This window comes from Gammaproteobacteria bacterium (genome assembly GCA_029862005.1).
Lineage (GTDB): Bacteria > Pseudomonadota > Gammaproteobacteria.
In genome coordinates this window covers 1-48,889 of record JAOTYD010000024.1, presented here as the reverse complement: position 1 = coordinate 48,889, position 48,889 = coordinate 1, and the positions used below count along the sequence as shown (strand labels likewise).

General features: G+C 48.5%; 62 protein-coding genes and 1 pseudogene. 3 read left to right on the top strand and 60 right to left on the bottom strand.

What is annotated here, in order from left to right; genetic code table 11:
- The 31 genes and pseudogenes from miaB to OES20_13960 all read right to left on the bottom strand — a co-directional run.
- Positions 1–917: tRNA (N6-isopentenyl adenosine(37)-C2)-methylthiotransferase MiaB (miaB, locus tag OES20_14110; protein MDH3635830.1), on the bottom strand; the 917-nt coding region annotated here is incomplete at its 3' end.
- A 64-nt stretch (positions 918–981) separates the two neighbouring features.
- Entirely contained in the window at positions 982–2,952 is a 1,971-nt protein-coding gene (locus tag OES20_14105) for a polysaccharide biosynthesis protein (protein ID MDH3635829.1), read from the bottom strand.
- 66 nt (positions 2,953–3,018) lie between these two features.
- Positions 3,019–4,194: a DegT/DnrJ/EryC1/StrS aminotransferase family protein gene (locus tag OES20_14100; GenBank protein ID MDH3635828.1), complete on the bottom strand. Its 1,176-nt coding sequence runs from the start codon at positions 4,192–4,194 to the stop codon at positions 3,019–3,021.
- Positions 4,181–4,807 (bottom strand): sugar transferase, encoded by a 627-nt coding sequence (locus OES20_14095; protein MDH3635827.1) that lies wholly within the window; start codon positions 4,805–4,807, stop codon positions 4,181–4,183. The genes OES20_14100 and OES20_14095 overlap by 14 nt, the downstream gene beginning before the upstream one ends.
- On the bottom strand, positions 4,779–5,615 hold the full coding sequence (locus OES20_14090; GenBank protein MDH3635826.1) for a LicD family protein: 837 nt from the start codon (positions 5,613–5,615) through the stop codon (positions 4,779–4,781). Before OES20_14090 ends, OES20_14095 begins: the two co-directional genes overlap by 29 nt.
- A gap of 4 nt (positions 5,616–5,619) precedes the next feature.
- Entirely contained in the window at positions 5,620–6,441 is an 822-nt protein-coding gene (locus OES20_14085; protein ID MDH3635825.1) for a hypothetical protein, read from the bottom strand.
- Between the two features lie 9 nt (positions 6,442–6,450).
- On the bottom strand, positions 6,451–6,894 hold the full coding sequence (locus OES20_14080; GenBank protein MDH3635824.1) for an adenylyltransferase/cytidyltransferase family protein: 444 nt from the start codon (positions 6,892–6,894) through the stop codon (positions 6,451–6,453).
- Complete coding sequence (locus OES20_14075) at positions 6,887–7,711, bottom strand: glycosyltransferase (protein ID MDH3635823.1); 825 nt, start codon at positions 7,709–7,711, stop codon at positions 6,887–6,889. Before OES20_14075 ends, OES20_14080 begins: the two co-directional genes overlap by 8 nt.
- A gap of 268 nt (positions 7,712–7,979) precedes the next feature.
- Complete coding sequence (locus OES20_14070; protein MDH3635822.1) at positions 7,980–8,672, bottom strand: TylF/MycF family methyltransferase; 693 nt, start codon at positions 8,670–8,672, stop codon at positions 7,980–7,982.
- A 281-nt stretch (positions 8,673–8,953) separates the two neighbouring features.
- Positions 8,954–9,745 (bottom strand): glycosyltransferase, encoded by a 792-nt coding sequence (locus OES20_14065; GenBank protein ID MDH3635821.1) that lies wholly within the window; start codon positions 9,743–9,745, stop codon positions 8,954–8,956.
- A 151-nt stretch (positions 9,746–9,896) separates the two neighbouring features.
- Positions 9,897–10,619, bottom strand: a complete 723-nt coding sequence (locus OES20_14060) for an FkbM family methyltransferase (protein MDH3635820.1) — start codon at positions 10,617–10,619, stop codon at positions 9,897–9,899.
- 168 nt (positions 10,620–10,787) lie between these two features.
- On the bottom strand, positions 10,788–11,927 hold the full coding sequence (locus tag OES20_14055) for a hypothetical protein (protein ID MDH3635819.1): 1,140 nt from the start codon (positions 11,925–11,927) through the stop codon (positions 10,788–10,790).
- A gap of 282 nt (positions 11,928–12,209) precedes the next feature.
- Positions 12,210–12,524: an FkbM family methyltransferase gene (locus OES20_14050; GenBank protein ID MDH3635818.1), complete on the bottom strand. Its 315-nt coding sequence runs from the start codon at positions 12,522–12,524 to the stop codon at positions 12,210–12,212.
- Positions 12,525–12,942: 418 nt separating this feature from the next.
- Complete coding sequence (locus tag OES20_14045) at positions 12,943–13,830, bottom strand: glycosyltransferase (protein MDH3635817.1); 888 nt, start codon at positions 13,828–13,830, stop codon at positions 12,943–12,945.
- Between the two features lie 14 nt (positions 13,831–13,844).
- Positions 13,845–15,347: an oligosaccharide flippase family protein gene (locus OES20_14040; GenBank protein ID MDH3635816.1), complete on the bottom strand. Its 1,503-nt coding sequence runs from the start codon at positions 15,345–15,347 to the stop codon at positions 13,845–13,847.
- A gap of 22 nt (positions 15,348–15,369) precedes the next feature.
- Positions 15,370–16,149: a cephalosporin hydroxylase family protein gene (locus tag OES20_14035; protein MDH3635815.1), complete on the bottom strand. Its 780-nt coding sequence runs from the start codon at positions 16,147–16,149 to the stop codon at positions 15,370–15,372.
- Positions 16,150–16,199: 50 nt separating this feature from the next.
- Positions 16,200–16,853: an acetyltransferase gene (locus OES20_14030; protein MDH3635814.1), complete on the bottom strand. Its 654-nt coding sequence runs from the start codon at positions 16,851–16,853 to the stop codon at positions 16,200–16,202.
- On the bottom strand, positions 16,846–17,952 hold the full coding sequence (locus tag OES20_14025; GenBank protein MDH3635813.1) for a DegT/DnrJ/EryC1/StrS aminotransferase family protein: 1,107 nt from the start codon (positions 17,950–17,952) through the stop codon (positions 16,846–16,848). Before OES20_14025 ends, OES20_14030 begins: the two co-directional genes overlap by 8 nt.
- An 8-nt stretch (positions 17,953–17,960) precedes the next feature.
- Positions 17,961–19,184, bottom strand: a complete 1,224-nt coding sequence (locus OES20_14020; protein ID MDH3635812.1) for a class I SAM-dependent methyltransferase — start codon at positions 19,182–19,184, stop codon at positions 17,961–17,963.
- Positions 19,181–19,732: a dTDP-4-dehydrorhamnose 3,5-epimerase gene (rfbC, locus tag OES20_14015; GenBank protein ID MDH3635811.1), complete on the bottom strand. Its 552-nt coding sequence runs from the start codon at positions 19,730–19,732 to the stop codon at positions 19,181–19,183. Before rfbC ends, OES20_14020 begins: the two co-directional genes overlap by 4 nt.
- Positions 19,729–20,823: a CDP-glucose 4,6-dehydratase gene (gene rfbG / locus OES20_14010; protein ID MDH3635810.1), complete on the bottom strand. Its 1,095-nt coding sequence runs from the start codon at positions 20,821–20,823 to the stop codon at positions 19,729–19,731. Before rfbG ends, rfbC begins: the two co-directional genes overlap by 4 nt.
- Positions 20,805–21,575: a glucose-1-phosphate cytidylyltransferase gene (rfbF, locus tag OES20_14005; protein MDH3635809.1), complete on the bottom strand. Its 771-nt coding sequence runs from the start codon at positions 21,573–21,575 to the stop codon at positions 20,805–20,807. The genes rfbG and rfbF overlap by 19 nt, the downstream gene beginning before the upstream one ends.
- A complete protein-coding gene (locus tag OES20_14000) occupies positions 21,575–22,558 on the bottom strand; it encodes a GDP-L-fucose synthase (GenBank protein ID MDH3635808.1) in 984 nt (327 codons plus the stop codon). Before OES20_14000 ends, rfbF begins: the two co-directional genes overlap by 1 nt.
- Positions 22,555–23,640 carry a GDP-mannose 4,6-dehydratase gene (gene gmd, locus OES20_13995; GenBank protein MDH3635807.1) on the bottom strand — a complete coding sequence of 362 codons (1,086 nt, stop codon included), beginning with the start codon at positions 23,638–23,640 and terminating at the stop codon, positions 22,555–22,557. Before gmd ends, OES20_14000 begins: the two co-directional genes overlap by 4 nt.
- Before the next feature lie 44 nt (positions 23,641–23,684).
- Positions 23,685–25,076, bottom strand: a complete 1,392-nt coding sequence (locus OES20_13990) for a nucleotide sugar dehydrogenase (protein MDH3635806.1) — start codon at positions 25,074–25,076, stop codon at positions 23,685–23,687.
- Positions 25,073–25,675 (bottom strand): adenylyl-sulfate kinase, encoded by a 603-nt coding sequence (gene cysC / locus OES20_13985; protein MDH3635805.1) that lies wholly within the window; start codon positions 25,673–25,675, stop codon positions 25,073–25,075. The genes OES20_13990 and cysC overlap by 4 nt, the downstream gene beginning before the upstream one ends.
- Positions 25,672–26,637: an acetyltransferase gene (locus tag OES20_13980; GenBank protein MDH3635804.1), complete on the bottom strand. Its 966-nt coding sequence runs from the start codon at positions 26,635–26,637 to the stop codon at positions 25,672–25,674. Before OES20_13980 ends, cysC begins: the two co-directional genes overlap by 4 nt.
- Before the next feature lie 117 nt (positions 26,638–26,754).
- Positions 26,755–27,201: a single-stranded DNA-binding protein gene (gene ssb / locus OES20_13975; GenBank protein ID MDH3635803.1), complete on the bottom strand. Its 447-nt coding sequence runs from the start codon at positions 27,199–27,201 to the stop codon at positions 26,755–26,757.
- Positions 27,202–27,321: 120 nt separating this feature from the next.
- A pseudogene (ssb, locus tag OES20_13970) lies at positions 27,322–27,648 on the bottom strand (single-stranded DNA-binding protein).
- A 77-nt stretch (positions 27,649–27,725) separates the two neighbouring features.
- Positions 27,726–27,986 (bottom strand): helix-hairpin-helix domain-containing protein, encoded by a 261-nt coding sequence (locus OES20_13965; protein MDH3635802.1) that lies wholly within the window; start codon positions 27,984–27,986, stop codon positions 27,726–27,728.
- Positions 27,987–28,193: 207 nt separating this feature from the next.
- The gene (locus OES20_13960; GenBank protein MDH3635801.1) at positions 28,194–29,540 is read right to left on the bottom strand and encodes an MFS transporter; all 1,347 of its coding nucleotides are present in this window, start codon (positions 29,538–29,540) and stop codon (positions 28,194–28,196) included.
- A 149-nt stretch (positions 29,541–29,689) separates the two neighbouring features.
- On the opposite strand from OES20_13960, the gene uvrA reads away from it, so the two are divergent.
- The 3 genes from uvrA (at position 29,690) to OES20_13945 (ending at position 34,441) form a co-directional block, all read left to right on the top strand.
- Complete coding sequence (gene uvrA, locus OES20_13955) at positions 29,690–32,539, top strand: excinuclease ABC subunit UvrA (GenBank protein MDH3635800.1); 2,850 nt, start codon at positions 29,690–29,692, stop codon at positions 32,537–32,539.
- Positions 32,536–33,891 (top strand): phosphomannomutase, encoded by a 1,356-nt coding sequence (locus OES20_13950; protein MDH3635799.1) that lies wholly within the window; start codon positions 32,536–32,538, stop codon positions 33,889–33,891. Before uvrA ends, OES20_13950 begins: the two co-directional genes overlap by 4 nt.
- Positions 33,892–34,072: 181 nt before the next feature.
- Entirely contained in the window at positions 34,073–34,441 is a 369-nt protein-coding gene (locus OES20_13945; protein ID MDH3635798.1) for a hypothetical protein, read from the top strand.
- Between the two features lie 89 nt (positions 34,442–34,530).
- On the opposite strand, the gene rplQ is transcribed toward OES20_13945, so the two are convergent.
- The 29 genes from rplQ to tuf all read right to left on the bottom strand — a co-directional run.
- The gene (gene rplQ, locus OES20_13940; GenBank protein ID MDH3635797.1) at positions 34,531–34,911 is read right to left on the bottom strand and encodes a 50S ribosomal protein L17; all 381 of its coding nucleotides are present in this window, start codon (positions 34,909–34,911) and stop codon (positions 34,531–34,533) included.
- A 12-nt stretch (positions 34,912–34,923) separates the two neighbouring features.
- Complete coding sequence (gene rpoA / locus OES20_13935; GenBank protein ID MDH3635796.1) at positions 34,924–35,922, bottom strand: DNA-directed RNA polymerase subunit alpha; 999 nt, start codon at positions 35,920–35,922, stop codon at positions 34,924–34,926.
- A gap of 14 nt (positions 35,923–35,936) precedes the next feature.
- Positions 35,937–36,563, bottom strand: a complete 627-nt coding sequence (rpsD, locus tag OES20_13930; GenBank protein MDH3635795.1) for a 30S ribosomal protein S4 — start codon at positions 36,561–36,563, stop codon at positions 35,937–35,939.
- Between the two features lie 12 nt (positions 36,564–36,575).
- The gene (rpsK, locus tag OES20_13925; GenBank protein ID MDH3635794.1) at positions 36,576–36,962 is read right to left on the bottom strand and encodes a 30S ribosomal protein S11; all 387 of its coding nucleotides are present in this window, start codon (positions 36,960–36,962) and stop codon (positions 36,576–36,578) included.
- Positions 36,963–36,974: 12 nt separating this feature from the next.
- A complete protein-coding gene (rpsM, locus tag OES20_13920; protein ID MDH3635793.1) occupies positions 36,975–37,331 on the bottom strand; it encodes a 30S ribosomal protein S13 in 357 nt (118 codons plus the stop codon).
- A gap of 103 nt (positions 37,332–37,434) precedes the next feature.
- The gene (rpmJ, locus tag OES20_13915) at positions 37,435–37,548 is read right to left on the bottom strand and encodes a 50S ribosomal protein L36 (protein ID MDH3635792.1); all 114 of its coding nucleotides are present in this window, start codon (positions 37,546–37,548) and stop codon (positions 37,435–37,437) included.
- 22 nt (positions 37,549–37,570) lie between these two features.
- A complete protein-coding gene (gene secY / locus OES20_13910) occupies positions 37,571–38,929 on the bottom strand; it encodes a preprotein translocase subunit SecY (protein MDH3635791.1) in 1,359 nt (452 codons plus the stop codon).
- Positions 38,930–38,933: 4 nt separating this feature from the next.
- Positions 38,934–39,368, bottom strand: a complete 435-nt coding sequence (gene rplO, locus OES20_13905; protein MDH3635790.1) for a 50S ribosomal protein L15 — start codon at positions 39,366–39,368, stop codon at positions 38,934–38,936.
- On the bottom strand, positions 39,368–39,742 hold the full coding sequence (gene rpmD, locus OES20_13900; protein MDH3635789.1) for a 50S ribosomal protein L30: 375 nt from the start codon (positions 39,740–39,742) through the stop codon (positions 39,368–39,370). The genes rplO and rpmD overlap by 1 nt, the downstream gene beginning before the upstream one ends.
- A 4-nt stretch (positions 39,743–39,746) precedes the next feature.
- The gene (gene rpsE / locus OES20_13895) at positions 39,747–40,253 is read right to left on the bottom strand and encodes a 30S ribosomal protein S5 (GenBank protein ID MDH3635788.1); all 507 of its coding nucleotides are present in this window, start codon (positions 40,251–40,253) and stop codon (positions 39,747–39,749) included.
- A gap of 23 nt (positions 40,254–40,276) precedes the next feature.
- Complete coding sequence (gene rplR, locus OES20_13890) at positions 40,277–40,630, bottom strand: 50S ribosomal protein L18 (GenBank protein ID MDH3635787.1); 354 nt, start codon at positions 40,628–40,630, stop codon at positions 40,277–40,279.
- Positions 40,631–40,638: 8 nt separating this feature from the next.
- Positions 40,639–41,172 (bottom strand): 50S ribosomal protein L6, encoded by a 534-nt coding sequence (gene rplF / locus OES20_13885; GenBank protein MDH3635786.1) that lies wholly within the window; start codon positions 41,170–41,172, stop codon positions 40,639–40,641.
- Between the two features lie 9 nt (positions 41,173–41,181).
- Positions 41,182–41,574 carry a 30S ribosomal protein S8 gene (gene rpsH, locus OES20_13880; protein MDH3635785.1) on the bottom strand — a complete coding sequence of 131 codons (393 nt, stop codon included), beginning with the start codon at positions 41,572–41,574 and terminating at the stop codon, positions 41,182–41,184.
- A gap of 10 nt (positions 41,575–41,584) precedes the next feature.
- A complete protein-coding gene (gene rpsN, locus OES20_13875; GenBank protein ID MDH3635784.1) occupies positions 41,585–41,890 on the bottom strand; it encodes a 30S ribosomal protein S14 in 306 nt (101 codons plus the stop codon).
- A gap of 13 nt (positions 41,891–41,903) precedes the next feature.
- Complete coding sequence (gene rplE / locus OES20_13870; GenBank protein MDH3635783.1) at positions 41,904–42,443, bottom strand: 50S ribosomal protein L5; 540 nt, start codon at positions 42,441–42,443, stop codon at positions 41,904–41,906.
- Between the two features lie 9 nt (positions 42,444–42,452).
- Positions 42,453–42,770, bottom strand: coding sequence for a 50S ribosomal protein L24 (gene rplX / locus OES20_13865; protein ID MDH3635782.1), 318 nt, complete (start codon positions 42,768–42,770; stop codon positions 42,453–42,455).
- Positions 42,771–42,788: 18 nt separating this feature from the next.
- Positions 42,789–43,157 (bottom strand): 50S ribosomal protein L14, encoded by a 369-nt coding sequence (gene rplN / locus OES20_13860; protein ID MDH3635781.1) that lies wholly within the window; start codon positions 43,155–43,157, stop codon positions 42,789–42,791.
- Between the two features lie 19 nt (positions 43,158–43,176).
- Entirely contained in the window at positions 43,177–43,431 is a 255-nt protein-coding gene (gene rpsQ / locus OES20_13855) for a 30S ribosomal protein S17 (protein MDH3635780.1), read from the bottom strand.
- Complete coding sequence (gene rpmC / locus OES20_13850; protein ID MDH3635779.1) at positions 43,428–43,631, bottom strand: 50S ribosomal protein L29; 204 nt, start codon at positions 43,629–43,631, stop codon at positions 43,428–43,430. Before rpmC ends, rpsQ begins: the two co-directional genes overlap by 4 nt.
- Positions 43,631–44,044, bottom strand: coding sequence for a 50S ribosomal protein L16 (gene rplP / locus OES20_13845; protein MDH3635778.1), 414 nt, complete (start codon positions 44,042–44,044; stop codon positions 43,631–43,633). Before rplP ends, rpmC begins: the two co-directional genes overlap by 1 nt.
- Before the next feature lie 12 nt (positions 44,045–44,056).
- On the bottom strand, positions 44,057–44,734 hold the full coding sequence (gene rpsC, locus OES20_13840; GenBank protein ID MDH3635777.1) for a 30S ribosomal protein S3: 678 nt from the start codon (positions 44,732–44,734) through the stop codon (positions 44,057–44,059).
- Positions 44,735–44,744: 10 nt separating this feature from the next.
- Positions 44,745–45,077 (bottom strand): 50S ribosomal protein L22, encoded by a 333-nt coding sequence (gene rplV / locus OES20_13835; protein MDH3635776.1) that lies wholly within the window; start codon positions 45,075–45,077, stop codon positions 44,745–44,747.
- Between the two features lie 9 nt (positions 45,078–45,086).
- Positions 45,087–45,362 carry a 30S ribosomal protein S19 gene (rpsS, locus tag OES20_13830; GenBank protein MDH3635775.1) on the bottom strand — a complete coding sequence of 92 codons (276 nt, stop codon included), beginning with the start codon at positions 45,360–45,362 and terminating at the stop codon, positions 45,087–45,089.
- 6 nt (positions 45,363–45,368) lie between these two features.
- Entirely contained in the window at positions 45,369–46,196 is an 828-nt protein-coding gene (rplB, locus tag OES20_13825) for a 50S ribosomal protein L2 (protein ID MDH3635774.1), read from the bottom strand.
- Positions 46,197–46,201: 5 nt separating this feature from the next.
- Positions 46,202–46,501 (bottom strand): 50S ribosomal protein L23, encoded by a 300-nt coding sequence (gene rplW / locus OES20_13820; protein ID MDH3635773.1) that lies wholly within the window; start codon positions 46,499–46,501, stop codon positions 46,202–46,204.
- On the bottom strand, positions 46,498–47,103 hold the full coding sequence (gene rplD, locus OES20_13815) for a 50S ribosomal protein L4 (protein ID MDH3635772.1): 606 nt from the start codon (positions 47,101–47,103) through the stop codon (positions 46,498–46,500). Before rplD ends, rplW begins: the two co-directional genes overlap by 4 nt.
- 40 nt (positions 47,104–47,143) lie before the next feature.
- Positions 47,144–47,779, bottom strand: a complete 636-nt coding sequence (rplC, locus tag OES20_13810; protein MDH3635771.1) for a 50S ribosomal protein L3 — start codon at positions 47,777–47,779, stop codon at positions 47,144–47,146.
- 537 nt (positions 47,780–48,316) lie between these two features.
- On the bottom strand, positions 48,317–48,631 hold the full coding sequence (gene rpsJ / locus OES20_13805) for a 30S ribosomal protein S10 (GenBank protein MDH3635770.1): 315 nt from the start codon (positions 48,629–48,631) through the stop codon (positions 48,317–48,319).
- 5 nt (positions 48,632–48,636) lie between these two features.
- A partial coding sequence (gene tuf, locus OES20_13800) for an elongation factor Tu (protein MDH3635769.1) occupies positions 48,637–48,889 on the bottom strand: 253 nt, incomplete at its 5' end.

Sequence of the window (48,889 nt, the reverse complement as noted above, 5' to 3'; positions counted from 1 at the left end):
AAATCGGAAGACAGGCTGATATCGGGTCTGTTCTGGCGTAACTTATTGATTTTGTGCCGATATTCGATCACGCTGTGACCGCGTTTCATCATTGATAAAATGCGATCCGAGCCGCTTTGCACGGGCAGATGCAAATGATTCACCAGCTCGGGCACGGTCGTGTAAGCGTCGATCAGGTTGTCGGAAAACTCGACCGGATGCGAAGTGGTATAGCGGATACGATCGATGCCGTCGATCGCAGCGACATAATGGATCAGTAACGCCAGGTCTGCAATGTCAACGTCATCCATTTCGCCACGGTAAGCGTTGACGTTTTGACCCAGCAAATTGACTTCGCGCACACCTTGCGCGGCAAGACTCGCCACCTCGGCGATGACATCGTCGAGTGGACGACTGATCTCTTCGCCACGGGTGTAAGGAACCACGCAAAAAGTGCAGTACTTGCTGCAACCTTCCATGATCGACACGAATGCCTTGACACCGTCGGACCTCGGCTCGGGCAAATGGTCGAATTTCTCGATCTCCGGGAAGCTGATATCGACCACTGCATTACCGCTTTGGCGCGATTCACGCAGCATTTTCGGCAACCGATGCAGGGTCTGCGGACCAAAAACCAGGTCAACGAAAGGTGCACGCTTGCGAATCGCACCCCCTTCCTGGCTGGCGACACAGCCGCCGACGCCGATGACCATTTCGGGTTTATTCTGCTTGAGCTTTTTCCAGCGTCCGAGCTGTGAAAATACCTTTTCCTGTGCCTTTTCACGGATCGAGCAAGTATTCAGCAGCAGCACATCGGCTTCCGACTCTTCGTCGGTCAGCACCAGGTCACAGCCAGCGGCGAGTACGTCAAGCATTTTTGCTGAGTCGTACTCGTTCATCTGGCAGCCGTGGGTTTTGATAAATACCTTGCCGCTCATGCGCCTATTTTAACCAAAAGTGCTGAACACACACCGTGTTAATTGGAGATTTCAGTGATTTGATTCACGAAGGATAATTGAGAATGTTACCCTTATTTCCACTACCGACTTTGTGCTTCATTTGCTCCTGCACCAGATCAACCACATCACATTGAGGACTGTACTCACTTATTGCATCAACCAAGAGCATTCGGCCCGCGTCGACGTTGTTGGATTCAATCGCTAATTTTAGTCGATCCATATAATCCGAAACTTGCCCCCAACTCGTATAATCTTCATCAGCCGACATGATCAGTGGATGACGGGTCGGCGTTACATTTTCACCGATTAGCAATTCTTCATAAAGCTTTTCACCAGGTCTTAATCCGGTAAATACAATCTCGATATCGCCATCAGGATTTTCTGAATCTTTAATTTCCAATCCGCTTAAATGGATCAGTTTTTTTGCCATATCCAGGATATTAACCGCCTCTCCCATATCCAGCACAAAAACTTCCCCTCCCCTACCCATAGCGCCGGCCTGTATTACAAGCTGAGAGGCTTCCTGGATAGTCATAAAATAGCGAATAATTTTAGGATCAGTGACGGTAACCGGCCCACCGTTTTTAATCTGGTTTCTAAACAAGGGTATAACGGACCCGGAAGATTCCAACACGTTACCGAACCGCACCATGCTAAATCGGGTTTTATTTTTGTCAAGTAACGAGAGTCCCTGCAGGACCATTTCCGCAAACCTTTTGGTTGCACCCATAGTACTAGTCGGACGTACCGCCTTATCCGTCGAAATTAATACGAAAGTTTCGACACTATTGTCTATTGCGGCCATCGCTGCCGTGTAGGTACCAATTATATTGTTTTGAATAGCCTCCAACGGATTTTTCTCTACCATCGGTACATGTTTATAGGCTGCTGCGTGATAAATTGTCTGCACTCCAAAGGCTTGACATACCATATCTAGGCGACTTTGAATGGTTACGGAAGCCAGTATCGGGATAATAAATTCACTAGTATCGGGTATTTGCGGATATATCCTTTCCGCCATAGCGATCAGCTCGCTTTCTATCTTGTACAGGTCGTGTTCGCTGCGCTCAAACAGAATCAGGACAGATGGTCCAATCTTGAGAATCTGTCGACATAGCTCGGACCCAATCGAACCACCCGCTCCCGTGACCATGACTACTTTATCCCTGATATTTTTTGTTAATAAATCTTCGTCGGGATCTACAGGAGTCCTACCTAGTAGATCACGAATGCCTACCTCTCGAAGGTCGTTGGGTTTAATGTCGCCACTGGCATAATCGTCGAGAGCGGGTAACGTAATTACATGAACCGCGAAGGGTTCCAGCATCGAAATAATTCTATTCCTTGTCGAACGGGAAGCTGAAGGCAGTGCCAGCAATACCTCGGTCACAGCTTGATCTTCAATAAGTGAGCTGAGCTGTTTAAACGCATATACCCGTAAACCGCCGATGTAATTCCCTTGCAAACCAGGATTATCGTCAATAAACGCAACGGGTTTGAATTTGAAACTGCTAGACAAAGCATTTGCTACCTGTACTCCAGCCCTACCCGCACCATAAATAGCTACTCTTTTCTTTATCCTAGCTTGGTGACTCAATTTAAAACTACCCGTAAGCCACCAACGAGCGATCGCCCGAGTACCACCGATCAAAATGATAGCCATCAACCAGTTAATTAACAAAACCGAACGAGGTACTCCCGACGTTTGCGTCATTAATACAAGTACGCCCCATACCAATGTGTAAAAGCTAACGGCCTTTGCCACCGACCACATGGCCATGAAACCGATGTATCGGATAATGGCTCGATATAATCCAAGGCGAATAAATATCGGAATAGCAATTGCCGGTGCCGCGAAAAACATATATTTAATATTACCTTCAGGTATGTAAAATTCGCCGAGCCTCAGCGAGAATGATGCCCACAGCGCGAGAGGTAATAAAAATAGATCGACGGACACAACGATAAGCCGCTTTATATAACGTGGTAAATTTAAAATTCGATTTATTATCATAAGTTTGTTTTCTTAAACCTGTTGAAAGTTAATCCAGCAAACTTTCGCATATGGGCTTGATATTAACTAAATTGACGCTTGATCCATTACTTTAATGATTGCATCACAGGTATTTTCAATTTCCACTTTGGTCAAGGTAGGATGAATCAAAAACATTAAACTTGTTTTACCCAATTCTTTTGCAACGGGAAGACGCTTCTTAGGTCTTAAACCTGTATTATCGAATGCCTTCTCCAGATAAACCTCTGAACAGCTCCCTTGATAACATGGCACACCTTTCCGATTAATTTCCTCAACAATGCGATCCCTATTCCAATTCGATTTAAGTAGCTCTGGTCTTACAAAGGCATAGTGCTTATATCTGGCATGGTCAATATGGTCAGGTACAAAGGGAACTCGTAGCGAATCAAATTTACTACACACCGAATCAATCTTCGCACTATTAGCCTGCCTTAGTTTCTTCCACTTTGCCATCTTGCCTAATTGTATTCGACCGATAGCTGCCTGCATTTCAGTCATCCGCCCATTTGTACCAAACGATTCGTGCAGCCAATGAAAGCCAGGAGGGTGCTTTCTATCATATACCGCTTCCCAGGATTTCCCGTGATCCTTGTAAGACCAGATTTTAGACCACAACTCACGGCTATTTGTTGTTACCATTCCGCCTTCCCCACCTGTGGACATTATTTTATCCTGACAAAAGGACCAACAACCAATATCGCCAATGGACCCCACTGGCCTACCCTGGTATCTGGCACCATGAGCTTGCGCACAATCTTCAATTAAATACAAATCGAGTTCAATTGCCAACTCAAGTAATTTGTCCATTTCACAGGGCCACCCTGACAGATGTACACATATGATGGCCTTTGTTCTGCTTGTCAATACTTTAATAACAGATTCGGCAGTAATATTTTGGGAATCTAATGAGACGTCTGCGAATATGGGAATTGCGCCTGAATTGACGACAGCAGACACAGATGCCAGGAACGTTCGAGGTGTCACTATAACTTCATCACCAGGGCCAATCTCAAGAGCTTTTAACGCGAGTTCAAGAGCCACAGTTCCATTGGCAAGGGCAATGGCATATCGTGAATTGGCAAAATGAGCATACTCTTTCTCGAATAGGTGGCCTTCGTCACCTGTCCAGTAGTTTACCTTATTTGATAACAAAATAGCTTTCACAGCTTCAGCTTCCTCAGACGTAAATGAGGGCCAGGGGGAGAATTTAGTTTTTAACATCTCGTCCTAAAATGGTTTTCCAAATATAGTAAAGATCTTTACAAAAAGAATAATTCTCTATGTAGTCCCGGTTGATCCGTACTTTGTCGGGCCAGATCACTTCATCATTATATTTTTCAGGAGCAGCTTGGAGGGAAAGCATCTCTTCTTCATTTTTATATTTCAGCGATGCAGGACCAGTAATACCAGGACGTACACTCAACACAATTAGGTCTTTCCCAGTCAACCTATCCGCATAACTAGGTACATCAGGTCGCGGTCCGACGAAGCTCATCTGTCCAATTAAAATATTCCATAACTGTGGGAGTTCATCGAGTTTACTACGCCTCAAAAAGGAACCACTTCGTGTAATTCGAGCATCCTTTGATGAAGTTACTGTAGTCTCAACACCTTCAATACAATTCATGGTTTTTATTTTCACCAAGTTAAACAGCCGACCATTCTTCCCAACTCTTTTTTGAATAAAGAAACCATTTGAACCGGTGTCTAATGATGCCACCAGCCATGAAACAACTATAATAGGGAGTAACAATATTAATCCTACAAAACTAAAAAAAATATCAAATAAACGCTTAAAAAGCATCTCAGATATTTTTACCCAGATACTTCTCATAGGAGCAATTCGTATCTACTAAATAAGCATGACTAGGGTATTTCGATTTTTCAATATTAGACGGCATCTTCATATAATCGCCCCCATACCTTACCGAAAGATAATTCTCTACCCTTTCTGGGACAGGTAACAACGTGGTTTCAAAAGGTATATATCTTTGCTCTCCTAAGCATTCACGTAAAAAACTGGTTCTCTTAAATGGAGCTCTTCCAAAAAAGTGGCCAACTAATTTAGTATCTTTTTTGTTGAGGCACCTTACAAATCTCAATAAATTATTTCTTAATGGGCTACTCAAAAAACATGACGCTAATGTTAGAGCTACACGCTTTTTAAGTGACTTGGTAATGTAACCCTTTTGATTTAATGCACCAGCTGATAATGCTCTCGCACAGAGATATTGACAATAGCGCAGGAATATATTGTCAAAGGCGTTATTAAGACACATTACATCTATGTATATACCATGATGCATGTCTCGACCAACGACATCCTTCTCTATAAATGTAGTTCCATTCATACGAAGTTTAGAGAAAAATAGAGGCCACTCCTCCGTACATTCCTTTTGAAGGTAATAATTAGTAAAATTAATCCTTGAAGAGGCAATCTTTAAAAATTTTTGGTAGTTTTCATAATCCATGAACACATCGAAGTCGTCATCCCATGGTATGAAGCCACCGTGTCTTATCGCACCTAGAGCAGTCCCCCCCATAAGGTAATAAACAATTTCATGTTTTTTACAAAATGAATCAAAATACTCTGCCATCTCAAGGATTTTTTTCTGCAATGCTTTTAGATCAAACTTATCCATATCGCTATAATTTTTTTGCTAAGTAATAAAAATTAGACAGGGATTTTTTAATTACACCCACTCTTAGCAATGGTTTAACAACGCACTTAATCATCTTAAATAAATATAAATTATACGTGGCCTTAATTTTCGATCTCTCCCACCTGTGGGGATGACAACTAATAATAAAACGCCCATCGCATTCTAGCTCAGACACAACCCCTTCGATGCTTTGTAAATCAGAATCACCAATATTGCGCTTGTCATTGTCATAAACATTTCCAATTTTCTTCCAACCATATCCAGCATCTGAAATATATACAAATCCCTCTGTTATATTTGATTTCGAATCAACAACAACATCAAAAATTCCAGGAAATAAGTCTCTTACATTTATATTTTTGAAAAAGTCTTTATTGGAATTCCAACCACTTCTAATCATTACTGGATTTCCATGAGGACAAATCGTGTTAATTTTAAATCCAAGTGATTCAAACTTCAGTAATGTCGCGGAAAATTCTTTAATTGCACTTTCATAATCGCCATTATTTGCATCCAAAACATCATAATGATAAGAGACCTCGTGCCCCAAGCTTTGAATATCAGATAACACACTTGAATTGCTTTCTAGCAAATAAGACTGGACATAATATGTTGCTCTAATACCATATTTGCATTCAATTTTTGCCATTTGTAGCGCTTTATTTACATCTGTTTCAACATCATGCTTGATGGCTATCCATTTAGAGTCAGGGATTTGTACTTGGATTTCATCTGCACGAATACACTTCAACTTATTATCAAAAATAAACTTACAAAAACCATCCCATTTAGAAAAAACAAACATGCATAATACTCAAGTTAACAATTTATCTGCACTGTATATGTCCTGGAGGATTTTGGTGAATTTAGTTGAAGATACTTCCTTCGTATACTCGAAATAAACCACAGATGCCCCAAATTTTTCCAAACTCTTTTCTACACTATTAAACAGCTCACTTCCCTTCCAATCGTCACCCACAAACATCACATCAAAACCGATATCATGAAATGCTCTGATTTTGTCTCTATGTGACTGAACAAGCACTTCATCAACACATGACAAGGCAGAAACAATTTCAATCCTGTGCTCAAAAGGTATAATCGGTTTTCGACGCTTATATTTCTCAACTAACTCATCAGAACTGACACCTACGATCAAATAATCACAATGATTTTTAGCCTTTTTCAATAAATGCAGGTGTCCAATATGAAACATATCAAACACACCCGTCGTATAACCAATAATTTTATTAGGCACAAACCACCTTTTTTCTGAAAAACAATTTAAATAAAGTACTTCTAAACTTTTCAGGTAAAAGCACTTGAATAAAAAACCTGATAAAGACGTTAAATATAAACAATGGCAGTGGAATTAAATTATTTTCTAAAAGAAATCTTTGAATCCTTAGTTCACTCAAGAAATACTCCAAGCCACCTCGGCGTCTATAAAAGAAAGGATTCACTCTCGCCCTCACTAGATCTTTATCTAAATTATGAAATCGGTAACCACCTATCGCTAATCTTATCCATAAGTAATAATCCTCATTGTGAAAAAATGTCTGATAATTGCCAACATTTAAAACGGCTTCTCTAATAAACATCACAGTCATTTGATTGATTGGACATTTAATCTTCATTGTTTTCATAATGTCATCATGCTCAACAGGCAAAACTCGTCTACCTATTGGAGCAAGAGTCTTTGAATCTACTTCAACTATCTGGGAGCCAACAATGCTGATTTCGGGATTAGCCTCCAAATAATCATACTGTTGTTTCAGCCTTGTATTGTCATAAATATCATCTGCATCAAATATTGCAACATACTTGCATTTACAACCCAAAACACCAGCCTTTCTTGCTTCACCATGCCCCTTATTGACTTCAAAGTCTATTCTATTAAAAGTAATACTTTCTTTGGTGCAGAGTTCCTGCAGGTGTTTTATTTCAACCGCTAAACAACTATCAATGGGCCCATCAACAACCAAAACAAATTCTGTAGGCACTAAGGTTTGATTTAGTGCGGTTTTATACGCCTCTCTGAAAAATGAGGGTATGTCATTTTTATACACACACATCAAGAGACTTATAGTCACAGCTAAAAGACCAATGTCATTTGATTAATATCACTGCTGCCCCGTTAACGGGAATTAAGTAGGCCCGATATTCCCGTATTTGCTACAATGAGATTGCTTTTAACAGGTTGGTATCCTTTTCGGGTAGAAGGTCACTAGTATCAGAAATATCGAGGCAAAATGCGAATCTATTTGCTATCTATTTATCCAATGCGCATGTACGCTCTCTCAAACTCCAAAAATACTTTTTTACTTACTATATAACCCAGAATCACTTACACCTAAAGAATGATCTATTAAGGGCGTAATCGGTGGCGATCAGTTCAAATGACTTGCCGGTTTCTATTATATATTCATGAAAAGCCTTTGGTTCGTGTTCCGGACGATTCATGTCATCAAAAAATATGTAGGTCCCTGTCGTAATTCTGGAGTTAAGTGTGACTAACACATATTTTGTAGATGAATAAAGGTCTGCATCAAGCATAATGATTAGAGTTTCATATTCGGGAAATTCGAAAACCGGTAACGTCTCTTCAAACCAACCTTTCTGAAACTTAACTCGAACATCATTAATATCGGGCAACTTTCCACCGACGTCTAATGCGCCTTTTTGATAGTTAGCGTCATCCCCCCATGCTTCTGGCAGCCCTTCAAAACTATCGAAGCCAATCAAATTTGTATTTTTGTTAGTTAGAGCAGCAGACCAAAACTTCATACTTGCTCCCTTATGAACACCAAACTCCAAGTAGAGAACCTCATCACCTCCAATAATATCTACAACTCTTTGGAAAACCGCATCTCGATCTACTGATCGACTGGGCAATTCGAAATTATTATCAATATACCATCGACCAAGCTTCATATAATTAACGATCATCTGAGATGCAAACAAACCATAAACAGGCATTCTCGCTCCAACTATCGTCAGATATTTTTTGAAATACTTTAACAAGCGTGCTTTCATCTAGAGATTTCCTTATATTATTTTAAATTTTTCGCTAATCCTGCGTAAACCCAAATGCGGAAACGCCCCATATAAACTACTCAGCAATTGACCATTTCTGTTGCGACCTCATTTGTAAGCTCCTTAATCGTGCATTGAGGGCGTATAAACATCAATGCACACCATTGGATAATCACATTAATAATAATGTTAGCTATCCTTCGAGATGTTACAGTTATCAGCGCGAGCAAGGTTATTTCTATATGTCTTCATTTTACAATTTCACCTACAAGCAGGTTAGATTAACGAATTAACCTTTTTAGTTTTTCAACGACAAATGGGGCTTGACTACCATATATTCTATATATAATTAGTTTAGCAATAGAGCTTATCAATCCTGTTAGGGCATACCACACCCCACCTTTTCCACTTTTACGCATCACCCGATCTTTAAATTGTTGATATAGGTTTGAAAACTTGTATTCTGAGGATACCCCTCCAAGATAGAAGTTAGAAATCGTCAAATCCATGTAGCAGTAGTCACCACCTAGTGCTCTAATCTTATAATCGGAATCTGAAGATACAATAAATTTAAGATCATAACGATTTTTCGAATAAAAGGACCTTGGGAAAAAAATGGCTTGGTGATTCGGTAATTTATGTCGGAGCCACTTATCAATATTGGAAGTTGATATATTTGCACTAGGATACAACCAAGAATTTCGACTATCCGCTACGATTTGGGCCCTCCCAAAATAAGTCGTGTCAGGATCATTCATTTCTTTCAGCGCTAAAGAAAGAGTATTTTCAGAATGAAATTCATCACCCGCATTCATGAAGATGACCCACTCACCAGTACTTTGATCCAATCCTTTGTTCATTGCATCATAGATGCCATCGTCGGCCTCTGAAGTCACACATGAGACCAACTCGCCGTACTCTTTAACCACATCTAGGGTACCATCGGTCGACCCTCCGTCTATGATCACAAGCTCATAATCTTCGCTCGTTTGGTTAGAAATACTATCTAAAGTTTTTCTAAGCCCAATTTGATCGTTAAAAACAACGGTGACAATAGAAATAGGTTTTGACATAACCTCGATACCATCTAGTCATCAAGAATCAATTTGGTGAACGCAATACCGTTGCCTTTTCGCATATAAGCGATATCTTCTCACTTTCAAATCAGGAGATTTAAAACCGATAAAGACATCTCGAAATGTACTGATTGAAAATTCAGCGAAACTAAAATCTGTGGAATATGCCATCGACTTGCAAAAGTTGACCTGACGCGGCGTCTCCGAAACCTGGTTCCAATGCCACTAACGTATACCCTTTTTCTCGAAGTAATAGACACATATCATCAAAGACCATTTCATCTTTGTATAGCGGCACTAATGACATTTCAATCTGAATCGTATGGATTTTATTGAGACTATTTTCGGCACCTTTTAAAACCTTACTTTCAAAACCTTGCGTATCAATCTTTAGAAAGATATTACTTTCATCGACGCACAAATCAGAGAATATTGAGTCCAGTGTTTTCACTTCGATTTCTTCCGTTCCTATATACCTTGATTCTGGCGCGGAATTTAAGTGGGTCTCCAACATGTCTAACAAGGAACTACTGTATGAGTTCCCGGCGATATTAATAACCTGCGAGCCGTTTTCGTCCCCCAACGCAATTTGAAAAGGCTCCCAAAGAGGGTCAGATGTAGCCTTCTCTTGAAGATCATCAAAGGAATTACTCATCGGTTCGAAAGAAATAATTTTCTTATTATAATCCAGAAAATGCCGGGCCTGTTCAGCGAATTGCCCTGTGTTTGCTCCAACATCAAGAACTAAATCTATGTCATACAACTTAAAAAACATTTTTCTTCTTGCTATCGGATGAGAAGTGGGCTTGAATTTTACAACATCGAATCCTGTCTTCCACAGCATCATCCTCAATATTTGTACAATTTTCATAAAGACACTTTTCCAATTCTAGCATCGTTCACTGGATCGAATTCCACCTGCGATGTTCATAAAGCAAGTTGCCTGATATGATTAATTTCCCAAATCAGATATGGCTCACTTTAAAGGGTACGGTCACTCCGATGCCAATAAAATATTGTGTTGCTCCATATAACATTCCTACCTATAACCTACCAAATCAACAGTTAATCGTGTTCCGGCATTAAACTTGACCATCAGGACATAAGTAATAATCAACACACCTATGACTTGCAATGTAGACAGCACATCGATTCCGGATGACATGACAACCAGCATAAAATAATAAGAGGCCATTTTTTGCCTAAAGGCTAAAATAGAGAATGGGGCGAGCACCAAAATAAAAAATAATAAACCATAATTTAGCAACGCCCCGAACCAAACAGAGTCTATATTAAAGCCAATACCGATATAGCCCGTAAAATGTTTTTTTTCAGGGCTACCAAAAAGCGCATCCAAAACACTAAGCGGATACTCTCGATCAAAAAACCTGACTGAAATTGACTCAGAAAAATTGGAAAACCTCGAGACAATATCGTTAGTACCCGTCGTTCCAGTAAAAGAATACAAAAAATATACAATTAGAGGTGTAAAAATAAGTGACACCACCCAAATTACTTTCCATCTATTCTGCGAATTAAGGTCAATTTTGAAACTGAAAAAAGCAAAAACCATGACTGCAAGCACAGCAGTCCTGCTCCCTACTCCAAGCACTCCGATTATTAACCCAAGCAATATAAGAACACAAACTATTCTAGAGACTGGGTTGACAGGAAATAAGCTCACTAAACAGACAAATAGACAGGCAAAAACTGCGCCTGAACTGAACGCCGCCCCATAATGACCAAATGAACTCAAGCCATATAGCCCGAGATTGACCCCAGAGAAAACCTGAATACCAACCCAAATAGAATTAAGAGCTGCGGCAATCCATATAGCACGAGAAATACTAACTGGCCGCATAAAATTAATAAACGTTGGCAAAATCAAGAAACATAAAAAAATTTCGCAGTACCTTAAAACAACGATGATAGGAACTGATTGGTACAGCAGAATCAAACATGTTTTCATATAAAGTAAAAACAGAGCAAGATAAAAAAACATCGTCAATTTTGAAAATTTTTCACGGTAAGCAAGCAAAGGGAAAATAAATACCGACGTTAAAATAAATAAATCATACAAGCGAATTGTCGATCCAGCCGCATTAATAGGGACTGCCCATCCAGAAAACATTGATACAATTAAGACAATTCCAAAAAAATCTAAAGTTTTTCTTAACATATAATTTCTAATACGAGACCATTACTTCGCATTTAGATGCCCACCATCAATTTTACGCGTCCTGCATGACATTCCGGGAGTCTCCCTCGTTTAGCTAAATGAGCTATCTTGGTAAAAAATTGCGTCGATTTGCAGTGTCTGGCCATTTTCTGAGTCGGTGAAGCCCCGTTGAATAGACCATAGTGTAAATCCATCATGGCTTAATTGCTCAATCATTTCCATCCGCATCCGTTGTCCTTCGTAAAGTGACACCAATGACAATTCACACAGAACTCCTTTTGCCTACGCAATAGTCTCGGGCGCACCATCGAGAACCTGCCATTCATATCCTTGTGTATCGATCTTTAAGAAGAAATTTTCACTTGCGCCCAAATACTGATACTGATTTTCCACACTATCGAGGCACCAAACGGGCACCTTTGTTCTATCCTCGTAGGCCGAATTCTTGGCGGCGTTTGAGTGGGCTTCGAGTATTGTAGGGACTGACGAGGAAACCAAATTAGCGGAAACGTTAATTTCGATCTCGCCGTCATATTCACCGGTCGCGCCCTGCTGATGCACTTGCCATAACTCGTCTTTTGCCGCACTTGCCAGCAATTTTTGGTGTGCATCGGCAGGGGTTCAAAACTTGCTATTCTGCCATCATAACCCATTGATCGAAGCTCTATGGCAAATTGCCCCATATTCGCCCCGATATCCAGAACTGTATCGATCTTGAAATACTCGAGTCCTTTCAGGGTTTGGAGAATAGCATTGCTGTTAACGCTTAAACGATGAACATCGAGACCCAGCCGGTGAAAACAATTTCGAACTAGATTTATTGCCACCTTACACATGTCTTCCCCTGAAACCTATTATCTTTAGTGCTTTTAGCCAGAAATATTTATTCACGCAAGTGAATACGTTCAGGAATCGCTGCTACATTCCGGGATTAACAATTTACATAGAGCCTACCACCAGGCTGGCTTCAAATACGTTGGGTATCGATTGCGATTGTGCTTTTTACTGGCATGGGTCATGATTTTAATATGGTCTTACGCAATAACTGCCCCACCAAATGCCGGATTACCCATTTGATCGTTGATAAGAAAGTCTTCGTAATCACATATACCTTATCAAATAAATCAAGATTTGATTCCGCAGTTATATGAAGTAAACATGAACATATATTCATATTGTTTTTAACTCTATCAAGAATGAGCATCCTATTCCCCTCAGTATGATAAACTGAATTGTCATGTTTTCTATAAATCTTCAAAGATTCAGGGATTGAAGCTACTTTTCCTTTTAGTGCAATTTGTGCAAGGAACGGAATTTCTGATCCAGCTAGATGAGTTACCATTCCTTTGTAATTCATTTGAACCGATCTTAAGATATTCGTTCTAAACAATCCGTAAATACAAAAATAGATATTTGTTGTCGGATTATCAAAAAATCTCCATCTTAATTTTTCCCAATGATCCTTTACGTCTCCGATTCTTATATTCTCCAGCTCGCTCACTCCAAGCATAAGTCCATCTTCAGAAATGTTAATCACGTCTGACATAACCAAAACAAGTTCTGGATTCGATACGAGAGTACAATAGAGCCGTTCAATAAATTCTGGTTTTGAGCTATCGTCCGCGGCGGCCCACATAAAACAATCTGCTTTAGCTTCGTCCAATACATACTTGAAATTAGCTTGTCCACCAATGTTATTAGATTGTCGTATGAAACGGATTCTTTCATCCTTTGAACTATAATCTCGACATATCTCCTCAGTTCTATCTGTGGAGGCATTGTCTGAAATAATAAGTTCAAAGTTGGAAAATGATTGAGCTAATAATGCGTCAATAGCTTCAAAAATAAACTTTTCACCGTTATAGACTGGCATACCAATGCTAACGAGTGGTGCTGGACTCATATTAATATCGACTTTTATTTAGTAAAGAAATATCGCACATAGGCTATTAGCTTTTCACGACTCTGTTGTGCGGCAGTGATAGCAATCATTAGTATTAACAATGCGGTTAGTATCAAATGGCCTATCTGTGCAAGAGGAGTTATGGGAAGAGGTATTAACCAATCAACGATCAATGCTCCTACAAGTGCAGCGAGAATAGGGACAAGAAGATCCTGTATGTACCAGTGCCTTTTTTCGTTCGTTAAAATTTTCCGATACATAAAATGAACGCCGATAAATACATAAAAAGTATTTAGACTCACCCATACCCATGCTGCACCTATACTTCCAAATATGGGTACTACCCAGATAAGAGCAGGAACAATAAATACAACTGCCACGAAATTTATTCGAATGGATAGCGATGTCCAGCCATGGGCGAGTTGTAACTGGTAGGGTATCCACATAAGACCGTTGAGAAAGGTTCCTACTGCCAAAATGGTCATGATAGGGGCTACCTGTTCTGTCAGCACAGGATCAGCCGTCCAAAGTAGCAATAAATGGTCTGCAAATACAATTAGCATCACTGTTGCTGAACCCATCAGCACGGTCACCAGTTGTGCGCCGAGGTGGTAGGTCCTAACCAAAGCCTGATCATCCTTTCGAGTCAATAACTCCGTAAAACGTGGGTAAAAGGCGGCACTAATAGGAATTACCATAATATACAGACCACCTGCTACTAAACTCGCAAATGCGTAATACCCAAAAACTTTTAATGACAACAGGCGTGAGAGTAATATTTTGTCAATCTGCGTTAACAGAAGAGCCAACAAAGTAATACTAAGCATACCTGCTGCAAAACGCCAAATTTCGCCTAACGCTGACAGAGAGAATCGCGCGAAATTTGCCGGCTTGGGTAGTATGCGATAGACAACCATCATAAAAATGGTTGCTGTTACCAATGATATTAACCCCTGCCAGATAAAAAATGCGCGAATCGTGGGCTCAACCCAAACCAGGACTGCTACGGCCCCTATCCCTCGGAATGCTTCCATAAAAATGACCACCACATTCTGCAACACCTGACGTTGTAATCCAGCAATACTGTTAGTGTAAATATTTTCAATAAATCGGAATGCTATTACTATCCCCATTAATTCAAACGAATCAGCCACCACAGCTATCGGTATTTTGTCTATCTGCACCCAGTCAGCTGCCAACCAGTCAGACGCAACCCAGAAACCAAGCCCAATAAGCAACGCCATACCAATAGCGATGATCTCAATACTACGTAATAAGTCCCAGATCGACTGCGCATCGTGGTCACCCCCTGTAAATCGTGCCATTTCACGTCCCAAGGCAGGTTTCATACCCATATCAAGCAAACTTAACCAAGCTTGCAGCATCACAAAGATACCGATTAGCCCGTAGGCTTCAATGCCAAGATACTTGATGTATAGTGGTACGAATGCGAGCGACATAATGGCACGCCAACAATGCCCAAGATAGTTGGCGAGGACATTTTTTCTTAAAGACATTATAGATTCGCTTGACTTACGCTTATCTTACTCGCTTTAGATATCCATCCGGAGCAACACTGATCAACAGTTTGTTATCGATTTGCTTATCGATCTCGAACTCGGGATGAGTTTTCAGGTATTCCCATACTGCTGTTTTCGGATTATCACCTGGACCCCATGGGCGGTCTGGAAAAATTTCGGCAGGCAAGTCTTCGATGATGGTGTCGAATACTACACAGTAGCTGCCCTTGCTCGTAAGGGGGGCATATGCCTCCAATTCAGCTAGTGCATGGTCATGAGTATGATTGGAATCAAGACAAACGAGGATGTTTTTATACCCATTAGCAAATTCTTGAACTTGCGCGATAACTTCAGGTTCGATACTGGAGCCCTGAATCATATCAATCATGTGCGCCATAGGATGAGTCTCAATGGCCGTCCGATTATGTGTTCGTATATCTATATCAATACCCAGCACTCTCCGGCGGCTAGCCCTAGGATCGAGCTGGCGTCCTGATTCCACCGCGTCAGCATAGTCCTGCAATGCTAAAATGGAAGCACTTAATATTAAGGATCCTCCGTGTGCTATACCGGTCTCGATGATTAGATCCGGCTTGATACGCCAGATAAGCTCCTGCATCGCAACCATGTCCTGGGGATATTGAATGATTGGGCGGGAGAGCCACTCAAAATGGTAAGAATACTTACCTGCGTTGGCCGACTCAGTCCACTCAAGCGACAACCGCGCGAGCTCTTCATCACTACCCTGTTTAGCCGTTTCCTCGATACACTCGCGTCTAAATTGTTCGTAAATCGACATTCTGTCCCTCTTCATTTTATTAAACTGTACATCGTTAACGGTATTGCATCTTACTTGCTGAAAAGCCGCGCCGGGTTCCCCACGACCACAACATTTGCAGGAAGATCTCGTGTTACTATTGCTCCAGCTCCCACCACAGTATTATCACCGATCGTAACTCGAGGTAAAACGACCGCACCAGCACCAATTAATACGTTGTTACCCACCTGTACACAACCGCATAGAGTCGCTCCCGGTGCAAGATGAACACCGTCACCTATTTGACACTCATGATCTGCGGCTGCACGATGATTAATGATGCAACCTTCTCCGATACGGGCATCGGACGATACAAGCGCTTGTGACAATACTTGTGTCCCCGCACCAAGTGCGGCAGTTTCGCATACGGATGCAGAAGGATGCACTATTGGTTCGACACGGATACCTTGCTCACGAAATAATTGATGTATCTCGAGCCTATCAAGCCCTCTAGCACCGCCGATGGCCGCAAGTCCAAAAACCTCTTGATGATCCCATTCATTTTCACACCAAAAGGAAAAACCTTCGACGCCAATATGCAGAGGTACATCTATCAAAACAGATGTTGCAGCTGGATTGTTGTCAAACAGCTCCATTACGTGCCCATGATTAAGGGAGATGAGATTGGCGAGTACTTTAGCGTGGCCAGCGCTCCCCCAGATGACGAAACGATTCGTGTCAGTCATTACAAGCCCCACGAACTACGGTTATTACCCGATCTTGCTGATCGATAGCAATTTCGTGGTAGCTTGGAAGATTAATAGCGCGCTCAGAGATATCGTACGCAATGGTATTTCGAAATCTTTCCTTGAACATTGGTAGGCTTGAGAGGGGGTGAAAAAACACCCGTGCATCGATCTCCTCGGCAACAAACATTTGTTGAAGTATCTTTATTGTAACGCCAGTCTCTGTGTCAAACACGGCAGTAGGCATCCAGGCCCCATTTACAGTACCCAACGGTTCGGGATTCATTGTTATCCCTGATAATAACTCGAGCTTGTTTTTATAGTATTTCAGTATTTCTCTTTTCTTACTAAATAGTTCTTCTATACGTTCCATCTGCGCACAGCCAATCGCTGCCTGAATATTGGACATTTTATACTTGAAGCCCACCATGTCAGGCCAGAATTGTTTGCTCTGCTTTCTAGCGCGACCATGATTGGATAGTGTTAAAACGGTTTCATATAAATCGGTATTGTTGGTCACAAACATGCCACCCTCACCGGTAGTAAGTGTCTTAGATCCGTGAAATGAAAAACTTCCGAACTCACCCATGCTGCCAGCTCGTTGGCCGTGGTACACAGAACCAAGAGCCTCCGCCGCATCCTCAATTACTGGAATCCCGTGCTTTTCTCCGATCGCAAACAGGCGTCCCATATCACACAAGTTGCCATACAGATGCACAGCAATAATGGCCTTTGTTCTGGATGTGATAGCCGCTTCGGCCTGATCGGGATCAATACACCAGCTATCGGGAAGGATATCAACGAATATCGGTTTAGCGCCCAGATGCACGATGGGGGCAGCAGTAGCAATCCAATTGGTATCGGCAAGAATGACTTCATCGCCATGTTTAATACCCAGTGCGGCCATTCCCATATGCAATGCACCGGTGCAGCTGGATGTAGCAATTGCGTATTTCACGCCCAAATGTTCTTTAAAGGCCTCTTCAAAGCGATTGATATATTCGTAGCAGCATTCTCCCCACCCGTTTCGGGCGGCATCAGTAGCATACCCTACTTCAAGTTCCGTTATGGAAGGTTTGGTGTAATGAATACGGGTCACAAAACCTCCTAAAAAATTTTCATCTTGGGCACCGAAATGACAAACTGTCCACCCCATTCTCTAATATAAGAATGCTGGTTGGCTACTTCTTCTGCAATGTTCCATGGAAGTACAAGCATAATATCCGGCTTCACTTCGTGTAGCATCTCTGGGTTAACTATCGGGATATGACTACCCGGCATAAACTTCCCCTGCTTGGCTGGTGCAGCATCGCACACCATCGGCAGAAGATCAGGCTTGACGCCCGCGTAATTGAGTAGTGTATTGCCCTTGGCAGCTGCGCCATAGGCCATTACGTATTTCCCTGCACGCTTTTGTGCCAGCAGAAAGGTCAGCATTTCATCCTTAACCTGGTCGGCACGAGCCTGGAGAGACTGATATGTGGCAAGCGCCTGCAAGCCACGAGTCGTTTCTTCCGTAAAAATACTATTGACTGATTCGGTTGGCCCTCGTGGGTCATTATGATGACACCCAAAAACCCGCAGGCTCCCTCCGTGAGTAGGTAGCTCCTCTACGTCAAAAATCCGCAAGCCTGCTTGCTCAAAGATGCGGCTGACCGTATGTAGCGAGAGATAGGAAAAGTGCTCGTGATAAACGGTATCAAACTGGTTGTACTCGATTAGTCTCATCAGGTGTGGAAATTCCAGCGTAATAGTCCCATTCGATTTCAACGCAGCTTTCAGCCCACGAGTAAAGTCGTTGATATCTGGCACATGGGCGTAGACATTGTTGCCCACAATCAGATCAGCCTTTTTCTCTTCTTTGGCTAGCTGGTTACTTAGGGATTCGCCAAAAAATTCGCGCAGCACAGGAATGTGTAATGCCTCAGCAGCAGTGGCAGTACTAGCGGTTGGTTCAATACCTAGACAAGGAATTCCTGCGGCAACGAAATTTTTAAGCAAATAGCCGTCATTCGAGGCAACTTCAACAACGAAGCTGTCCTCATTGAGGCCAAGACGTTTTGTTATAGCATCGGTATAACGTCTTGCATGGGCCAGCCATCCTGCTGAGGTTGAAGAAAAGTATGCGTAGTCTGGTGAAAACAGCTCATCTGCTTGAGCGCAGTCTTCTGTTTGCACCAACCAGCACTGGGTACATACTTTAAGTCTGAGTGGATAGTACAATTCAGGCTTGTTGAGATCTCCATTGCATAAGTATGCATTCGATGGTGGCGCAAAACCAAGATCAAGAAACGTGTGTTCTAATAGCGAATCGCAATGCCGGCATTTCATGTGTCAATCCCGGGAAAACTAGGTGAAATTGGCGAAAGCTGTTGATCTCGATCTGACATTTCAGTAACCGGCAAAGGCCAGGTAATTGCCAACTGTGGATCGTCATGTGCGATGCCCCCTTCAGCATCTGGGGTAAAAAATGCTGTGTGAAGGTAGAGAAGCTCACTGTCTGACTCCAACACCTGAAAGCCATGAGCAAAGCCTTGCGGAATCACCATCATGCGCAAATTGGCCTCTGATAGTTCCTCGGCATGCCATTGCAACTGGGTGGGGGAGCCCGCCCGTAGATCCACAGCGACATCCCACACTCTACCTTTAAGACAACGCACAAACTTAATTTCAGTGTAGGGTGGATTCTGATAATGCAAGCCTCGGATTGCACCTACAGCATGTGTATGCGAGTGATTAATTTGGAGGATATTGTATGAACCGATCCATTCCTGAAGCTCGTCCTTGCAATAGAATCGAGCAAATTCGCCTCGGCGATCCGAATGCAACTCAGATTCTACAACCATCAATCCCTGAATAGGCGTCTTAATTACCTTCATCGTTGAATCCAAGAAACACCTGACGTGCAGGCATCACTAAGATAGGTTGCCAAATGATCACCCGATAGAATAGTACCCCTATCCCGGTATTGACAATACCAATCTGCGGTTAGCTGAACCGCCTTTTCAAGGCTCCAAACAGGATTCCAGTTCAGTTTCTCTTTTGCCTTGGCATGATCCAGATATAGAAGGTTGGCCTCATGAGGTTGTAGCTCCTGCGTTTGTTCCCAGGCTAAATCCGGCCAGTGTGTTTGCAATAGCGAGAGTACTTTCGCAACAGTGCAATTGGCCTCAGGGCCAGGGCCGAAATTCCAGGCCTCTGCGAACTCCTCTCTTTTCTCAAGTAGCCGTTGGCCCAGTAACAAATAACCAGCCAGGCACTCGAGAACATGCTGCCATGGCCGGGTGGCGCTTAGCGAACGGATAACTAAAGATTCCATTTGATCTATAGCTCTGACCAAGTCGGGGATCAATCGATCTTCCGCCCAATCTCCACCACCAATTACATTTCCAGCACGCGCCGATGCTAAAAGCGGCGCATTCTCGTGATCGAAATATGCGCACCGATAACTATCGATCAGTAGCTCACAGGCTGCTTTGGAAGCACTATAGGGATCGTGACCACCCAAGCGATCATTTTCTCGATAACCCCATGGCCACTCACGATTAACGTAAACTTTATCTGTAGTAATGGCGACGATTGCTCTTACACCTTTGACCTGCCGACAGGCATCGAGCACATGCGCTGTACCCATGATATTAGTGGACCAATTTTCTATCGGATCGCGGTAAGCTCGCCGGACCAGCGGCTGAGCAGCTAGGTGAAACACTATTTCAGGTTGGAATTTTGCAACGCTATCTCTTACTATTTCAGCATCACGAATATCCAGACGTTGGTCATTAATACTCAGGTTCAACAGGTCCCAGTGATTAGGCTGTGTATCAGGATCTAGGGAAATACCGGCAACCTTTGCTCCAATTTCATTCAACCAGAGCGTGAGCCAGCTCCCCTTGAATCCGGTATGGCCCGTAATAAGTACGCGACAATCGCGGTAAATATTACCAAATTGGATCAAACCCAAACCTTCCAAGGGGCATTGTTCGTAATCCAGAGATCTTCTAGATGATTCTTATCACGCAAGGTATCCATAGCATGCCAAAATCCCTTATGTTGGTAAGCTTGAAGCTCCCCCTCGGAAGCCAACTTCATTAGCGGCGTGGCTTCCCAACTGGTCTGGTCCCCTTCAATTAACCTTAAGACAGATGGTTCGAGCACAAAAAAACCACCGTTTATCCAGGCACCATCACCAGCGGGTTTTTCCTGGAAACTGGAGACAACAGATCCATCCAAATTTAGAGCACCATATCGACCCGGAGGTTGGATTGCAGTCACAGTCGCTTTGCTTCCATGATTTTTATGAAACTGGATCAGTGCACCTATATCAATATCTGATAAACCATCTCCATAGGTAAAACAGAATGATTCTGTACCTATGTATTCTCCCACTCTCTTTAGGCGACCTCCTGTAAGAGTGTTTTCACCGGTATCTACAAGTGTAATTCGCCAGGGTTCAACATTTCTCTGATGTACCTCCATACTGTTATGCTGCATGTCGAATGTCACATCCGACATATGTAGAAAGTAATTGGCAAAATATTCCTTTATCACATAACCCTTATAGCCTAGGCAAATTACAAATTCATTAATCCCAAAGTGAGAATAACTTTTCATTATGTGCCACAAGATCGGCTTTCCCCCGACTTCAATCATTGGCTTGGGCTTGAGGTGAGATTCCTCAGAAATTCTTGTCCCAAGCCCGCCAGCGAGAATAACTACCTTCATTAGTTTTCACCTGTCGTTTCTGGTTGCTTGATTTCGGATAGAAAACTGAGATAAGTCGACTTAAGCCCTTCTAGCAGTGAAATCCGGGGGGTCCACCCTAGCAAAGAAATACGTTCGCTTTGCAGTAATTTCCGCGGTGCTCCGTCGGGTTGACTTGAATCAAACTCGATCCTGCCGGTGTATCCGATAATCCCGCCGATTATTTCGGCCAATTCCCTGATAGTAACGTCCTCGCCTGAACCTACATTGATATGACTCTGCATCGGGCTGGTGTGGGTGTCGTATTTCGTTTTCTCCAACTCCATTACATGTACACTAGCCTCTGCCATATCATCCACATGAAGAAATTCTCTTCTAGGCGAACCCGTACCCCAGATAATGACCTTGTCCTTATTTGTTATCTTCGCTTCATGGAAACGCCTGATAAGCGCCGGAATGACATGGCTATTTTCTGGGTGATAATTATCACCACGACCGTACAAGTTTGTTGGCATCACACTGCGGTAATCGGTGCCATATTGCCGGTTATAGGATTCGCATAGTTTGATCCCGGCGATCTTTGCTATAGCATAAGGTTCGTTAGTAGACTCCAGTGGCCCCGTAAGCAGGGCTTCCTCGGGCATCGGTTGGGGAGCGAGTCTCGGATAGATGCAACTGGATCCCAGGAACAGAAACTTTTGCACACCTGCTTGCCAGGCTTCGTGGATCACAATGGCCTCTATTATCAAATTATTGTAAATAAATTCAGCCGGAAAGGTATTGTTTGCATGAATCCCACCCACCTTGGCGGCTGCAAGATAGACTTGTTGCGGGCGTTCGGCTTCGAAAAATGATCGTACATCTTTCTGATTGGTTAAATCAAGGTCTTCACGGGTTCGCGTAACAATCTCTGAGTTCCCTCCTGCCTGAAGTACACGGACAATTGCTGAACCCACCATGCCGTTGTGACCAGCTACGAATATTTTCGAGTTCTGCGAGGTCATTCGAAACAATTCAGTGCTTTATATCCGTGATCTTTTACCAGCTCGTCACGCTCGGCAGCTTTGAAGTCATCACGAACCATTTCGGCAACAAGCTCCGCGAAGGTTGTCTTCGGTACCCACCCCAGTTTTTCCCTGGCCTTACTGGCGTCACCGAGCAAACTATCCACCTCGGTTGGCCGAAAGTAACGCGGATCGACGGCAACAATACATTTGCCATCTGCATCGAAACCCTGTTCTTCCGCACCCTCGCCTTTCCAAGTTATGCTGATACTCAATTCTTCGGCCGCAGCATTAACAAAGTCACGAACGCTGAACTGTTTCCCGGTCGCGATAACGAAATCATCCGGCTCATCCTGTTGCAGCATAAGCCACTGCACTTCTACGTAATCTCTGGCATGCCCCCAGTCTCGTTTAGCATCAAGGTTTCCGAGGTAAAGACATTCCTGCAGACCTAGCTTTATACGTGCCAATGCGCGAGTAATTTTTCGGGTGACGAAGGTTTCTCCCCTTATTGGGGACTCATGATTAAAAAGAATGCCATTGCATGCATACATACCATAGGCTTCACGGTAATTAACCGTAATCCAGTATGAATAAAGCTTAGCAACTCCATATGGACTGCGAGGATAAAAAGCTGTGGTTTCTTTCTGAGGGGTCTCTTGTACCAGGCCATATAGTTCGGAGGTAGACGCCTGGTAGAATTTCGTTTCTTGTTCTAGTCCTAATATCCGAATTGCTTCCAATATCCTAAGAGTCCCGAGCGCATCGGAATTAGCAGTATATTCGGGTTCTTCAAACGAAACGGCTACATGGCTCTGTGCCGCCAAATTGTAAATCTCATCCGGCCTGACTTTTTGAATGATATGCGTAAGACTTGAAGAGTCCGTCATATCGCCGTGATGCAAATAAAACGGTTTCCCTTTCTCATGAATATCATGAAATAAATGATCAATACGCGCCGTATTAAACATTGAACTGCGTCTTTTCATTCCATGAACTTCATAACCCTTGTCAAGTAACAGCTCTGCCAGATAGGCGCCATCCTGCCCAGTCACCCCGGTGATTAAGGCTTTTTTATTCATAACTACCCTTCGACTTACTCGTTTTTACCAGCTAACGCCAAGCGTCAGCGCCCGATTCCCCGATAAAGTACATTTTGACTCTTAATCTCCTCACCATCGAGGCAATTTCTGCCATCAACAATGATTTCTGCACTAACTTTGGAAAAATCTAAATTGGTCAATTTCTCTATTACTTCCGAATGTTCGGTAACAATAACAATTGCCTTAGCCTGATCGATGCAATCGTCGAGCGACTGCACGGTATTCTCGCTAGTAACCCAACTGTCAAAAATGTTCAGTATTGCGCCCTTCTTTTGCAGAATTTCCCGCAACTTGTAAAAAGGTGATTCCCGCGGGTCGTCGACATTGCGTTTGTAGGCAACACCAAGCACTGCGATTCGGGTTCCCTTTATCGGGTAACCTTTCTCATTCAGCAAATCCTGAAGTACCGACACTGTATAGGCAGGCATACCGTTATTGGTCATGCGTGCCAGCTGGATCATTTCAGGCATATATCCTGCCTTTCTAGATGCCGCCTTCAACCATTCGGGGTCAACGGCAATACAATGCCCACCGACACCGACGCCCGGATAAAACGGACCCTTGCCAAAAGGTTTGGTGGCCATACCGTCGATAATATCGACAACATCGAGCTCGAGTACATCACTGATCTTGGCTAACTCATTGACGAAGGCTATGTTGACATCGCGTACCGTATTCTCCATCGCCTTGACTGCTTCGGCATCTCGAATCGAGCGCATCTTGGTAACGCTCCCCAGGGGTACCTGAGCGACATGAAGTCCGGCGGGGGTTTCACTGAACTTGGGACCCAGACTCTTTTTGACTTCCCTGACATCCAGAATCGTTCCGCCCAGTATCGAAGCGTAAAACTCCGCTGCCAGATCAACGCCGGCAGCGGAGCTCGCGCCGACAACGCGCGGAATATTTTCTGATGTCCAGAAAGCATCACCGGGATTCACCCGCTCCGGGCAATGCGCCAGGTATAAGCCATCCTCCGTATTCAAACCCGAGATATCTTCGAGCAAGGGCGCGACCACCTGTTCACAAGTGCCGGGAAAAACGGTTGATTCGACGACAACGAGATCATTCCTGGCAAGATGGGGAGCGACAGTACGGCAGGCGCTCTCGAGAGGCCTTAAGTCCGGTTCATTGTTCGCGTCAACGGGTGTCGGCACGCAGATCAGGTAAATACTGCAATCGGCAATTGATTCAGTATCACTGGTGGCCTGAAAATTATTTGAGGCTAACGCATCTGCCAACAATGTCTCGACCGCGTCATCCCTGATATGACATTTTCCTTTTTCAAGCGACGCCACAGTTTCCTGATTAGCATCGAGACCCACCACCGGGTAGCCTTTTTTTGCGCAAAGCGCGGCTAACGGCAAACCGACGTAACCCAGGCCCACAACTGCAACTTTCCTGTCTAACAAACTCATACCTTTACCGACTCCGAAATATAGTCAAAAACCTGGTTAGTACATGCCTCGAGATGAGCCTCGGTATCGATCGTCAGGTTCGCAAACTCGGGTTCTTCATACGGTGAACTGATGCCGGTAAAATCGGGAATCTCCCCGGCCCGGGCGCGTTTGTAAAGCCCCTTGACGTCGCGATCCTCGCACACTTCGAGACTGCATTTGCAGTAAATTTCGTGGAAATCGGAGCCACCAATCTTACGCACATTATCCCGGTCAGCCCGGAACGGCGAAATAAAGGCGGTCAACACGATTATCCCGGCCTCTACATACAGCATCGACATGTGCCCGATGCGGCGAATATTCTCTTTGCGATCATCATCCGAAAACGCAAGGTCGGCGCACAGTCCGTGGCGCACGTTATCGCCGTCGAGCACAAAAGTGCGGTACCCCTTCTGGTAGAGCATTTCCTCGACCGAGTGCGCCAGGGTGGACTTGCCCGCTCCCGACAATCCGGTAAACCAGAACAGGCCACCGCGGTGCCCGTTCAAGGATTCACGACGATCCCGGGTTACGGTCGCGTTGTGCCAGACCACGTTGCTGCTTTTCTCATGCTCAATCATGCCGCATCACCAAACTGTGAATTAAACCTGTCGATAAACTGTGCCAATAAGTCCTCTGCCAGGGCATTGATCCCTGCCGCCGCCTTGCGTCCACCGCCCGATGGAAACTGCCGACACAGCTCATCGGCGCCATCCTTGCGATTATAGGGAGCTCGCACGCTAACTCTGTGATGTCCGTCACCCATATCGACCAGCAGCGCATGCGCGCGTTCGGGATACTGTTTTGCCAGCTGGTTACCCATGACCCCGACAATGCGCCGCGCCCAGCCCTCGTTCGGCAACAGGTAAATGGCCCCTGAAGGTGATTCGGACTCCGCGTACGCATTCTGTGCGCGCGACATGTCATCTTGGTACTGGGCCAACAGGTCGCCATAGGCCGGTTCGTCGGCGATAAAATCAGCCGGATCGGCGAACGGATGCACAAGCCCAAAAAGATCCACCGGATGAAACAGCAGATCCTCAAGTTCAAATCCGTAGCCGTTGTAGTTAAGGCAGATCCCCAGTTGCTGAAATTCTGCCTGATCGTCCTCGCTTAAACCGAGCGAGGCGCCAAGCTCGTGGGCCGCTTGATCGAAATTATCGCCGTATGCACCAACCACCGCCCATCTCGCCTGCGCGTTACCCAGCAGTTTATTTATGATCAAGCTGGTACAGGTGTCCGCGGCAACGTCGATATGACAATCGAGTAAATTGCTGTCGGGAATGTCGCCCGCAAAGTGGTGATCGGCATAGAATACCTTCACACCCCTGGCGAGCAGGTCAACCAGTGCATCGCGGTTTTTATCGAGCGACACATCGAGCACGGTGATTTCATCGCCGGACACGGCGTCGACCTGCAGCAGCAGGCTGATATCACGCTTCAGACCGCTGACCAGGGTTGCTTCGCGCGGGGATTTCAGCCTGAGCTGCTGCAGTGCGCAGATACCGTCGGCATCGCCGTTGAATACGTCGTAACAGGCCAATCGGGATTAACTTCGCTAATGATGGATCCCGCGGTCAAGCCGCAGGATGACATTCCCGATGTGTGGGATGGCATTCCCTGGTCGAGGGATGACAGGTAACATTGGAAAACCTAACCTCTAGAAAGGGATATCGTCGAAACCGTCATCCATCGGTGCGGTTTCCGCTGGTGCCGGCCTGGACTGAGATTGGCCGCCAGATTCCATCGGTGCACCACCGCCTGCGCCGGCGCGACCGCCCAGCATCTGCATTTCGTTGGCGACAATTTCGGTGCTGTAGCGGTCATTACCACTCTGGTCCTGCCATTTGCGTGTCTGGATGCGCCCTTCAAAGTACGCCTGGGAGCCCTTCTTTAAATACTGCTGGGCAATTTCGGCGAGTTTGCCGAACATCACAATACGGTGCCACTCGGTGCGCTCCTGGGCTTCACCGGTAGCCTTGTCTTTCCAGGACTCGTTGGTCGCAACGCTGATATTGGCCACGGCGCTGCCGTTTGCGGTATACCTGATCTCGGGATCCTGACCCAATGTTCCGACGATAATTGCTTTGTTTACACCTCTGGCCATACCACGCTCCGATAGTAAAGTAATGAGTCCGCTACGAAACCGCGTATTTTACTTGCACCCCACGTAATATGCGAGTTGGAATTTCGCTTAAACCCCCTGCCCGGCATCGACACGCCGGCCCAGCATTTCCATTTCGTTGGCAATGATCTCGGTGGTGTATCGATAGTTACCGCTTTGGTCCTGCCACTTGTTGGTTTTGAGTCTGCCTTCGAAATAGGCTTGCGAGCCCTTTTTTAAATACTGTGACGCGATCTCGCCGAGTCTGCCGAAGATAACGATGCGATGCCACTCGGTACGCTCCTGCGTTTCACCGGTTTCACGGTCCTTCCAGGACTCGTTGGTCGCAACGCTGATATTAACCACGGCATTACCGTTCGCCGCGTACCTGATTTCCGGGTCTTTTCCCAGCGTGCCGACGATGACGGCCTTGTTGATGCCCCTGCCCATGTTTTTGCTCCCTGCAATGATTTGAGTTTTGCATTCAGAATCGGCGTCCCTGCCGAACATTCATCCCTGCATGCTAGTTACTTGACGAGAATATCGTCCTTGTTGTCTTCATAAGTCGCTTCACCGATACCGCGCACAAACACGATTTCATCGGGACGGTTGAACATCCCGTAGGCCGTGCGATAGTCGACGATGGCCTGCGCCTTGCTCAATCCAACACCGTTCAGGGCTTCGGCAATTTCCGAGGCACTGGCAGTATTGATATTGACCGGAGCGGCCGAAGTGACAGATGAGATGACGAGTGCAGCAAGCGCTGCGAGTGTAGTGATGGTTTTCATGGTTACTCCTTGTAACTATTCAGTTCCATTTGAACGTTTTCCTTAGCCTGGATCCTCCAGGCCCCCTACAGACTGTCAGTCTGTAGGACACAGAATACGTATTCAGTTTTAAATTGCAACTATTTTTTTATGAAACTTCAAATGTCATCCCGCGGGATGACGGGAAGAGATCCGATTAAAAGATTGCCCGTTTTTACGAGGAAGGCTTCAATTGGTGACTAGCGCCTGTAGCTGGCTGTCATCAAAGCCCTTGTCGACCTTGAGGTAGGCCACGCGGTCGATCTCGTAGACCGATACCTCGCGTACGCCCTCGATGCTGGACGCCCGTTCGACAAATCGACTGATTTCGTCCGGGCCGAGCGCCTTCAGCGAGACGATCTTTGATTGCAGGTATTGCGGCGTTTTCATCGTCAGGGCCACCAGAAACCAGCCGCACAGAATGGCCGCAAGCCATGCAAACGTGGTGTCGTAGTCTCCCGCGGCCAGCAAAATCCCCCCGAGTAAACCGCCGGCAAACGCGCCGAGAAACTGAGCACTGGAAAACAGCCCCATTGCCGTACCTTTCATGTCGGCCGGCGCGATTCGAGTTACGGTCGCCGGCAGTATCGCCTCGAGAAAATTGAACGCACCGAAAAACAGCACCAGCATCACAAATGCCGTGGCATAGCCATCGAGCAAAGACAGCCCCACTTCGGCCAGCACCAGCATCGACACCGCGACCAGGAACACGGTATGGGACTTTCTGAATTTCTCGGCAACAATAACCATTGGCAGCAGTAAAACCAACGACAACGCAAATACCGGCAGATAAGTTCGCCAGTGCAAACTTTCCTCGATCAACAGGCTTTGCTGCAATACCAGTGGAAATACGACGAATGTGGCCGCCAGTACCAGGTGCAACACGAAAACGCCAAATCCAAGTTTAAGCAATTCGGTATCGCCGATAATTTGACCGACATCCTGAATCGATAACTGGGCATCACGGTGAAAACTCTGGGCAGGTGGCTTCGGGGTGACGAATACAACGACCAGGATACCCAGTATTGCGAGCCCGGCCGTCATCCAGAACAGCAGGCGCAGGCCAAACTCGGCCGCGATCACCGGGCCGATAACCATCGATATCATGAAACTTGCCCCGATCGACATGCCGATAATCGCCATGATCCGGATGCGGACTTCTTCGCGCGTCAGGTCGGCCGCGAGCGCCATCACCGCGGCGGCGATCGCACCCAGGCCCTGCAGCGCACGACCCGCGATGATCTGTGTAATGGTATCGGCTTCGGCAGCCAGCATGCTGCCGGCGCAGAAAATCAGTAAACCGGTTACGATGACAGCCTTACGACCGAATCGATCCGACAGGAAGCCGAACGGCAGCTGGAATAATCCCTGTGTGAGCCCATAGATACCGATTGCCAAACCAATCAGCACCGGCGTAGCACCGCTGTATTCATGGGCATGCAGGCTGAACACCGGCAGTATCATGAACAGGCCGAGCATGCGCAACGCGTATACCAGCGCAAGAGAAAAGGCGGCTCTTTTTTCAGTTTCTAGCATCAGCCCGATTACGCCTGGTGCAGGGGAAAGGCGCGATTCTAACGATTCGGCCCCATCATGGGAACCGCGGGAAACTAATTCTGGGTAACGCGCGAAATATTAATCCCAAGTGGTTATAATATTGGGTTTGGCCCCACTGATCGTTGGCAATGGAATCAATCACAATTCGCGGTGCTCGCACCCATAATCTCAAGAATATCGACCTCACGTTGCCGCGTGACAAGCTGATCGTGATTACCGGTCTGTCGGGCTCGGGAAAGTCTTCGCTCGCCTTCGACACGATATTCGCCGAGGGACAAAGACGCTACGTCGAATCACTGTCGACCTACGCGCGCCAGTTCCTGTCGGTCATGGAAAAACCCGATATCGATCACATCGAGGGCCTGTCACCTGCGATTTCGATCGAACAAAAGACAACCTCGCACAATCCACGCTCTACCGTGGGCACGATTACCGAAATCTACGACTACCTGCGCCTGCTCTATGCCCGCGTTGGCACGCCGCGTTGCCCCACCCATGATTTACCGCTCGAGGCCAGCACCGTCAGCCAGATGGTCGATCAGATCCTGGCGCTGCCCGAAGATAATCGAATGATGCTGTTGGCACCGGTGGTCAGCAATCGCAAGGGTGAACACGTACAGCTGTTCGACAGCCTGCAGAAGCAGGGATTCCTTCGTGCGAGGGTCAATGGCGAGCTGGTTGAACTCGACGACCCACCTAAACTGGAGCTGCGCAAAAAGCACAACATCGATGTCGTGGTGGACCGCTTCAAGGTTCGTCCTGACCTCAAGCTGCGCCTCGCGGAATCACTGGAAACGGCGCTGCATCTGTCCGATGGCGTGGTCAAGATCGCCAGTATCGATCGCGATTCAGATTTCGAGGAAATGCGATTTTCCGCCAACTTTGCCTGTCCCGAGTGCGGCTACTCGATCAGCGAACTGGAACCGCGCCTGTTTTCGTTTAACAGCCCGGTCGGCGCCTGCCCCGAATGCGACGGTATCGGTACGATGCAGTTTTTCGATCCCAAACTGGTGGTCAAATCCCCCGAGCTGAGTCTCGCAGGCGGTGCGATTCGCGGTTGGGATCGTCGCAACGGCTATTACTTCCAGATGCTGCAATCGCTGTCGGCACATTTTGACTTCGACGTGGAAATGCCGTTCGGCCAGCTCGAACCGCGCATACAGGACGTGATTCTGAACGGTTCGCCCGAAGACGTGAAGTTCAGCTATCGCAATGAACGCGGCGATCAGCGGGTGCAAAAACACCCTTTTGAAGGCATTTTACCCAACCTCAAGCGTCGCTACCGGGATACCGAGTCGAGCGTGGTGCGGGAAGAACTGGCGAAGTTCATGTCAAACCAGCCTTGCCAGACCTGCGCTGGCGAACGGCTTAACCTGGCCGCGCGCCACGTGTTTGTTGCCGATCGCAACCTTGCCAGCATTACGCAACTGCCGATTGAAGACGCGCTCCGGTTTTTCAATAAGCTCGAGTTAACGGGCAAAAAAGGCGAGATTGCGGGCAAGATCACCAAGGAAATCCGCGAGCGTTTGAGCTTCCTGGTAAATGTCGGGCTCGACTACCTCTCCCTGAGCCGCAGTGCGGAAACCCTTTCCGGCGGAGAGGCGCAGCGCATTCGGCTGGCCAGCCAGATTGGCGCCGGCCTGGTCGGCGTTATGTATATCCTCGACGAGCCCTCGATCGGCTTGCATCAACGCGACAACGAACGGCTGCTGAAAACGCTGACCTTCCTGCGTGACCTCGGTAACACGGTAATCGTGGTCGAACACGACGAAGAAGCGATACAGGCGGCCGACTTCATTGTCGACATCGGCCCCGGCGCGGGCGTGCATGGGGGCGAGATTGTCGCGACCGGCAACGCGAATGAAATCGCCGGCTACGAGCATTCGATTACCGGCCAGTATCTTTCTGGCGCACGCAGTATCGAAGTTCCGCACAAGCGAACCACCGCCAAAAAGAACAAGTTCATCCACATCAACGGGGCCACCAGTAACAATCTGAAATCAGTCTCGCTCGAACTGCCGATCGGCCTGTTCACCTGTGTCACCGGGGTATCGGGCTCCGGCAAGTCGACCCTGATTAACGAAACCCTCTACAAACTCGCCGCAATCGAGATTTACGGCAGTAACTTCAGCGCCGGCAGTTACGAGAGCTTTAGCGGTTTTGATCAGTTCGACAAGGTCATCGATATCAATCAAAGCCCGATCGGACGTACTCCGCGCTCCAACCCGGCGACCTACACCGGGCTGTTTACCCCGATTCGCGAACTCTTCGCCGGCACCCAGGAAGCGCGCTCGCGTGGCTATAAACCCGGCCGCTTCAGCTTTAACGTCAAGGGTGGACGTTGCGAGGCCTGCCAGGGTGACGGCGTCACCAAGGTGGAGATGCATTTCCTGCCTGACGTCTATGTCACCTGCGATATCTGCAAGGGCAAGCGCTACAACCGGGAAACCCTGGACATCAACTACAAGGGCAAATCGATTCACCAGGTGCTGGAGATGACGGTCGAGGAAGCAACCACGTTTTTCAGCGCCATCCCGGTAATCAAGCGCAAGCTCGATACGCTGATGGATGTGGGCCTGAGCTATATCACGCTGGGCCAGAATGCGACCACACTCTCCGGCGGTGAAGCGCAGCGCATCAAGCTTTCGCGCGAGCTTTCCAAGCGCGATACCGGCAGAACGCTCTACATACTGGACGAACCGACCACGGGACTGCACTTTCACGATGTCGAGCAGCTGCTCGGCGTTTTGCATCGCCTGCGTGACCACGGCAATACCATCGTCGTGATTGAACACAACCTGCACGTTATCAAGACCGCGGACTGGATTATCGATCTCGGGCCCGAAGGCGGCGACAAGGGTGGTGAAATCATTGCCGCCGGCTCACCCGAGCAGGTCGCGATGGTGGATCGTTCCTATACCGGGCAATACCTGAAATCGATCCTGACCAGCATTGATTCGCAAAAGGAATCGGCATGACACGGACAATTGGCTGCTTCAAGGCCTACGATGCTCGCGGCAAGGTGCCGGACGAGCTGGATACCGATATCGCTTATCGCGTCGGGCGCGCCTACGCGGAATTCATCCAGCCGCAACGAGTCGCGGTTGGACGGGACGTACGTCTGACCAGTGAAGAATTATTCGATGCGCTATCCCGCGGGCTTACCGACAGTGGTGTCGACGTCCTCGATCTCGGCCTCTGTGGCACCGAGCAGGTTTACTTTGCTGCTTTCCACCTTGAACTTGACGGTGGCATCATGATCACCGCGAGCCACAATCCGGTTGACTACAACGGCTTCAAGTTCGTGCGTGAATCGGCCAAACCCTTAAGCGCCGACAGCGGGCTCGCGGATATCCGCCGAATTGCAGAGCAAGAATCCTTCAGTGAAACAACGCGCCAGGGCAGCATTATCCCAACCGACCTGTCCAGCGACTATATCGAGCACCTGCTGGGATATATCGGCAATCTCGATAATCTCAAGCCGCTTAAAATTATCTGCAACCCGGGTAATGGAATGGCAGGCCCGGTCATCGACCTGCTCGAGCAACACCTGCCCTTCGAGTTCATTAAAGTCCAGCACGATCCCGACGGCACTTTTCCCAATGGCGTCCCCAATCCGCTGCTGCCCGAAGGGCGCGGCGCAACAATTGACGCGATCAGGCAGCACGGTGCTGATCTCGGGGTCGCCTGGGATGGCGACTTTGATCGCTGCTTCCTGTTCGACCACAACGGGCGTTTTGTCGAGGGTTATTATATCGTTGGCCTGCTCGGCGTTCAGCTGTTACAGCAGAATCCGGGGGAACGGATCGTGTACGATCCCCGCTTGACCTGGAATACGATCGAACTGGTTTCGCAAAACGGTGGCGAAGCCATACAAAGCAAATCCGGACATTCGTTCATGAAGGAAACGATGCGCACCGTGAACGGTATTTACGGCGGCGAAATGAGCGCTCATCACTACTTCCGTAACTTTGGTTATTGTGACAGCGGCATGATCCCGTGGTTGCTGCTCAGCGAAATGATTTCGACCCAGAACAGGTCATTCGCGGCAATGGTGGACGAGCGCATCGAGCGCTTCCCAACCAGCGGCGAAATCAATTCCGAGGTTACCGACCCCGCTGCCGTCATCCAAAGGATCGAGGCGCATTATGCCGACCTGCCTCACCAGATTGACAGGACTGACGGTATCGGCATGGATTTCGGCGCCTGGCGCTTTAACCTGAGGGCCTCCAATACCGAACCGCTGCTGCGCATGAACGTCGAGGCGCGTGGCGATTACGCACTGATGGAACAGCGCCGTGATGAAATCCTGGCATTAATCCGACTCTAAAAAGCCATGGAAACACCAGAAGCCAGCTATTTGCTGGCTTTTTACTGGCCATGGTTCGACCCGAATTCGCTAAAAATCTCTAAATCGGTAGAATTAACGCGTTGCCCGGATCGTTTTCGCCTGTGACATGAGCACAATAATATTAGCAATCGTCATACTCTGTACGCTCGGCGCAATCATTATGCTCATTTTTAAACCCTACAGATACGGCGAAACGGTGCAGCGGTTCCAGGGAATCGGAAAATCAGGCCAGCGCCGGAAGAGGCTCGAAGAAACCAAATGGCGCGCGGTTAAAATTCGTCCCGGACTGATTGCCTGCGATCGCGTCGCGAACCTGACGGGCAATATTTACCTGTCGCAGGAAGCACCGAACCTGCCGCTCGATAATTGCACCGAAGAAAACTGTCGTTGTCACTATATTTTCTTCGATGACCGACGCAACGGCAGGGATCGCCGGATAGACCTGGGAAAACTGGACGAACTCCTGCCCGATCTTGGACAGAACCGGCGCAATATACCAGGACGTCGGGTTACGGACCTGGCCGCCTGATCCGCCCCGGCTTTCTTATACAGTCCTAAATCTGCATCGGAAACAAAAAAGCCGGCTTGAAGCCGGCTTTCTTGATATCAGCAGAACTTTTACTCGTCGTCATAATCAGCATTCGGACGATCCACGAGCTCGACATAGGCCATAGGCGCCTTGTCGCCCGGGCGATAACCACATTTCAGAATGCGCATGTAACCGCCGGGTCGCTCCTTGTAGCGAGGACCGAGATCGGCAAACAACTTGCCCACTGCAGACTTGTCCCGCAGGCGGCTGAACGCCACCCGTCGATTGGCGACGCTGTCTTCCTTGGCGAGCGTAATCAGGGGCTCGACAACACGGCGCAATTCTTTTGCCTTGGGCACGGTAGTACGGATCACTTCGTGATCGAACAGGGAAGCAGCCATATTTTTAAACATCGCCTTGCGATGAGAACTGTTTCGATTGAGCTGACGCCCACTATTACGATGACGCATCGTCTAGACCTCTTAACTTGCCAACTTGTTGTCGTTTCCGATACTGGCGGGCGGCCAGTTTTCAAGACGCATACCCAGTGACAGACTATACGACGCCAACACGTCCTTGATTTCTGTCAGCGACTTTTTACCCAGGTTCGGGGTTTTCAGCAGTTCGACCTCGGTGCGTTGAATCAAATCGCCGATGTAGTAAATATTCTCCGCTTTCAGGCAGTTTGCCGAGCGCACTGTCAGTTCCAGGTCGTCTACCGGGCGAAGCAGAATCGGATCGATATGCGATTCCGGTTCAAGTTCGACTTCTTCGTCCGACCCCTCGAGATTGACGAACACCGAAAGCTGGTCCTTGAGAATACTACCGGCAACACGAATCGCCTCCTCGGGATCAATCGTGCCATTGGTTTCGATGTCAATAATCAGTTTGTCCAGGTCGGTGCGCTGCTCAACGCGCGCCGCTTCGACGCTGTAAGCGATCTTGCGGACCGGTGAGAAAGACGCGTCGAGCTGTAGGTGGCCCAGTGCCACGTCTTCTTCAGAGGTCTGGCGCGTATTCGCCGGCTGGTATCCGCGTCCCTTCATGACATGCAGCGACATTTCCAGCTTGACACCCTTGGTCAGGGTCGCAATCACGTAATCCGGATCGACGATTTCGATATCGTGGTCCAGCTGGATATCACCCGCGGTGACAACGCCTGGACCCTTCTTTGAGATGGTCAAGGTGGCCTCGTCCCTGGCATGCATGATGATGCCCACGCCTTTCAGGTTGAGCAGGATATCGATCACGTCTTCCTGTACGCCATCAATCGTTGTGTATTCGTGCAGCACACCCTCGATACGGCAGTCAACGATGGCGCAACCACGTACCGATGACAGCAGGATACGCCTCAGCGCATTGCCCAGGGTATGACCAAAACCGCGTTCCAGCGGCTCGATGGAAACCTTGGCATGGTAAGTTTCTTGCTGTTCGACTTTAACATGCTTCGGCTTCAGTAAATCAGAGTACAATTTAGACATAAATAACCCGCTAATTATTTGGAATAAAGTTCGACGACGAGTTGCTCGTTGATATCAGGCGGCAATTCGCTGCGTTCTGGCAGCGCCTTGAAGGTCCCTTCAAACTTGTTCTGGTTAACCTCAACCCAATCCGGAAAACCAATCTGTTCAGCCAGCGCCAGCGCCTCGGCAATACGCGCCTGCTTGCGTGATTTTTCGCGCACACTCACTACATCGGAGGCCGTAACAACATATGATGGCACATTAACGATTTTACCGTTGACCATGATCGACTTGTGATTCACCAGCTGTCGGGCCTCCGCACGGGTTGAACCAAAACCCATTCGATAGACCACGTTGTCAAGCCGTGCCTCCAGCAACTGCAGCAGGTTTTCACCGGTAGAGCCCTTTAATCGAGAGGCTTCCTTGTAGTAGTTACGAAACTGACGCTCGAGAATGCCATAGATACGACGCAGCTTTTGCTTTTCGCGCAATTGCAGACCGTAATCCGACTGTCTAGGCTTACGCGTACCCGCGCCATGCATGCCGGGAGGATTGTCAATCTTGCACTTGGTATCAACCGCGCGACGCGATGATTTCAAACTCAGATCCGCACCTTCACGGCGCATCAGCTTACATTTTGGTCCAATATATTTTGCCATTAGAAATCCTGCCTATACGCGACGTTTTTTCGGGGGACGACAACCGTTGTGCGGAATTGGCGTAACGTCATCAATGCGTGTGATCTTGAAACCGATTCCGTTCAGCGCGCGAACCGCAGAATCACGCCCCGGCCCCGGCCCCTTGACCATGACTTCAAGGTTTTTCATGCCCATTTCCTGTGCCGCCTGGCCTGCACGTTCTGCCGCAACCTGGGCGGCGAACGGGGTCGACTTGCGCGAACCACGAAATCCCGAACCACCTGCAGTCGCCCAGGTCAACGCATTGCCCTGGCGATCGCTAATGGTCACGATAGTGTTATTAAAGGTCGCATGGATATGGGCAACGCCGTCGGAAACGACGCGCTTGGTTTTCTTCTTTGTACGTGATTGTTCAACCATTATCTTACCTGTTTATCGCTTCAGTGGACGACGCGGTCCCTTACGGGTGCGCGCGTTAGTCTTGGTGCGCTGACCGCGCACCGGCAAACCACGGCGATGGCGAATACCGCGATTGGTGCCCAGATCCATCAGACGCTTGATGTTCATCGAAATCTCGCGCCGCAGATCGCCCTCGGTAGTGTAGCTTTCTACACTGGTACGAATCTGTTCGAGCTGTTCTTCGTTCAACTCACGCACCTTGGTTTGTGGGTCGATACCGGTCGCACTGCAGATATGGGCAGAGCGCGTGGCGCCAATGCCGAAGATTGATTGCAATGCAATCACGGTATGCTTGTGATCCGGTATATTTACGCCTGCAATACGAGCCATAAAAAAACTATCTCCTAAGCCGTTAGGCCAAAATGGGCGCAGATTCTATCTGCCGGTTGCCCGAAATTCAATAATTCAGTGAATAAATCAACCATGCGTAATCTTAACCCTGGCGCTGCTTGTGACGCGGGTCCGTGCAAATTACCCGCACCGCACCGTTGCGTCGAATCACCTTGCAGTTTTTACACATTTTCTTAACAGAAGCTCTTACCTTCATGGCCTTACCTTAATCCCGGGAACTAGCGCACTACGCCGGCGCCGCCATACCCTTTAAAATTCGATTTCTTCATCAATCCGTCATATTGATGACTCATCAGGTGCGCCTGCACCTGAGACATGAAATCCATCACCACGACAACGATGATCAACAACGAAGTACCCCCAAAGTAGAAGGGTACATTCCAGAACAGTATTAAAAATTCCGGTAGTAAACAGACCGCGGTAATGTACATCGCGCCCACCAGAGTCAGGCGCGACATCACGCCGTCGATATAATTCGCTGTCTGGTTCCCGGGCCGAATTCCCGGAATAAAAGCACCGGACTTCTTCAGATTTTCCGCGGTATCTTTCGAATTGAACACCAGCGCGGTATAGAAAAAACAAAAGAAGATGATCGCGGCCGCATAAAACATCACGTACAGGGGTTGACCGGGCGACAAGGTCGCCGAAATATCCTGCAACCAGCGCATACCTTCGGCCTGGCCGAACCAGCTTCCCAGCGTAGCCGGGAAGAGAATAATGCTGGAAGCGAAGATTGGCGGTATGACACCGGCCATGTTCAGCTTCAACGGCAAGTGACTGCTTTGCGCCGCATACATCTTGCGCCCTTGTTGGCGCTTGGCATAGTTAACCGTAATTCGACGCTGCCCGCGCTCGACGAAAACTACGAAATAAGTTACTGCCAGGGCACCGGCAAACAGCGCCAGGATGACCAGTGAATTCAGTTCGCCGGTACGCACCAGTTCAAAGGTGCCGCCGATGGCTGATGGCAATCCAGCGACGATTCCAGCAAAGATAATGATTGAAATACCGTTACCGACACCGCGTTCGGTAATCTGTTCACCGAGCCACATTAAGAACATGGTGCCGGTGACCAGCGTAACCGCCGCGGTAAAAATGAAGGACGGGCCGGGGTTTACCACCAGTGCGGCACCGCCACCACCGCTTTGCCCGGACAACGCGATCGAGATCCCGATCGACTGGAAAGTTGCCAGTGCGACCGTGCCGTAACGCGTATATTGCGTAATCTTGCGACGACCGGATTCACCTTCTTTTTTCAACTGTTCCAGGGTCGGTACCGCGACCGTCAACAGTTGCATGATAATCGATGCTGAGATATACGGCATAACGCCGAGCGCGAATATCGACATGCGTTCCAGTGCGCCACCGGAGAACATGTTAAACATACCCAGAATACCGGTACGCTGCTGCTCAAAAATCTCCCGCATGACGGTAATATCGATTCCCGGAACCGGAATGAAAGTGCCGATGCGGAATATGATCAGCGCCGCAATCACAAAAAAGATGCGCTTGCGCAATTCGCTCAGGGAGCCTCCCGAGAGGCTACTGGCTAACTGTTGTGCGGAAGGGCCGGCCATGATGCTACGCTACCTTGCCACCGGCTGCTTCGATCGCTGCACGCGCGCCACGGGTGACCGCAACGCTGTTGTCGACGCTAACCTTGCGCTTCAGTTCTCCCGACAGGAAAATCTTGGCCTGACGGGTTTGTATCGGCACCAGGTTGGCGTCGATCAGTGCCTTCAGGCTGATATCCTCGAGACCCGAGGTTTCGATTTCGCCGAGGCGTACCTCGGCCGAGAAGCGGGATTTACGCGCGGTAAATCCAAACTTCGGCAAACGCATTTGTAACGGCATTTGCCCACCTTCGAATCCTGCTCGCACACCGCCGCCGGAACGTGATTTCTGGCCTTTGTGACCGCGTCCGGCAGTCTTGCCGAGACCCGATCCGATTCCCCGGCCGGCACGCTTGGATACTTTGGTAGATCCCTTGGCAGGTTTTAAACTATTCAGGTACATCACGCTTCCTCGACGTTAAGCATATACTGGACGCGATTAATCATCCCGCGGTTCTCCGGGGTATCGATCACCTGCACGGTCTGGTGCATGCGACGCAATCCCAGGCCCGCCACGCAGGCCTTGTGCGAAGCCAGCCGGCCATTCTTGCTGCGCACCAGCGTCACACTCAGTTTTTTGACAGCGGAATCTGCTTTTGGTGCAGCTGTTTTTTTGGGCGCTGCCTTCGACGCCGCTTTCTTTGCAACAACCGCAGTTTCAGCCTTCGGCGAGGATTTCTTTGCAGCAACCTTCTTGACTGCGGCCTTTTTGGTCGCAGCTTTCTTCACCGACGTCTTCTTGGCGGCTTTTTTTACTGTTTTGCTTTCGTCAGCCATCGCCTTAACCTGTAATTTCTTCGACGGTTTTACCGCGTTTGGCGGCAATATCATCGGGTGACTTCATATTTCTCAAGCCACTGATCGTCGCGCGAACCAGGTTAATCGGGTTGCGCGAACCATTGCACTTGGCCAGCACATTGTGTACGCCCACGGCTTCGAAAACCGCACGCATTGCACCCCCGGCGATTACACCGGTACCTTCCGAGGCAGGTTGCATGTAAACCTTGGCGGCACCATGGCGCGCATTCAGCGGATACTGCAAGGTGCCGTTGGTAATCGCAACCGTCGTCAGGTTTGCACGCGCCTTCTCCATCGCTTTCTGGATTGCCAGCGGTACTTCACGCGCTTTGCCATATCCAAATCCAACTTTGCCATTGCCATCACCAACTACGGTCAGTGCGGTAAAGCCAAATTGACGCCCGCCTTTGACTACTTTGGCCACGCGATTTACCGCGACCAGTTTTTCCATCAAGTCGTCGCCAGCCTGTGTGTTTCTGGATTCTGCCATTCGATTCTCCCGATTAGGCGCGCTTAAAACTTCAAACCATGTTCACGTGCGGAGTCTGCCAGGGCCTTGACTCTGCCGTGATACTTGAAACCCGAACGATCAAACGCAACCGATTCAATGCCGGCTGCTTTCGCTTTTTCGGCAATAACTTTGCCTACGGCGGTTGCCGCCTCGACATTGCCGGGGTACTTAATAGCCTTCCTGACATCAGCCGACAGGGTCGATGCCGCAACAATCACTTTTCCGGTCTCGCCGGAGATAACCTGTGCATAGGTATGACGCGGGGTACGATGCACACACAGGCGAGTTACACCCAGCGATGCAATCTTGGCGCGCGTGCGGCGCGAACGTCTTATTCGGGACTGTTTCTTATCCATTACCTGGCCTACTTCTTCTTCGCTTCTTTGCGGACGATCTGCTCGTCTTCATATTTAACACCCTTGCCCTTGTAAGGCTCGGGAGGTCTGAATGCGCGAATTTCCGCACATACCTGGCCAACCCGCTGCTTGTCACAACCGCGCACAACAATTTCAGTGGCTGCCGGGGTTTCTATTTCGATTCCCTCGGGCACCTGGTAACTAACCGGGTGCGACAGGCCCAACGACAGGGTGAGCTGTTTTCCCTGCGCCTGGGCCCGATAGCCGACACCGACCAGCAGCAGTTTCTTTTCGAATCCACTGGTAACGCCCTCGACAATATTGTTGACCAATGAGCGCATGGTTCCGGTTACCGCAAGCGAAGACTGCCGGTCGTCTTTGGGTGCAAACGTCAACAGGTTATCTTCCTGCGTCAGATTGACCGCATCGTTCAGGATTAACGAAAGGTTTCCCTTCGGACCCTTGGCGGATACTTCGCTGCCATTGATGCTGAGTTCAACTCCCTTAGGCAACTCGATTGGTTTGTTAGCTATTCTGGACATGTCCTTGACCTAAACCACCGAACAGATGACTTCTCCGCCATAACCGGCTGCACGGGCCTGGCGATCAGTCATTACTCCTTTCGAAGTTGAAATGATCGCAATCCCGAGTCCACCGTTAATTGACGGCAAGTCGTCCTTCGATTTAAAAATGCGCAGACCGGGACGACTGATGCGTCGCATTTGCTCGATTACCGGCTTACCCTGGTAGTATTTCAATTCGATAATCAAATGCTTCAGTTTGTCGTCCGAAACCTTGTAATCACTGATATAACCCTCGTCTTTCAGCACTTCGGCGATTCTCGACTTCTGCTTGGACGCGGGCATTTTTACACTAACCTTGTTCGCTTTTTGCGCATTGCGCACGCGAGTCAGCATATCTGCAATCGGATCTTGTAAACTCATCTCTGTCCTCTTACCAACTGGCCTTAACCAGGCCCGGGATGTCACCGCGCATTGCGGCTTCACGGATCTTGTTACGGCACAGACCAAATTTACGGTAAACACCATGGGGCCTTCCGGTAATGCGACAGCGGTTTTGCCTGCGCACCGCGGAGGAATCACGCGGCAGTTTCTGCAGCTTTTCGACCGCAGCCATCTTTTCGTCATAGGTTGAGTTATTGCTGACGATAATCGCCTTCAACTCACTGCGCTTTTGAGCGTATTTCGCCACCAGGCGGCTGCGCTTCAATTCACGCTGTACCATGGAATTTTTTGCCATAATCTAAACTCGTCTAACCTCTAAAAGGAAACTGAAAAGCCGCCAACAGCGCGCGTCCCTCATCATCGTTTCGCGCGGTGGTGGTAATGCTGACATTAAGTCCACGCAGCTTATCAATTTTGTCATAATCGATTTCGGGGAATGCGATTTGCTCGGTAATCCCCAGGTTATAATTTCCCTGGCCGTCAAACGCCTTTGGACTGAGGCCACGGAAATCACGAATTCGCGGAATCGAAAAGTTAATCAGTCGATCGAGGAATTCATACATCTTGTCGCGCCGCAGCGTCACCTTGCAGCCAATGGGCATATCTTCGCGAATCTTGAAACCCGCGATCGCTTTCCTGGCGAGGGTAACTACCGGTTTCTGGCCGGCGATCAAAGTCAGGTCTTCGACCGCATTGTCGATGATCTTCTTATCCTGCGAGGCTTCACCGACGCCCATGTTAAGGGTAATCTTGCTGATGCGCGGGATTTCCATCGCTGACTTGTAGGAAAACCTGGCCTGCAGGTCCTGCATGACGTTATCGCGATAATATTGTTCTAATCTGGTCATTATCTAATCCTAAATATCCACGACTTCGCCGTTAGACTTGAAGTAACGGACCTTGCGATCGTCTTCCAGGGTTTTAAAACCGACCCGATCGCCTTTCTGGGTATGCGGGTTAAAAAGCATCACGTTAGAAATCTGAATCGGCGATTCCTGGTCAATAATGCCCCCGGTTTCGCCGCTACGCGGATTACCCTTGACATGCTTCTTCACCATGTTGACGTTTTCAACCAACAAACGACTCCCATCAACACGCTTCAGTACATTGCCGCGCTGGCCTTTGCTGCGCCCCGCGATCACGATTACTTCGTCGCCTTTTTTAATCTTTTGCATAACTCTCAATCCTGCCAACTACAGCACTTCGGGTGCCAGCGAAATAATCTTCATGAACTTTTCGCCGCGCAGCTCGCGGGTTACCGGGCCAAAAATACGCGTACCGATCGGCTGCAGGTTATTGTTCAGGATGACCGCCGCGTTGCCGTCGAACTTGATCGCGGAACCGTCACGACGACGCACGCCCTGCGCGGTACGCACCACGACCGCGTTGTAAACCTCGCCTTTCTTGACCTTGCCGCGCGGAATCGCATCCTTGATACTGACCTTGATGATGTCGCCAATCGCTGCATAGCGGCGCTTGGAACCACCCAGAACCTTGATGCACTGTACCTTGCGCGCACCGCTGTTGTCCGCGGCGTTTAAAACTGTTTGCATTTGAATCATAGCTGGTTACCTGCGGGCTCTAGTTTGCTTTCTCAACGACCTTTACCAGTTTCCAGGACTTGGTCTTGGAAATAGGCCGGCATTCGGTAATCTGAACAGTATCGCCGATGCTACATTCATTGTTTTCATCATGAATATGGAACTTGGTCGATTTCTTCATGAACTTGCCGTAGATCGGGTGCTTTACCCTACGCTCGATCATAACCACCGCCGATTTGTCCATCTTGTCGCTAACAACCGAACCGGTTTGAATTCTTAACACCTTTTCATTCATGACTCTTTAACACCACGGTTTTCGTTTATTATGGTTTTTACACGCGCGATATCCTTGCGCACCTTGGTAATGCGATCGCTGCGTACACCATCCGGGTTGATGCCCTGTTGCATGCGCAGATTAAACTGCTCGCGCCGCAGCGCCAGTAACTCCTCACGCAACTCTTTTTCGGATTTCCCGCGCAATTCTGCAGTATTCATCACATTACGGTCCTGGACACAAATGTCGTCTTAAACGGAAGCTTGGCGGCGGCCAGGCGGAACGCTTCACGAGCGATCGTTTCATCGACGCCTTCCATCTCGTAGAGCATGCGTCCGGGCTGGACTTTGCAAACCCAGTACTCGACGTTGCCCTTACCTTTACCCATGCGCACTTCAAGCGGCTTCTTCGATACCGGTACATCCGGGAAAACCCGAATCCAGATTTTGCCGCCACGCTTGATATGACGCGTCATTGCGCGACGAGCCGCCTCGATCTGACGGGCAGTTATTCTGCCGCGCTCAACGGCCTTGAGGCCAAATTCACCAAAGCTGACCTTACCGCCAGAAGTCGCGAGGCCACGGTTGCGACCTTTAAACTGCTTACGGAACTTTGTTCTTTTAGGCTGTAACATAACTTGGTTCTCTTACTTGGCCGTGGGCTTGCCAGCCTCGTCCTTGGTTTCAAGATCGAAAACTTCACCCTTGTATATCCACACCTTGACACCGAGGATGCCGTAAGTAGTCAGGGCTTCGGCAAAACCGTAATCGACGTCTGCACGCAGCGTATGCAATGGCACCCGACCTTCGCGATACCATTCGCTACGTGCAATTTCAGCACCGTTTAAACGGCCCGCTACATTGATCTTGATGCCTTCAGCGCCGATACGCATCGCGTTGGTCACCGAGCGTCGCATTGCCCGCCGAAACATTACGCGACGCTCCAGTTGCGACGCAACACCCTCGGCGACCAGCTGGGCATCCAGCTCGGGCTTGCGGATTTCTTCGATATTGATTTTGACGTTGTTGAGGTGCGCCGAAACCAGCGATGCCACCTCGATACGCAGTCTTTCAATATCTTCGCCTTTCTTGCCGATGATGATACCCGGGCGTGCGGTATGAATCGTCACCGCGACCGATTTTGCCGGACGCGAAATCTGAATACGACTGATCGCTGCCTGTGCCAGCTTCTTTTTCAGAAAATCGCGGATCTTCAGATCTTCATCTAGAAAGTCGGCAAACTGCGAGCTGTCCGCGTACCACTTAGAGGTCCAGTCGGTCGCAATGCCGAGTCGGAAACCCGTTGGATGAACTTTTTGTCCCATGCTGGCCTCTTTAACTGTCCGCAACCGTCACGGTAATGTGACTGGTACGCTTTAAAATTCGATTGCCACGTCCCTTGGCACGTGCGCGCATGCGCTTCATGCTGGGCCCCTGGTCGACGTAAATCGATGCAACCTTAAGCTCATCGATATCGGCACCGTCGTTATGCTCGGCGTTTGCTATGGCCGACTCAAGCACCTTGCGCACCAGAACCGCGGCTTTCTTGTTACTGAAAGTCAGCAGGGTCAACGCTTTTTCAACCTGCAGTCCGCGCACCTGGTCTGCGACCAGGCGGCATTTCTGCGGGGAGATTTTGGCGTGACGATGTTTAGCACTGGTTTCCATGTCCGTTACCTATCTCTTTGCTTTCTTATCGACGATATGGCCGCGGTAGGTGCGCGTCAGCGAAAATTCGCCGAGTTTGTGACCGACCATATTCTCGTTTATCAATACCGGCACATGCTGCCGCCCATTATGAATTGCGATGGTTAGACCAACCATCTCGGGCACAATCATGGAACGCCGCGACCAGGTTTTGATCGGACGCTTGTTATTGGTTGCAACCGCCTCCGTCACCTTTTTCATCAGGTGCTGATCGATAAACGGGCCTTTTCTCAGTGAGCGTGGCATTTGCTATTACCTCTTGTTCCGACGACGCAGGATCAGGTTGTCGGTGCGCTTGTTCGAACGTGTCTTGAATCCCTTGGCAGGCGTACCCCAGGGAGATACCGGGTGACGACCACCCGAAGTACGTCCCTCGCCACCACCGTGCGGATGATCTACCGGATTCATCGCCACACCACGGACGGTTGGACGAATACCGCGCCAGCGTGAAGCACCCGCCTTGCCCAGTGAGCGCAGGCTGTGTTCACCATTACCAACCTCGCCGATCACGGCACGACAGTCGGCCAGTACTTTACGCATTTCACCGGAGCGTAGTCGCAGCGTGGCATAAGCGCCTTCGCGTGCGACAAACTGCGCTGAAGTGCCCGCAGAACGTGCCAGCTGAGCCCCTTTTCCCGGCTTCAGCTCGATGCAGTGCACAACCGATCCCACCGGGATGCTGCGCAGGGGCAGGCAATTCCCGTTTTTAATGCCCGCGTCTTCGCCAGAGCGCAACTTTGCGCCCGCGGCAATGCCCCTGGGGGCGATAATGTAACGACGTTCGCCATCCGTGTATTTCAGCAGTGCAATGTGTGCACTGCGATTGGGATCGTATTCGATACGCTCGACAATCGCATCGATACCGTCCTTGTTGCGCTTGAAGTCGATCAGGCGGTAACGTTGTTTATGGCCACCACCCATGTGACGAGACGTAATCCGTCCGGCATTGTTGCGACCGCCAGTCTTGGATTTCTTTTCGATCAATCCGGCAAACGGTTTGCCCTTGTGCAGCCCCGGTGTTTTGACCGAGACGACGAAGCGACGACCGGGCGAAGTAGGTTTTGCTTTAATCAACGCCATGATGCTTAACCACCTATGGATGCCAGGTCAATCTCGTGACCCTGTTCGAGTGAAACATACGCCTTTTTCCAGTCCGAGCGCTTGCCGCGTCGCAGACCCTGGCGCTTGGTTTTACCTTTCATGTTCACCGTGCGCACGTTGGCTACCTTGACGTCAAACAGTTGCTCGACGGCAGCCTTGATTTCGGCTTTTTTTGCATCGCTGGCGACCTGAAACACGGCCTGGTTGGCGCTATCACCCAGCACGGCTGATTTTTCCGAAATGTGCGGTGTTTTCAGTATCTGAAAAATTCGTTCCTGGTTCATGACAAACGCTCCTCGAGTTTCTTCAGCGCGGCTTCGTCAATGACAACCTTTTCCTGTCTGATCAGGCTGACCGGGTCAACAATCGCGATGTCCATCACGTGAACGTTGGGAATATTGCGTGCGGCAAGATAAACCGCCGAGTCCAGGCCATCGGTCAACACCAGCGCATCATCAACACCCAGTTCCTGCAGGCGCGCCCGCATCTGCCCGGTTTTCGGCTCGGTGATACCGAGCTTGTCAATCAGGATCAGGCGATCCTGGCGTACCAGCTCGGACACGAGGCTGCGCATGCCGACGCGGTACATCTTCTTGTTCAGTTTCTTACTGTAATCGCGTGGGGTGGCAGCAAACGTCACGCCCCCCGAGCGCCAGATCGGGCTGCGGATGGTTCCCGCGCGCGCGCGACCCGTCCCCTTTTGCCGCCAGGGCTTGGCACCACCGCCCCTGACTTGCGAACGGGTTTTCTGTGCCTTGGTACCGGCACGGGCGGACGCCATGTACGACACCACCAGTTGGTGAACCAGGTTTTCGTTAAAGCTGGCCGCAAAGGCAGCATCAGAAACGGATACCTTTTTCTTCGAATTATGAATCGCGATGTCCATTTGTTTAATTCTCTTTAAAACCTGGCTCTGGATAACTGCGTTATTGTTGTTTCGATGCAGGACGAATGATGACGTCACCGCTTTTGGCACCCGGTACGGCGCCCTTGATCAACAGCAGGTTACGCTCAGCATCCACCCTGACGACTTCGAGATTCTGGGTGGTAGTATTTTCCGCACCCATGTGACCCGACATCTTTTTGCCCTTGAAAACACGTCCCGGGGTTTGATTTTGCCCAATAGAACCATTGGCCCGGTGTGAAATCGAGTTGCCGTGCGTCGCGTCCTGCATGCTGAAATTGTGACGCTTCACGCCGCCCTGGAAGCCTTTGCCCTTTGACACGCCGCTAACGTCAACAATCTGGCCCTGTTCGAACAGGTCCACCTTGATTTCCGAGCCAAGCTCGATTTCGTCAACTGAATCGACGCGAAATTCCCAGGCGCCACGTCCGGCCTGCACGCCCGCTTTCTTGTAGTGCCCCGCCATCGGCTTCGTGACACGACTGGCACGGCGCTCACCGGTAACGACCTGCACAGCAACATAGCCATCTGTTTCGACTGTTTTTATCTGTGATACCCGATTGGGCTCGACTTCGATAACCGTTACCGGGATCGAAGCACCATCACCAGAAAAAACTCGGGTCATACCGACTTTTCGTCCTACCAAACCGAGAGACATTAGTAAAACCTCAAAAAATTAAGCGGTCGCATTTGATTAATTCATCCCCGAATTTTCAAATGACGAAAAATATAAGCCTTCTATATTTTTCTTTCGTTTTCAAAGACTTGCTTGCCCTGGAAAACGCCTGTAATTCCGTTTACAGCGGCCGACGTCATTGCATCACCGTATCGTTTACTACCCTACTTTCATACGCGCGGCCCGGTACGGGAAATCCGTATCGAGCCGCGAGGGCGCGCACTATACCAGATAAACTTATGGAAGTTAACCCTTTAATTTAATTAATTAAATCCTTTTTGGCACCGTCATTGCTGACTCGAGCCGTAATCCATTACAAAATGAACCCAAAAAGCAAACCGGAAAGCCCTTTTGGGACTTTCCGGCTGTTTTTCGCTTTACCAGCGACTGAGTGTTGCAACCAGGTAACAGGGCAGATTTACAAGATCCCGGCGGCCCGACGTATCGGTAAGTGCTCACGCACTTTCCGGGATGACAAACGATCCCGTATCTGGCGGATGCCAGAAACGGGGCCATTTGTCAGTTGAGCTTGATTTGGACGTCGACGCCGGCCGCCAGGTCGAGCTTCATCAGCGCATCAACGGTTTTATCGGTGGGATCTACGATATCCATCAGGCGCTTATGCGTCCTGATTTCGTACTGATCGCGCGCATCCTTGTTCACGTGCGGTGAAATCAGGATCGTGAAACGCTCTTTGCGGGTCGGTAAGGGGATCGGACCCTTGACGCGCGCACCCGTGCGCCGTGCGGTTTCAACAATTTCAGCCGCGGAACGATCAATCAACCGGTGATCGAAAGCCTTCAGGCGGATACGAATGTTTTGATTAGTTGCCATAATAATTACTCGATAATCTTGGATACGACACCGGCACCCACGGTACGACCGCCTTCACGAATCGCAAAGCGCAGGCCATCTTCCATCGCAATCGGCGCAATCAGCGCCACTTCCATCTTCACATTGTCGCCCGGCATTACCATCTCCACTCCCGACGGCAATTCACAGGCACCCGTCACATCCGTGGTACGGAAGTAAAACTGCGGACGATAGCCTTTAAAGAATGGCGTATGACGTCCACCCTCTTCCTTCGACAGA

Coding starts and splice junctions, on each gene's coding strand:
- OES20_14000 (MDH3635808.1), bottom strand. CDS start 22,558: ATGACCTCGCAGAACTCGAAAATATTCGTAGCTGGTCACAACGGCATG.
- rpmD (MDH3635789.1), bottom strand. CDS start 39,742: ATGGCTGACGAAAGCAAAACAGTAAAAAAAGCCGCCAAGAAGACGTCG.
- rplX (MDH3635782.1), bottom strand. CDS start 42,770: ATGCAAAAGATTAAAAAAGGCGACGAAGTAATCGTGATCGCGGGGCGC.
- rplV (MDH3635776.1), bottom strand. CDS start 45,077: ATGGAAACCAGTGCTAAACATCGTCACGCCAAAATCTCCCCGCAGAAA.
- OES20_14100 (MDH3635828.1), bottom strand. CDS start 4,194: ATGTTAAAAACTAAATTCTCCCCCTGGCCCTCATTTACGTCTGAGGAA.
- OES20_14045 (MDH3635817.1), bottom strand. CDS start 13,830: ATGAGTCCAGCACCACTCGTTAGCATTGGTATGCCAGTCTATAACGGT.
- OES20_14020 (MDH3635812.1), bottom strand. CDS start 19,184: ATGAAATGCCGGCATTGCGATTCGCTATTAGAACACACGTTTCTTGAT.
- rpsS (MDH3635775.1), bottom strand. CDS start 45,362: ATGCCACGCTCACTGAGAAAAGGCCCGTTTATCGATCAGCACCTGATG.
- rplF (MDH3635786.1), bottom strand. CDS start 41,172: ATGTCCAGAATAGCTAACAAACCAATCGAGTTGCCTAAGGGAGTTGAA.
- rplN (MDH3635781.1), bottom strand. CDS start 43,157: ATGATTCAAATGCAAACAGTTTTAAACGCCGCGGACAACAGCGGTGCG.
- gmd (MDH3635807.1), bottom strand. CDS start 23,640: ATGAATAAAAAAGCCTTAATCACCGGGGTGACTGGGCAGGATGGCGCC.
- cysC (MDH3635805.1), bottom strand. CDS start 25,675: ATGATTGAGCATGAGAAAAGCAGCAACGTGGTCTGGCACAACGCGACC.
- ssb (MDH3635803.1), bottom strand. CDS start 27,201: ATGGCCAGAGGTGTAAACAAAGCAATTATCGTCGGAACATTGGGTCAG.
- rplW (MDH3635773.1), bottom strand. CDS start 46,501: ATGAACCAGGAACGAATTTTTCAGATACTGAAAACACCGCACATTTCG.
- OES20_14035 (MDH3635815.1), bottom strand. CDS start 16,149: ATGTCGATTTACGAACAATTTAGACGCGAGTGTATCGAGGAAACGGCT.
- OES20_14095 (MDH3635827.1), bottom strand. CDS start 4,807: ATGAGAAGTATCTGGGTAAAAATATCTGAGATGCTTTTTAAGCGTTTA.
- OES20_14055 (MDH3635819.1), bottom strand. CDS start 11,927: ATGTTAAGAAAAACTTTAGATTTTTTTGGAATTGTCTTAATTGTATCA.
- rpoA (MDH3635796.1), bottom strand. CDS start 35,922: ATGTCTAAATTGTACTCTGATTTACTGAAGCCGAAGCATGTTAAAGTC.
- rfbC (MDH3635811.1), bottom strand. CDS start 19,732: ATGAAGGTAATTAAGACGCCTATTCAGGGATTGATGGTTGTAGAATCT.
- rpsH (MDH3635785.1), bottom strand. CDS start 41,574: ATGAGTTTACAAGATCCGATTGCAGATATGCTGACTCGCGTGCGCAAT.
- rplQ (MDH3635797.1), bottom strand. CDS start 34,911: ATGCGTCATCGTAATAGTGGGCGTCAGCTCAATCGAAACAGTTCTCAT.
- rpsN (MDH3635784.1), bottom strand. CDS start 41,890: ATGGCAAAAAATTCCATGGTACAGCGTGAATTGAAGCGCAGCCGCCTG.
- OES20_14075 (MDH3635823.1), bottom strand. CDS start 7,711: ATGTGTGTGTATAAAAATGACATACCCTCATTTTTCAGAGAGGCGTAT.
- OES20_14105 (MDH3635829.1), bottom strand. CDS start 2,952: ATGATAATAAATCGAATTTTAAATTTACCACGTTATATAAAGCGGCTT.
- uvrA (MDH3635800.1), top strand. CDS start 29,690: ATGGAATCAATCACAATTCGCGGTGCTCGCACCCATAATCTCAAGAAT.
- rpsQ (MDH3635780.1), bottom strand. CDS start 43,431: ATGAATGAAAAGGTGTTAAGAATTCAAACCGGTTCGGTTGTTAGCGAC.
- secY (MDH3635791.1), bottom strand. CDS start 38,929: ATGGCCGGCCCTTCCGCACAACAGTTAGCCAGTAGCCTCTCGGGAGGC.
- rfbF (MDH3635809.1), bottom strand. CDS start 21,575: ATGAAGGTAGTTATTCTCGCTGGCGGGCTTGGGACAAGAATTTCTGAG.
- rplB (MDH3635774.1), bottom strand. CDS start 46,196: ATGGCGTTGATTAAAGCAAAACCTACTTCGCCCGGTCGTCGCTTCGTC.
- rplR (MDH3635787.1), bottom strand. CDS start 40,630: ATGGATAAGAAACAGTCCCGAATAAGACGTTCGCGCCGCACGCGCGCC.
- rpsC (MDH3635777.1), bottom strand. CDS start 44,734: ATGGGACAAAAAGTTCATCCAACGGGTTTCCGACTCGGCATTGCGACC.
- rpmJ (MDH3635792.1), bottom strand. CDS start 37,548: ATGAAGGTAAGAGCTTCTGTTAAGAAAATGTGTAAAAACTGCAAGGTG.
- rpsK (MDH3635794.1), bottom strand. CDS start 36,962: ATGGTTGAACAATCACGTACAAAGAAGAAAACCAAGCGCGTCGTTTCC.
- rplC (MDH3635771.1), bottom strand. CDS start 47,779: ATGTCTCTCGGTTTGGTAGGACGAAAAGTCGGTATGACCCGAGTTTTT.
- rplO (MDH3635790.1), bottom strand. CDS start 39,368: ATGTACCTGAATAGTTTAAAACCTGCCAAGGGATCTACCAAAGTATCC.
- rplE (MDH3635783.1), bottom strand. CDS start 42,443: ATGACCAGATTAGAACAATATTATCGCGATAACGTCATGCAGGACCTG.
- OES20_14040 (MDH3635816.1), bottom strand. CDS start 15,347: ATGTCTTTAAGAAAAAATGTCCTCGCCAACTATCTTGGGCATTGTTGG.
- rplD (MDH3635772.1), bottom strand. CDS start 47,103: ATGGACATCGCGATTCATAATTCGAAGAAAAAGGTATCCGTTTCTGAT.
- OES20_14070 (MDH3635822.1), bottom strand. CDS start 8,672: ATGAAAGCACGCTTGTTAAAGTATTTCAAAAAATATCTGACGATAGTT.
- OES20_14030 (MDH3635814.1), bottom strand. CDS start 16,853: ATGACTGACACGAATCGTTTCGTCATCTGGGGGAGCGCTGGCCACGCT.
- OES20_13945 (MDH3635798.1), top strand. CDS start 34,073: ATGCTCATTTTTAAACCCTACAGATACGGCGAAACGGTGCAGCGGTTC.
- rpsJ (MDH3635770.1), bottom strand. CDS start 48,631: ATGGCAACTAATCAAAACATTCGTATCCGCCTGAAGGCTTTCGATCAC.
- OES20_13960 (MDH3635801.1), bottom strand. CDS start 29,540: ATGCTAGAAACTGAAAAAAGAGCCGCCTTTTCTCTTGCGCTGGTATAC.
- rpsM (MDH3635793.1), bottom strand. CDS start 37,331: ATGGCTCGTATTGCAGGCGTAAATATACCGGATCACAAGCATACCGTG.
- rpsD (MDH3635795.1), bottom strand. CDS start 36,563: ATGGCAAAATATATTGGACCAAAATGTAAGCTGATGCGCCGTGAAGGT.
- OES20_14065 (MDH3635821.1), bottom strand. CDS start 9,745: ATGTCAAAACCTATTTCTATTGTCACCGTTGTTTTTAACGATCAAATT.
- OES20_14085 (MDH3635825.1), bottom strand. CDS start 6,441: ATGTTTGTTTTTTCTAAATGGGATGGTTTTTGTAAGTTTATTTTTGAT.
- rpmC (MDH3635779.1), bottom strand. CDS start 43,631: ATGAATACTGCAGAATTGCGCGGGAAATCCGAAAAAGAGTTGCGTGAG.
- OES20_13965 (MDH3635802.1), bottom strand. CDS start 27,986: ATGAAAACCATCACTACACTCGCAGCGCTTGCTGCACTCGTCATCTCA.
- OES20_13990 (MDH3635806.1), bottom strand. CDS start 25,076: ATGAGTTTGTTAGACAGGAAAGTTGCAGTTGTGGGCCTGGGTTACGTC.
- OES20_14090 (MDH3635826.1), bottom strand. CDS start 5,615: ATGGATAAGTTTGATCTAAAAGCATTGCAGAAAAAAATCCTTGAGATG.
- rplP (MDH3635778.1), bottom strand. CDS start 44,044: ATGTTACAGCCTAAAAGAACAAAGTTCCGTAAGCAGTTTAAAGGTCGC.
- rpsE (MDH3635788.1), bottom strand. CDS start 40,253: ATGGCAGAATCCAGAAACACACAGGCTGGCGACGACTTGATGGAAAAA.
- OES20_13950 (MDH3635799.1), top strand. CDS start 32,536: ATGACACGGACAATTGGCTGCTTCAAGGCCTACGATGCTCGCGGCAAG.
- OES20_14060 (MDH3635820.1), bottom strand. CDS start 10,619: ATGAAAATTGTACAAATATTGAGGATGATGCTGTGGAAGACAGGATTC.